The 57,671-nt window shown below is 27.6% G+C and carries 58 protein-coding genes; 5 read left to right on the forward strand and 53 right to left on the reverse strand.

What is annotated here, in order from left to right; all coding sequences use genetic code 11:
- Nucleotides 1-141: 141 nt before the first annotated feature.
- From GIL12_RS00005 to GIL12_RS00150, 30 genes are all read right to left on the reverse strand, one after another.
- Entirely contained in the window at nucleotides 142-348 is a 207-nt protein-coding gene (locus tag GIL12_RS00005) for a hypothetical protein (protein ID WP_163467826.1), read from the reverse strand.
- Nucleotides 349-460: 112 nt separating this feature from the next.
- The gene (locus GIL12_RS00010) at nucleotides 461-1,324 is read right to left on the reverse strand and encodes an RluA family pseudouridine synthase (protein WP_163467828.1); all 864 of its coding nucleotides are present in this window, start codon (nucleotides 1,322-1,324) and stop codon (nucleotides 461-463) included.
- Nucleotides 1,325-1,332: 8 nt separating this feature from the next.
- Nucleotides 1,333-2,436: a rod shape-determining protein RodA gene (rodA, locus tag GIL12_RS00015; RefSeq protein ID WP_163467829.1), complete on the reverse strand. Its 1,104-nt coding sequence runs from the start codon at nucleotides 2,434-2,436 to the stop codon at nucleotides 1,333-1,335.
- 13 nt (nucleotides 2,437-2,449) lie between these two features.
- Entirely contained in the window at nucleotides 2,450-2,887 is a 438-nt protein-coding gene (gene dut, locus GIL12_RS00020; protein WP_163467831.1) for a dUTP diphosphatase, read from the reverse strand.
- 14 nt (nucleotides 2,888-2,901) lie between these two features.
- Nucleotides 2,902-4,131, reverse strand: a complete 1,230-nt coding sequence (locus GIL12_RS00025) for a pitrilysin family protein (RefSeq protein WP_163467833.1) — start codon at nucleotides 4,129-4,131, stop codon at nucleotides 2,902-2,904.
- Between the two features lie 14 nt (nucleotides 4,132-4,145).
- On the reverse strand, nucleotides 4,146-5,219 hold the full coding sequence (locus GIL12_RS00030; RefSeq protein WP_163467835.1) for an LptF/LptG family permease: 1,074 nt from the start codon (nucleotides 5,217-5,219) through the stop codon (nucleotides 4,146-4,148).
- Between the two features lies 1 nt (nucleotide 5,220).
- Nucleotides 5,221-6,294 carry an LptF/LptG family permease gene (locus GIL12_RS00035; RefSeq protein ID WP_163467837.1) on the reverse strand — a complete coding sequence of 358 codons (1,074 nt, stop codon included), beginning with the start codon at nucleotides 6,292-6,294 and terminating at the stop codon, nucleotides 5,221-5,223.
- Between the two features lie 9 nt (nucleotides 6,295-6,303).
- Complete coding sequence (locus tag GIL12_RS00040; RefSeq protein ID WP_163467839.1) at nucleotides 6,304-6,837, reverse strand: CvpA family protein; 534 nt, start codon at nucleotides 6,835-6,837, stop codon at nucleotides 6,304-6,306.
- Nucleotides 6,838-6,847: 10 nt separating this feature from the next.
- Nucleotides 6,848-8,023, reverse strand: coding sequence for a class I SAM-dependent rRNA methyltransferase (locus GIL12_RS00045; protein WP_163467841.1), 1,176 nt, complete (start codon nucleotides 8,021-8,023; stop codon nucleotides 6,848-6,850).
- A 17-nt stretch (nucleotides 8,024-8,040) separates the two neighbouring features.
- On the reverse strand, nucleotides 8,041-9,120 hold the full coding sequence (gene alr / locus GIL12_RS00050; protein WP_163467843.1) for an alanine racemase: 1,080 nt from the start codon (nucleotides 9,118-9,120) through the stop codon (nucleotides 8,041-8,043).
- Nucleotides 9,121-9,182: 62 nt separating this feature from the next.
- On the reverse strand, nucleotides 9,183-10,118 hold the full coding sequence (gene secF / locus GIL12_RS00055; RefSeq protein WP_163467845.1) for a protein translocase subunit SecF: 936 nt from the start codon (nucleotides 10,116-10,118) through the stop codon (nucleotides 9,183-9,185).
- On the reverse strand, nucleotides 10,093-11,343 hold the full coding sequence (gene secD, locus GIL12_RS00060; protein ID WP_163467847.1) for a protein translocase subunit SecD: 1,251 nt from the start codon (nucleotides 11,341-11,343) through the stop codon (nucleotides 10,093-10,095). Before secD ends, secF begins: the two co-directional genes overlap by 26 nt.
- 17 nt (nucleotides 11,344-11,360) lie before the next feature.
- The gene (ruvX, locus tag GIL12_RS00065) at nucleotides 11,361-11,780 is read right to left on the reverse strand and encodes a Holliday junction resolvase RuvX (protein WP_163467849.1); all 420 of its coding nucleotides are present in this window, start codon (nucleotides 11,778-11,780) and stop codon (nucleotides 11,361-11,363) included.
- Between the two features lie 10 nt (nucleotides 11,781-11,790).
- The gene (alaS, locus tag GIL12_RS00070; RefSeq protein ID WP_163467851.1) at nucleotides 11,791-14,397 is read right to left on the reverse strand and encodes an alanine--tRNA ligase; all 2,607 of its coding nucleotides are present in this window, start codon (nucleotides 14,395-14,397) and stop codon (nucleotides 11,791-11,793) included.
- A 23-nt stretch (nucleotides 14,398-14,420) separates the two neighbouring features.
- Nucleotides 14,421-15,146 carry an LPS export ABC transporter ATP-binding protein gene (lptB, locus tag GIL12_RS00075; protein ID WP_163467853.1) on the reverse strand — a complete coding sequence of 242 codons (726 nt, stop codon included), beginning with the start codon at nucleotides 15,144-15,146 and terminating at the stop codon, nucleotides 14,421-14,423.
- A gap of 10 nt (nucleotides 15,147-15,156) precedes the next feature.
- Complete coding sequence (locus tag GIL12_RS00080) at nucleotides 15,157-16,563, reverse strand: LptA/OstA family protein (protein WP_163467855.1); 1,407 nt, start codon at nucleotides 16,561-16,563, stop codon at nucleotides 15,157-15,159.
- A gap of 9 nt (nucleotides 16,564-16,572) precedes the next feature.
- Nucleotides 16,573-19,206 carry a DNA mismatch repair protein MutS gene (gene mutS, locus GIL12_RS00085; RefSeq protein ID WP_163467857.1) on the reverse strand — a complete coding sequence of 878 codons (2,634 nt, stop codon included), beginning with the start codon at nucleotides 19,204-19,206 and terminating at the stop codon, nucleotides 16,573-16,575.
- Nucleotides 19,199-20,146: a tRNA dihydrouridine synthase DusB gene (dusB, locus tag GIL12_RS00090; RefSeq protein ID WP_163467859.1), complete on the reverse strand. Its 948-nt coding sequence runs from the start codon at nucleotides 20,144-20,146 to the stop codon at nucleotides 19,199-19,201. Before dusB ends, mutS begins: the two co-directional genes overlap by 8 nt.
- Before the next feature lie 158 nt (nucleotides 20,147-20,304).
- On the reverse strand, nucleotides 20,305-23,334 hold the full coding sequence (locus GIL12_RS00095; protein WP_163467861.1) for an AAA family ATPase: 3,030 nt from the start codon (nucleotides 23,332-23,334) through the stop codon (nucleotides 20,305-20,307).
- A complete protein-coding gene (locus GIL12_RS00100) occupies nucleotides 23,334-24,482 on the reverse strand; it encodes an exonuclease subunit SbcD (RefSeq protein WP_163467863.1) in 1,149 nt (382 codons plus the stop codon). The genes GIL12_RS00095 and GIL12_RS00100 overlap by 1 nt, the downstream gene beginning before the upstream one ends.
- Nucleotides 24,479-25,792: an S-methyl-5-thioribose kinase gene (gene mtnK / locus GIL12_RS00105; protein ID WP_163467865.1), complete on the reverse strand. Its 1,314-nt coding sequence runs from the start codon at nucleotides 25,790-25,792 to the stop codon at nucleotides 24,479-24,481. The genes GIL12_RS00100 and mtnK overlap by 4 nt, the downstream gene beginning before the upstream one ends.
- 20 nt (nucleotides 25,793-25,812) lie before the next feature.
- On the reverse strand, nucleotides 25,813-26,862 hold the full coding sequence (locus GIL12_RS00110; RefSeq protein WP_163467867.1) for an S-methyl-5-thioribose-1-phosphate isomerase: 1,050 nt from the start codon (nucleotides 26,860-26,862) through the stop codon (nucleotides 25,813-25,815).
- A gap of 51 nt (nucleotides 26,863-26,913) precedes the next feature.
- Nucleotides 26,914-27,579 carry an L-fuculose-phosphate aldolase gene (locus GIL12_RS00115; protein ID WP_163467869.1) on the reverse strand — a complete coding sequence of 222 codons (666 nt, stop codon included), beginning with the start codon at nucleotides 27,577-27,579 and terminating at the stop codon, nucleotides 26,914-26,916.
- Between the two features lie 87 nt (nucleotides 27,580-27,666).
- The gene (locus GIL12_RS00120; protein WP_163467871.1) at nucleotides 27,667-28,572 is read right to left on the reverse strand and encodes an ATPase; all 906 of its coding nucleotides are present in this window, start codon (nucleotides 28,570-28,572) and stop codon (nucleotides 27,667-27,669) included.
- 2 nt (nucleotides 28,573-28,574) lie between these two features.
- Nucleotides 28,575-29,600: a rod shape-determining protein gene (locus GIL12_RS00125; protein WP_163467873.1), complete on the reverse strand. Its 1,026-nt coding sequence runs from the start codon at nucleotides 29,598-29,600 to the stop codon at nucleotides 28,575-28,577.
- Entirely contained in the window at nucleotides 29,587-29,982 is a 396-nt protein-coding gene (locus tag GIL12_RS00130; protein WP_163467875.1) for a ribonuclease III domain-containing protein, read from the reverse strand. The genes GIL12_RS00125 and GIL12_RS00130 overlap by 14 nt, the downstream gene beginning before the upstream one ends.
- Nucleotides 29,970-31,397: a cysteine--tRNA ligase gene (gene cysS / locus GIL12_RS00135; protein WP_163467877.1), complete on the reverse strand. Its 1,428-nt coding sequence runs from the start codon at nucleotides 31,395-31,397 to the stop codon at nucleotides 29,970-29,972. Before cysS ends, GIL12_RS00130 begins: the two co-directional genes overlap by 13 nt.
- Entirely contained in the window at nucleotides 31,381-32,610 is a 1,230-nt protein-coding gene (locus tag GIL12_RS00140) for a hypothetical protein (RefSeq protein WP_163467879.1), read from the reverse strand. Before GIL12_RS00140 ends, cysS begins: the two co-directional genes overlap by 17 nt.
- Nucleotides 32,611-32,684: 74 nt before the next feature.
- Complete coding sequence (ispD, locus tag GIL12_RS00145; RefSeq protein WP_163467881.1) at nucleotides 32,685-33,380, reverse strand: 2-C-methyl-D-erythritol 4-phosphate cytidylyltransferase; 696 nt, start codon at nucleotides 33,378-33,380, stop codon at nucleotides 32,685-32,687.
- A complete protein-coding gene (locus tag GIL12_RS00150; protein ID WP_163467884.1) occupies nucleotides 33,356-35,695 on the reverse strand; it encodes an endonuclease MutS2 in 2,340 nt (779 codons plus the stop codon). The genes ispD and GIL12_RS00150 overlap by 25 nt, the downstream gene beginning before the upstream one ends.
- Before the next feature lie 154 nt (nucleotides 35,696-35,849).
- On the opposite strand from GIL12_RS00150, the gene rpmB reads away from it, so the two are divergent.
- On the forward strand, nucleotides 35,850-36,107 hold the full coding sequence (rpmB, locus tag GIL12_RS00155; RefSeq protein WP_163467886.1) for a 50S ribosomal protein L28: 258 nt from the start codon (nucleotides 35,850-35,852) through the stop codon (nucleotides 36,105-36,107).
- 77 nt (nucleotides 36,108-36,184) lie between these two features.
- On the opposite strand, the gene GIL12_RS00160 is transcribed toward rpmB, so the two are convergent.
- Entirely contained in the window at nucleotides 36,185-36,535 is a 351-nt protein-coding gene (locus GIL12_RS00160) for a CoA-binding protein (RefSeq protein WP_163467888.1), read from the reverse strand.
- 232 nt (nucleotides 36,536-36,767) lie between these two features.
- Between GIL12_RS00160 and trxA the strand changes: the two genes are divergently transcribed.
- The 4 genes from trxA (at nucleotide 36,768) to GIL12_RS00180 (ending at nucleotide 40,275) form a co-directional block, all read left to right on the forward strand.
- A complete protein-coding gene (gene trxA / locus GIL12_RS00165) occupies nucleotides 36,768-37,076 on the forward strand; it encodes a thioredoxin (protein WP_163467890.1) in 309 nt (102 codons plus the stop codon).
- A 90-nt stretch (nucleotides 37,077-37,166) separates the two neighbouring features.
- Nucleotides 37,167-38,012, forward strand: a complete 846-nt coding sequence (locus GIL12_RS00170; protein WP_163467892.1) for a mechanosensitive ion channel family protein — start codon at nucleotides 37,167-37,169, stop codon at nucleotides 38,010-38,012.
- Between the two features lie 233 nt (nucleotides 38,013-38,245).
- Nucleotides 38,246-39,481, forward strand: a complete 1,236-nt coding sequence (gene sstT, locus GIL12_RS00175) for a serine/threonine transporter SstT (RefSeq protein ID WP_163467894.1) — start codon at nucleotides 38,246-38,248, stop codon at nucleotides 39,479-39,481.
- 452 nt (nucleotides 39,482-39,933) lie between these two features.
- Nucleotides 39,934-40,275, forward strand: coding sequence for a hypothetical protein (locus GIL12_RS00180; protein WP_163467896.1), 342 nt, complete (start codon nucleotides 39,934-39,936; stop codon nucleotides 40,273-40,275).
- Between the two features lie 66 nt (nucleotides 40,276-40,341).
- Here the strand turns inward: GIL12_RS00180 and rpsI are convergent, their stop codons facing one another.
- The 22 genes from rpsI to rpsE form a co-directional block, all read right to left on the reverse strand.
- Nucleotides 40,342-40,731 (reverse strand): 30S ribosomal protein S9, encoded by a 390-nt coding sequence (rpsI, locus tag GIL12_RS00185; protein WP_370456689.1) that lies wholly within the window; start codon nucleotides 40,729-40,731, stop codon nucleotides 40,342-40,344.
- 23 nt (nucleotides 40,732-40,754) lie between these two features.
- Entirely contained in the window at nucleotides 40,755-41,189 is a 435-nt protein-coding gene (gene rplM / locus GIL12_RS00190; RefSeq protein ID WP_163467900.1) for a 50S ribosomal protein L13, read from the reverse strand.
- 120 nt (nucleotides 41,190-41,309) lie between these two features.
- Complete coding sequence (locus GIL12_RS00195; protein ID WP_163467902.1) at nucleotides 41,310-41,573, reverse strand: hypothetical protein; 264 nt, start codon at nucleotides 41,571-41,573, stop codon at nucleotides 41,310-41,312.
- A gap of 3 nt (nucleotides 41,574-41,576) precedes the next feature.
- Nucleotides 41,577-42,107, reverse strand: coding sequence for a hypothetical protein (locus GIL12_RS00200; protein WP_163467904.1), 531 nt, complete (start codon nucleotides 42,105-42,107; stop codon nucleotides 41,577-41,579).
- Between the two features lie 31 nt (nucleotides 42,108-42,138).
- On the reverse strand, nucleotides 42,139-43,197 hold the full coding sequence (gene disA / locus GIL12_RS00205; RefSeq protein WP_163467906.1) for a DNA integrity scanning diadenylate cyclase DisA: 1,059 nt from the start codon (nucleotides 43,195-43,197) through the stop codon (nucleotides 42,139-42,141).
- Nucleotides 43,198-43,200: 3 nt separating this feature from the next.
- Nucleotides 43,201-44,556 carry a DNA repair protein RadA gene (radA, locus tag GIL12_RS00210; protein WP_163467908.1) on the reverse strand — a complete coding sequence of 452 codons (1,356 nt, stop codon included), beginning with the start codon at nucleotides 44,554-44,556 and terminating at the stop codon, nucleotides 43,201-43,203.
- A gap of 9 nt (nucleotides 44,557-44,565) precedes the next feature.
- Nucleotides 44,566-45,066, reverse strand: a complete 501-nt coding sequence (gene coaD / locus GIL12_RS00215; protein WP_163467910.1) for a pantetheine-phosphate adenylyltransferase — start codon at nucleotides 45,064-45,066, stop codon at nucleotides 44,566-44,568.
- Between the two features lie 11 nt (nucleotides 45,067-45,077).
- Nucleotides 45,078-46,544, reverse strand: coding sequence for an Rne/Rng family ribonuclease (locus tag GIL12_RS00220; RefSeq protein WP_163467912.1), 1,467 nt, complete (start codon nucleotides 46,542-46,544; stop codon nucleotides 45,078-45,080).
- On the reverse strand, nucleotides 46,537-47,571 hold the full coding sequence (locus tag GIL12_RS00225; RefSeq protein ID WP_163467914.1) for an elongator complex protein 3: 1,035 nt from the start codon (nucleotides 47,569-47,571) through the stop codon (nucleotides 46,537-46,539). Before GIL12_RS00225 ends, GIL12_RS00220 begins: the two co-directional genes overlap by 8 nt.
- Nucleotides 47,558-48,286, reverse strand: coding sequence for a ribonuclease III (gene rnc, locus GIL12_RS00230; protein WP_163467916.1), 729 nt, complete (start codon nucleotides 48,284-48,286; stop codon nucleotides 47,558-47,560). The genes GIL12_RS00225 and rnc overlap by 14 nt, the downstream gene beginning before the upstream one ends.
- 15 nt (nucleotides 48,287-48,301) lie before the next feature.
- Nucleotides 48,302-49,534, reverse strand: a complete 1,233-nt coding sequence (gene fabF, locus GIL12_RS00235; protein WP_163467918.1) for a beta-ketoacyl-ACP synthase II — start codon at nucleotides 49,532-49,534, stop codon at nucleotides 48,302-48,304.
- A 92-nt stretch (nucleotides 49,535-49,626) separates the two neighbouring features.
- Nucleotides 49,627-49,854, reverse strand: a complete 228-nt coding sequence (locus GIL12_RS00240) for an acyl carrier protein (RefSeq protein ID WP_163467920.1) — start codon at nucleotides 49,852-49,854, stop codon at nucleotides 49,627-49,629.
- Between the two features lie 83 nt (nucleotides 49,855-49,937).
- Nucleotides 49,938-50,849: an ACP S-malonyltransferase gene (fabD, locus tag GIL12_RS00245; protein ID WP_163467922.1), complete on the reverse strand. Its 912-nt coding sequence runs from the start codon at nucleotides 50,847-50,849 to the stop codon at nucleotides 49,938-49,940.
- 74 nt (nucleotides 50,850-50,923) lie between these two features.
- A complete protein-coding gene (locus tag GIL12_RS00250; RefSeq protein WP_163467924.1) occupies nucleotides 50,924-51,910 on the reverse strand; it encodes a beta-ketoacyl-ACP synthase III in 987 nt (328 codons plus the stop codon).
- A gap of 52 nt (nucleotides 51,911-51,962) precedes the next feature.
- Entirely contained in the window at nucleotides 51,963-52,961 is a 999-nt protein-coding gene (gene plsX / locus GIL12_RS00255) for a phosphate acyltransferase PlsX (RefSeq protein WP_163467926.1), read from the reverse strand.
- Between the two features lie 200 nt (nucleotides 52,962-53,161).
- Nucleotides 53,162-53,341 carry a 50S ribosomal protein L32 gene (gene rpmF, locus GIL12_RS00260; RefSeq protein WP_163467928.1) on the reverse strand — a complete coding sequence of 60 codons (180 nt, stop codon included), beginning with the start codon at nucleotides 53,339-53,341 and terminating at the stop codon, nucleotides 53,162-53,164.
- A 31-nt stretch (nucleotides 53,342-53,372) separates the two neighbouring features.
- The gene (locus GIL12_RS00265) at nucleotides 53,373-53,864 is read right to left on the reverse strand and encodes a DUF177 domain-containing protein (protein WP_163467930.1); all 492 of its coding nucleotides are present in this window, start codon (nucleotides 53,862-53,864) and stop codon (nucleotides 53,373-53,375) included.
- A gap of 71 nt (nucleotides 53,865-53,935) precedes the next feature.
- Complete coding sequence (ychF, locus tag GIL12_RS00270; protein WP_163467932.1) at nucleotides 53,936-55,030, reverse strand: redox-regulated ATPase YchF; 1,095 nt, start codon at nucleotides 55,028-55,030, stop codon at nucleotides 53,936-53,938.
- 135 nt (nucleotides 55,031-55,165) lie between these two features.
- Nucleotides 55,166-56,446 (reverse strand): preprotein translocase subunit SecY, encoded by a 1,281-nt coding sequence (gene secY, locus GIL12_RS00275; protein ID WP_163467934.1) that lies wholly within the window; start codon nucleotides 56,444-56,446, stop codon nucleotides 55,166-55,168.
- A gap of 29 nt (nucleotides 56,447-56,475) precedes the next feature.
- Entirely contained in the window at nucleotides 56,476-56,955 is a 480-nt protein-coding gene (gene rplO, locus GIL12_RS00280) for a 50S ribosomal protein L15 (protein ID WP_163467943.1), read from the reverse strand.
- 3 nt (nucleotides 56,956-56,958) lie between these two features.
- Nucleotides 56,959-57,141 (reverse strand): 50S ribosomal protein L30, encoded by a 183-nt coding sequence (rpmD, locus tag GIL12_RS00285; protein WP_163467945.1) that lies wholly within the window; start codon nucleotides 57,139-57,141, stop codon nucleotides 56,959-56,961.
- A gap of 14 nt (nucleotides 57,142-57,155) precedes the next feature.
- On the reverse strand, nucleotides 57,156-57,650 hold the full coding sequence (rpsE, locus tag GIL12_RS00290; RefSeq protein WP_163468051.1) for a 30S ribosomal protein S5: 495 nt from the start codon (nucleotides 57,648-57,650) through the stop codon (nucleotides 57,156-57,158).
- Between the last annotated feature and the right edge of the window lie 21 nt (nucleotides 57,651-57,671).

The raw sequence follows: 57,671 nt of genomic DNA on the forward strand, positions 1-57,671 counted from the left end.
AGCTAAAGATTTTACTGTTTCTCCTTTCAACCTTCTTTCATAAATTTCTATTTTTTGTTTATTTGTTAATTTGGACATAAGAAATGCACCCTCCATCTTATTTGTCTAAGATTTTGGGTGCACTACATTTAAGGGCCTTTTTTATATAGCTTTTTTTAATATTTTTTTGTTGTAACTCTTTTTTTTAGGAGTTATTATCCCAAAAGTACGTAAAGCTGAATATGTTGAATATCCTGCATATGCAATAATTTCATATATTCCCAAATCATTTTGATTTAATAAAAACGCTAAAATAATACAAAGTATAAAAAACACATTTATATTTCTTACAAAAACATAATCCTTCATTTAATTTACCTCCATATATAAAAATTCAGTATTCATTATTTCTTAACACAAGAATCATTATATACTATATTGAGAATAAATTCAAATTTATTTTTATTGTGGGACTTTTTTCTTATGAAAGCTTATTTTCAAATCCCTTTGGTAAATCCAATTTAACTTCTATATTAAACTTATCTATTTTACAGTAAAAAGAATTTAAAAATAATATTCTTTCTCTATCATTACCATACCTTGTATCTCCTAGTATAGGGTGACCCATATTAGAAAGTTGAACTCTAAGTTGATGAGTTCTTCCTGTAACAAGTTCCCCTTCTAATAATGTTAAATTATTTTTTCTTTTTAAAACTTTAAAATAAGTTATTGCTATTTTACCCTCTGTATCATTTTTAGATGTAACTATTACTTTATCTTCTATTTTTTTCAAATAATTTTCAATTACAAACTTGTCTTTGTTTATTGTTCCATGAACCAATATATAGTATTTTTTCTTTATCCTATTTTCTCTAATTTCTTCAGTTAATATTCTAGTGGTTATTTTATTTTTAGATCCTATAACTAAACCTGAAGTTTTTTTATCTATTCTATTTACAAAATTAAAGTCATTGGATTTAAAATAAGATTTAAACATCTCTGATATTCCATAGTCAAATCCACTTCCCTTATGCATCACTACATCTTTTTTCTTATTAAAAATTATTAAATCTTCATTCTCAAAAACTATTCCTTTTTTTAAAAATTCCTTATCTTTATCTTGTAACTTCATAAATATAATTTCTTCCTCAGGAACATCTAAACCTATGAACAGTTTATCCCCTTCAACTAATCTATAATTTTCCTTTTTTTTCTTATTATTGACTTTTATTTTCCCTATTCTTAAAGCTTTAAATATTTCTGTTAAGGGAGTTGTTGTTAATTTTTTTCTCAAATATCTGTCTAACCTTACATTTTCATCATCTTTTTCTATTATATATTTCATAACTACCTCTATATTTTATGTATTTTAACACTATTTACAACTCCTATCATTAGAAATCCAAATATAAATGAACTTCCACCATAGCTCATAAACAATAGAGGTAATCCTGTTACAGGCATTATCCCCATTATCATTCCTAAATTTATAAATGTATGAAAAAAGAAAATACTTGCTATTCCATAGCATATAAGTTTCCCATATTCATCACTTGTTGAATCTGCTATTTTTAAAATATTGAAAATTAATGCTAAATAAATAACAATTAAAATCATTCCCCCAATAAATCCTCTTTCTTCTAAAAATACAGAGCCTATGAAATCTGTATGAGATTCAGGTAAGAATCTTAATTTACTTTGAGTTCCTTGTAAAAAACCTTTTCCTAAAAATCCTCCAGACCCTATAGCTATTTTAGATTGTACTACATTCCATCCACTATTTGCCAAATCAGCTTCTGGATTTAAGAATGTTAGTATTCTTTTTTTTTGATAATCTCTAAGTAAGAAAAAATAAAATAATGGAATTGATGTTATTACTCCAATCATTAGTTTAAATATCGTTTTGAAATCTATTCCATGAACAAATATCATTACTCCATATATAAAGATTATAACTAGTGAAGTTCCTAAGTCAGGTTGCTTTGCTATTAGCAAAAAAATCGGAACTATATGACAAAAAGAAAATATAATATTTTTTATTCCATTGAAATTTTTATTATAATTTATAATTAAAACCTCTGCAAATGTTAAAATAATAAGTAATTTTGCAAATTCAGCTGGTTGAATATTTACAATTCCTAAATTTATCCATCTTTTAGCACCTTTGGCACTATCTCCAAAAATAAATACTGATATAAGCATTAAAACATTAAATATATATATTAATTTATAATATTTAGCATATTTTTTATAATCAATTAACGATACAAAAAAATAAACTAGCAACCCTAATCCAGACCAAATAATTTCTTTTTTAAAATAAACTAATGTTCTATATGAGGTAGCTGTGTAAACTGTGGACAAACTTATAACTATTAATAGCAAAACTTTTAATAGTAAAGAATAATCTGCTTTTTTTATTTTCTTTTGTAATACTAATATATCTCTTTTATTCATGATTTCTCCCTAATTATTTACCTGTATGACCAAATCCTCCGTTTCCTCTTTTAGTTTCAGATAAATCATCTTCAATTAAATCCATTTGATAAACTTTATTTAATATTAACTGAGCTATTCTTTCCTCTGGCTCTATTGTAAATTCATCCTTACTTAAATTAATCATTATTATTCCAATTTCACCTCTATAATCACTATCTATTGTACCAGGTGTATTAACTAAAGTTATTCCATGTTTTAAAGCTAGGCCACTTCTTGGTCTAACTTGTACTTCATATCCTATTGGAATTTCCATTTTTATCCCTGTTGGAATTAATTTTCTTTCTAAACTTTTTAAAGTTACTGAACTTTTTATATTTGCTCTAACATCCATTCCTGCTGAGCCCTCTGTCATATAAACTGGCTTTTTTATACCTTCTTCTAATATCACTTTTACTACTATTTTTTCCATTTTATCTCCTTATTTTAAATATTTCCTAATATTGTTTTTGAATAATATTTTTGATCAAATATTTCATTTGCAACATTTTTTATATCTTCCACTGTTATTTTATTTATTTCTTTCATTAATAAATCTAAATCTTTAACTTCTTCATAAAGTAAATATGAATTAGCCATTCGATTCATTCTTCCCTTAGTACTTTCAAGACCAAATGTAACTGCACTTAAAAACTGATTCTTTGTTTTTTGTAACTCATATTCAGTTATGCTGTTTTCTTTTATATTATTAAATTCTGATTCTATCATTTCTATTACTTTTTTGTAATCTTTTTTTGTAGTTCCAGCGTAAACAGTTAATATCCCACCCTCTTCATAAGAAGATGTGTAACTATAAATGGAATAAGCTAATCCTTTTTCTTCTCTAATTTTTTGAAATAATCTCGAACTCATATTTCCTGCAAGAACATTTGACAGTATTGCAATCTCATATTTTTTTGAAGCTTTTAAAGAACTTCCAAGTGTATTAAAACACAGATGAACCTGATTTGTATCTCTTTTAATAATATTCTCATTGGAGTTAATAATCATTTCTCCATTGTAAGCTCTAGAATAATTACTATCTTTTATACTTCCAAACCCTTTATTTAAAGAATCATAAATTTTTTCCTCTGAAAAATTTCCAGCTACAGAAATAACTATATTCTTAGCAATGTATTTCTCTTTAAAATATTTAACTAATTTTTCTCTGCTTATTTGTTTTACACTTTCAATACTTCCTAGGACAATATTCCCTTGAACTCCATTAATTACCATACGACTATTTCTATCATGAACAACTTCTTCAGGAATATCATTATACATATTTATTTCTTCAATAACAACTGACTTTTCTTTTTCCAAATTTTCTTCTGAAAATAATGAATTTAAAAACATGTCTGTTAAAACTTCTATACCTTTCTCTATACTACTAGATAACATCTGTATATAATAAACAGTATTTTCTTTTCCTGTATAGGCATTTATTATTCCACCTTCATTATCAATTATTTCAGATATATCCTTTGCTGACTTACTTTTGGTTCCTTTAAACATCATATGCTCCAAAAGATGAGAAATACCCTCTTCTCCTTCTAGCTCATGCTTTGCTCCAGTCTTTAGAAAAATTCCCAATGAAACACTATTTATTCCTTTTATTTCATCCAATAAAACTGGTATACCATTTTTTAATACAAGCTTCTTTATGCTATTTCCCAAAATATCCTCCAAAATTAATACTCTGATTTATACATCAAGTATAAACCTAATGACAAAAATAAAATATTAGGAATCCATCCTCCTAAAAATGCATTTATTAATCCGTTCTTACTAAGAGCTTCAAATAATCCTTGAACTATATAATATCCATATCCAAAAAATACACTTATTCCTATAGTTTTAGCTGAAGCTGCTCTTACATATCTACTTCCTAAGGATAATCCAATTAAAACAATTATCACACTTGCAAAGGGAAAGGAATACCTTTTTCCCAATTCAACTAAACCACCCCTTGTATCTCCACCTGTTATTTTCATATTTATTATTTCTTTTCTAAGCTCTTTATTTGTTAAAAACTTAGGATTTGTTGAAAGTGTGAAGAAATTTTGTGGTTCCTTATCAAAATCTTTGTTTATATAAATTTTCTTTTTTGTTATTTTATTATTTAAAATATCGTTTATAACCACATCAGATAGTTTCCAAATTTTTTCTTTTCTGTCAAACTTGGCAGTCTTTCCTATAGTTACAGTTTCAATTTCAGAAAAATCTTCATTCATCTTAATAATTTGAAAATCTTTAGCTGTTTCTTCCTTTGAGTTTATATATCCAATGTAATAAACATTATTATTACTATCCCTTAAAAATGCATTTCTTTTTTCAATTGGAATAGTTTTTATTATATTATCCCCTTTAAGTTCTCTCATTCTTCTTTCACTTCTAGGATATAAATTTCCATTAACAAAATATACTAATATTGATATGGCAAAAGAAATTATTAGTGGAAATATTATTATTCTTCTGAAACTTATTCCTGAAGTTTTTAAAGATATTATTTCTAAATTACTTGCCATTTTATTCATAAAAATTAAAGATCCCAATAAAACAGCTAACGGTGTCATATTAACTATAATCTCAGGGAGCATATTTAAAAGATAAAGTACTCCTTGAGATGTTGACATTCTTCCGTCAGCAACATATCTAAAAACTTTAAATAATTGACTTAGCAAAAATATATTCATAAATGCAATTAGACTAATCAAAAATGATTTTACAAAACTTTTACTAATATATATGTCCAATTTTTTCATTTTATATCACCCTTCCCTTTTTTTTATAAAGAGAATAAGTTAAAATTATTAAAAATATATTTGAAAACCAAACTCCTAAAAATGGAGAAACTATTCCCCTATAAGCTAATACCATTCCTAAATTTAAAAAAACAATATAAATAAATATTATTCCTATTGCAACTCCATAGTTAGTTCCTTTACCACTTCTTTTATTTCCAACTGATAGTAGAACTCCTAATATTGAAAGGATAATTGCAGAAATAGGTACTGCTATTTTTCTATTCATTTCAACTATAAATGGACGTCTTTCATTTTCATTGCTTTGTTTATATTCCTTATATAAACTTCCCACTCCCATTCCTTCTATATCTTTCATCTTTATTTCTATATCCTTAAAATAACTAGTTAAAGGTATCCTTTTTTCTTTGAATTCTCCCCTTAATTGTTCTTCTCCATTATCTTTGAATCTATAGAATTTTGAATTGTCTAAAATCATAGATGCGCTTTCCCAATATGTTCTTTCACCTGTTATTAATGTTGGATATTTAGTGTTGTCATTATAAAATATCAAAACATTTTTAGCATCCTTTGTTTTTGCATCTATTTTATCTATGTATATTTTATATTTATCCACTTCATCAATTAAAACTTTATCTTTTAGTTGAAAAACAGGATTATTATATACCATCTTTATTGATAATTGTTGCAATTTAACATAGGATCTTGGAATAATACTCTCTTGTAAAAAAAATATAAATACTGTACCTATAACACCAACTATAGATATTAATTTTAATAATTTATTTAATGATATTCCCATGGAATTTATTGCTGTTATTTCACTGTATTTTGTCAAACTCCCAAAAGTTACCATAACTCCTAAAAATATTCCCATAGGTATTGTTTGAGATAATATCATAGGTAAATAAAAGGATATCATTCTAGCTACATCTATAATTGATATTCCTTTAACTATAATACTTTCTAACATAGAGACTATTATATCTATAAGAAAAATAAAAGTAAATAAAGAAATACCAAAAAAAATTGGTGCTTTAGCTTCATTTAAAATGTATCTATTAATCATCTTCATAATTTTCTCCTAAAATAATTTATCAATATACTTTTCTATTGATCTTCCATCCCTTAACTCCATTAATTTTTCTTTAAATACAGTTGGAATGTAATCATTAATTTTATCACTGTTTTCTATAAAATATTCATTAACCTTACTATCTTTACCTAAGTCTGTGATTTTTGGAAATGCATCTAAAACTATATTGTAAATTAATATAACTAAAAATCCAATTAACAATCCCTTTAATAAACTTAAAACCCCTCCTAATACCCTGCTTAATAAGGATATTCTTTGTTTTTTTAAAAAACTATTTAAAAGATGAATAATCAAACTAAAAAATATAAATATTATAACAAAAGTTACTCCATAAACATAATTATAGCTATATTCTCCTATATATGATTTTGCAAATTTTATAACTGTTGGAGCAATTTTTTGAGTCATTATAAAGTTTATAACAACTCCAAAGGTTGACATAAATTCAACTATAAACCCATTTTTTATTCCCAATATAAAAGTTAATAATACAATGGCTAATATTGTAATATCCAAATACATTTTTCCTCCTTTAAACAATTTTAACCCAAAGAGCTTTCAAATATAAAGTTTCTGGTACATGTAATATCCATGGATGATCTTCTGGTTGGTAATTTATTCCTATAACTTGAAGTCTCTTCCCATTATTTGAAGCGGCCATTCTTGTTACTTCTATTAAATCTTGTAAGCCCATATGATAAGCACAAGTTACTACTCCTAAAATTCCATCTTTTTCCATTAATTTAAAACTACTATCACAAAGATCAAAGAAAAAATCTCTTCCTCTTCTCACTTGATCTTTCCTTTTTATTAAAGAAGGTGGATCTAAAGTAATTACATCATATTTTTCCCCTCTTCCTATTAGAGTTTTTAAAAGCATAAATGCATCTCCCTCTAAAGTTTCAAAACTATTTTTAAAATTGTTAAGTTCATAATTTTTTCTACATAATTCTAAGGCATGGGAATCCTTATCTATTGCTACAACTTTTTCACACCCTTCTTTTAATGCAGCTATTGAAAAACCACCTGAACTTGAAAATACATCTAAAAATTTAGTTTTATCATTTAAATAAGGTCTTATAAATTTTCTAGAATCCCTTTGATCCAAGAAGAATCCAGTTTTTTGTCCTTTTTCAATATCTATAATATACTTAAGTCCATTGTCTTCCATAATTATTTCTTCTGGAATTTCCCCATAAATAATTCCTGTTCTTTCTTCTACACCTTCGTGAACTCTATTTTCAACATCACTTCTTTCATAAATTCCCTTTGGTTTCATGTATTTCTTTACTGCATTTATTATTTCCTGTTTAAATACTTCAATTCCTGAGTTTCTAAATTGAATAGATATATATTTATCAAATTTATCTATAATTAATCCTGGAAATCCATCAGCTTCTGAAAAAAATACTCTCATACAATTAGTTTCATCTAATAAAAGCTTTCTATTGTCATAGGCCACTTTTATCTTATTATATATAAAACTCTTATCAATTTTTTCATCCTTTGTTGTCAATACTCTTACAAGGGCAGATGTTCCTTCTGTAACATAACCTCTTCCTATAAATTTCATATCTTCTCTTACTACATCCACTATATCCCCTGTTTTTATTTCACCTATAATTGTTTTAACTTCATCTTTAAAAACATTTGGATAAAAATTTTGTATCTTTTTTTCTTTTCCTTTTAATAATATTATTTGCGACATTTTTCTCCTTTTATCATCTATAATTTTTCTTCAATATAAATTCTTTTTACTCTTTTCCCTATACCTGTAAATATTTCATAAGTTATTGTATCTGATAATTTAGCAACTTCTATTATATTATCGTCATAAAGAGTAACTTCATTTCCAACTTCTATTTTGTTTTTTAAAACTTCCGGTATTTTCACCATAAACATATCCATACAAACTCTTCCTGTTACAAAACATTTTACCCCATTTATTTTTATAAAGCCTTTGTTTGATATTGATCTTCTAAAACCATCTGCATAACCAGCTGAAATTGTTGCAACCATATCTCCTTTTTTTAAATGTGCTGTTCTTCCGTAGGAAATATCACTATCTTCTGCTAATACTTTTATAAATAAAATTTTACTTTTAAATTTTACAACTGGTTTAAAACCATCAATATATTTTTCTCCACAAATTCCATATTGAATTATTCCAGCTCTCACATAATTTCCATTATCCTCTCCACAGTAGTTAAGTATCCCCCCACTATTTAAAAGATGTCTATATTTTATTGTGTCTATACCTTCAAAATCATTAAATTTTTTCACTTGATTTTCTGTATAACTGTAGCTTTCATCACATTCTTCATCTGAAACTGATAGATGACTGTATACTCCAACTATATTTTTCACTTTATTTTTTTCTATATATTTCTTTAACAACTTAATATCTAAATCATTAAACCCAACTCTTCCCATTCCTGTTTCTATTTTTAAATGACATTTAATATTTAACATTTGATTATTAATATATTTTAATTGTTCTAGAGAATTGAGAGCTATCTGAAGATTATATTCTTCAACTAATTTAAGGTCTTCATTAAAAACTCCACCTAAAATTAAAATATTATCATCTATACCTTCATTTCTTAATTCTATACCCTCTTCCACAGTTGCCACTACAAAAAAATCAACACCGCATTTTTTTAATTCTCTTGTTAATCTTACTGCTCCCATTCCATAAGCATTTGCTTTAACTACACCTATTAATTTTTTATTTCCTATTTTTTCCTGAAGGGACTTTATGTTCCATCTGAAATTACTTAAATTAATTTCTAACCAAGCTCTCATACTCTCCTCCATTATATAGTACATAAAGCCATCTTTCCTTAAGATGGCTTTATATATTTTAATTATACTACTATTTTTTCGTTGTTTTCTGATTCTTCCTTTTCAATATATTTACTTGTATCCACTTTTCCATCTCTATTTTTTTCCAATAAATATACTAGAGGAGTGGCTATAAATATAGAAGAATATGTTCCTGCTATTGTTCCTATTAATAATGTTGTTATAAATGTTCTTAAACTATCCCCACCAAATACCAATATAGCAATTATTGCTAGTAAAGTTGTTACTGATGTGTTAATAGATCTTGTTATAACTTGGTTTATACTTTTATCTAGTAACTCTCCAAAATTTGAATCTGATTTTCTCTTTAATGTTTCTCTTATTCTATCAAAAACAACTATTGTATCATTTATAGAATATCCCAGTATTGTTAACACAGCTGCTATAAATGGAGTGTTTATTTCATAACCTAAAAGGGCTATTCCTCCAACTGCTATAAGTATATCATTCATCAGTGCAAGTATTGCAGCTATTGCAAATTTAAATTGGAATCTTAGAGTTATATAAAGAATTATCATCATTCCACCAATTAAAAGGGACAATATAGCTGATTTTTTTAATTCTGACCCTACACTGGCTCCAACTTTATCTTCTTTTATAATTTCATATTTTCCAACTTCCTTAATATTATTATAAAATTCTATTTTTTGTTCCTCTGATATTTCTTCTATTCTTATAAGTAAATCATGTTCCTCTGATATTTGTACTTTTCTAGCATTTGGACTAAATTGTTCAATGCTTTTAGAAAGTTTATCCAAAGAAGTATTTACCTCTTTAGCATCTAAAACTTTTTCAAATTTTAATTGAAATAAATTTCCACCTGAAAAATCTATCCCATAATTAAGACCCTTAGTAAATAAAGTTACCAAGGAAATTAGTATAGCTATAGCAGAAATGGAAACCCATCTTTTACTATTTTTTATTATTTGTATTTGCATTTTTTTCCCCCTTTAGTCCAAACAACTTAGCATTCTTTACATTAAATACATTTACAAGTACATCCATAAAGACCCTTGTTACTGTAATTGCTGTAAACATTGATGCTAAAGTTCCTATAGTTAAAGTTACAGCAAACCCTTTTACAGATCCTGTACCAAATACGAATAATATTGTTGTTATTATTAAGGTTGTTATATTTGAATCAAATATTGCCACAAACCCCTTACTAAATCCTAATCTTATTGAACTATTAATTGTATTTCCAAACCTAAGCTCTTCCTTTACTCTTTCAAAAATAATTACGTTGGCATCTACAGCCATACCTGCAGATAATATAAGACCTGCAATTCCTGGCAATGTAAGAGTTGCGCCTATAAATTTAAGTATTCCAAATGTAATAATTCCAAAACACATTAATGCTAAATCTGCAACTAATCCTGGAATTCTATAAAATATAAACATGAATATTCCTATTAAAACTATTCCAACTTTTGCTGCAACTAAACTAGCTGCAATGGATTCATCCCCTAAAGATGCTCCCACAGTTCTTGTTTCTATTATTTTTGCCTTTATAGGTAAAGACCCTGAATTTAATAACATTGCTGTTTTTTTAGCCTCTTCAGCTGTGTAATTTCCACTGATACTTCCTGATCCTCCAGGAATTTCAGATTTGATAACTGGTGCTGTTTGAACTTTACCATCTAAAACTATAGCCAATTGATTACCAATATTTTCTCTAGTTATTTTAGCAAATTTTATAGCACCTTCTGGTTTTAATTCAAAGTTAATTTGAGGTTCTCCCAATTGTCCATAACCAAGTTGAGCTTTTTTTAAGGATTCCCCTGTTAATAGTGTTTCTCCTAAATTTCCATCTTTATCTAATATTCTAAATTCCAATAAAGCTGTTTTCCCTATAACTTTTATTGCCTCTGTTGTATCCTTTACTCCTGGCAATTCTATTATTACTCTATTTGTTCCTGTTCTTTGTACAACTGATTCTGCAACTCCAATACCATTTATTCTTCTATCTAAAACCTCTATTAAACTGTCCATGGTTTCATTAGTTATAACTTCACCCTTTTCCTTTGGTTCAGCTTCTAAAACTGCATAAACCCCACCTTTAAGGTCTAATCCTAATTTTATAGGCTCTTTAAATATAAGATAAAACGAACCAGCTAATATTGCTATCACCAGTATTAATTTTGAAAATATTTTAGAATTCATAATGCCTCCAGTAATTTTTATCTTTTAGAATCTAAAAAAGTTTGAAGTATTATTGCTGCTGCTATCTTATCCACAACTTTTCTTTTTTCTAAAGCTCCTTTTTTCCCACCATCAGTTAACATTCTATCAGCTGAAACTGTTGTAAGTCTTTCATCAACTTCAAAAATTTCTAACCCTTCAATGTTATTATTTAGTTTTTCTATATATTCCCTAACTTTTTCAGCTTGTCTTTTTTCTGTTCCATCTAAACTTTTGGGAATTCCAACAACTAAAGATTTTGTATTATTTTCTTTTAATAACTCTTCTATTCTTTTTACTGATTTAACTTTCTTTCTGTTGATAACTTCAAGGGGTGTAGCTACAATCCCTAATAAATCTGATCTAGCTACACCTATCCTAACATCTCCAACATCTAAAGATATATATTTTTTATACATATTTCCCCTTTTATAATCTTTCTGTTAAGATTTCTTCAGCTTTATTTAAAGCTTCTCTAACCTTAGTTCCATCTTTTCCACCTGCTTGAGCAAAATCAGGTCTTCCTCCACCATTTCCACCTGCTATTATTGCAAGTTGTTTAACTAAATCTCCAGCCTTAATCTTAGAAGTTAAGTCCTTAGTTACTCCAACTGTAAATATTGCTTTTTTATTATCTGAACCTAAAATAACAATACAACTTCCTAGCTTATTTTTCACTTTGTCTATAATATCTCTTAAAGAACTTCCATCTTTATTTTCATATTTTTTAATCAAAACTTTAACCCCGTGTATTTCTCTAACCTCTTTAAACAAAGAAGCTACTTCATAACCTGAAAGCTTTAATTTTAGCTCTTCTAATTCTTTTTGAGAACTTTTTAATTCATCTACAGTTTTTTCTACTTTTTCTTCCAATTTAGAAGAAGTTGTTTTTAATTTTTTAGAGATACTTCCCATGATTTTTTCCATTGTTTTAATACCTTCATAGGCTGTAAATCCTGTTTGAGCTTCTATTCTTCTTATTCCTGCTGCTATTCCTGTTTCTGAAACAATTTTAAATAATCCTATTTCTGAAACATTTTCAACATGTATTCCTCCACAAAGTTCTGTTGAAAAATCTCCAAAGGAAACTACTCTAACTATATCTTCATATTTATCACCAAATAAAGCCATTGCCCCTGTTTCCTTTGCTTCTTCCATTGACATATATCTAATATTTGAAGGTAAAGTTTTTGATATTTGAATGTTTACTAATCTTTCTACCTTTTCTAATTCTTCATCTGTTACTGGTTCATAGTGATTAAAATCAAATCTTAATCTCTCTGGAGTTACTAGAGAACCTGCCTGTTGAACATGATCTCCTAATATTTCTCTTAGAGCTTTTTGTAATAAGTGAGTAGCACTGTGATTTTTTGCCATTGCCACTCTTCTACTTTTATCAACTTTCATTTGAACTTCTATTCCATTTATAAAATCAGATACTCCATCAGTGATTTTAACTGTGTGAATATATATGTCCTTTTGTTTTTGAACATCTAATACTTTTCCAACTGAAGTACCTATTGAAATAGTTCCGTTATCAGCTTTTTGTCCTCCAGACTCTGCATAAAAAGGTGTTTTGTCTGTTATTATCATATATGTATTTTCTTTTATTTTTGATATATGTAATATTTTCCCAGTTTCAACTAGCTTATCATAACCTGTGAATTTAGTTTTCCCATATTTATCAAAGAAAGTTTCAATGAAACTATCTTGTCCTTTTTCCATTATGATTTCCCTTGAACTTCTAGCTTTATTTCTTTGTTCTTCCATTTTTTCATCAAATTCATTTTTATATATTTTAATTCCATTTTCTTCACATATTTCTTCTGTTAATTCATAAGGAAATCCATAAGTATCATATAGTTTAAATGTTATTTCCCCAGGTAAATAATCCTTTTGTGATTCTTTAGCCTCTTCAATGGCATTCATAACATGTTGAATTCCTTGATCCAAAGTATTTGAAAATTTTTCTTCTTCTATTTTAACAACTTTTTTAATATGCTTACTGTTTCCTTCTAAGTCTTTGTAAGAATCTTTCATTAAATTTACAATAACATTTATTATTTCAAATAGGAATAAATTCTTTACCCCTAAAAGTCTTCCATGTCTTACTGCTCTTCTTAATATTCTTCTTAAAACATAGCCTCTTCCTTCATTTGAAGGTATTACACCATCATTTACTAAAAAAGTAACTGCTCTAACATGATCTGCTATAACCTTTAATGAAAAATCTATTTTTTCAGATGTTCCATATTTAACTCCAGCTATATCACCCATAGCTTGAACTATTGGAAATAATAAATCTGTTTCAAAGTTATTTGTTTTTTTTTGTAATACTGAAGTTATTCTTTCTAATCCTGCACCAGTGTCTATATTTTTCTTAGGTAATGGCTCTAAACTCCCATCTTCCATTCTATTCCATTCAGTAAATACTAAATTCCAAATTTCAATAAAACGATCGTCAGTTCCTTCGTCTCCAAGTTTAGAATTTTCGTCTCCACCAAACTTAACTCCCAAGTCAACATATATTTCTGAACAAGGTCCACAAGAACCTGTTGGTCCAGCTGCCCACCAGTTATCTTCTTCCCCTAATCTAACTATTCTTTCCTTTGGAAAATTACATTCTGATATCCAAAGCTCCTCTGCTTCGTCATCAGTTGTAAAAACAGAAACCCATAAACTTTCTTTATCTATCTCTAAAATTTTTGTTATAAATTCGTAAGACCAAGAAATTGCTTCTTTTTTGAAATAATCTCCAAATGAAAAATTTCCTAACATTTCAAAAAAAGTATGATGTCTTGCTGTTCTTCCAACATTTTCTAAATCGTTGGTTCTGATACATTTTTGAAATGTTGTTACTCTAGGTGTTGGAGCTGCTTTTTGCCCTAAAAAGAAAGGCTTAAATGGAACCATCCCTGCCACTGTTAATAAAAGAGTTGGATCGTCTGGTATTAATGACGCACTCTCAAAATGTTTATGATTTTTACTTTCAAAGAACTCTATAAATTTACTTCTTACCTCGTTTCCTGTTAACATGTTTCCTCCATAATTTTTTATTTTTAATCTAATTTAAAATTTTCCCCTAAGTATATTTTTTTTGCTATTTCATTTTTAGATATTTCCTCTGGAGTTCCACTTACTAATACTTCTCCATTTGCCATGATATAAGCACGTTCTGTAATTCTCAAAGTTTCTCTAACACTATGATCTGTTATTAATATTCCTAACCCTCTTTTTTTCAAATATCTTATAATTTCTTGAATATCTTCTACAGCTATTGGATCAACCCCTGCAAAGGGTTCATCAAGAAGTATAAAATCTGGATCGTTGGCTATAGTTCTAGCTATTTCAACTCTTCTTCTTTCTCCCCCAGATAAAGAATACCCATAGGATTTTGATACGTGAGTTAATTTAAACTCTTCTAACAGTTCTTTCACTTTTTTATCTTGATCTTCCTTAGACATATTTTTCATTTCAAGAACAACATAAATATTTTCCTCCACTGTTAAATTTCTAAAAACTGAAGGTTCTTGAGCTAAATAACCTATTCCTAAATTTGCTCTTTTATACATAGGATAAGTTGTTATATCCTTTCCATTACAATATACCTTTCCACTATCTGGAGATATTATCCCAGTTATCATATAAAAGGTTGTTGTTTTCCCTGCTCCATTTGGCCCTAAAAGTCCAACTATTTCTCCCTTGTTAACTTTAAGAGTAACTTCATTTACAACTTTTCTTTTTCTATAGCTTTTACATAAACCTTGAGCTTGAATGCTTATCATATAAGCCCCCCTATTTTGATTTATAATTAACTAAAGTTTTCCCAAAAGTATTAACTTTATTTGTTAATTGATTGTATATTATCCTATCTGCTGTACAAATAAGTTCTGCATTTTCTAATTTAGCAGATCCTTCTATTTCTGCTGTTTTTTTAATATCATTTATAGTACCAATTTTACCTGTTACTGTTGTAATTTTTTTATCCTTACCTGTATTTTCTACTTTAACATTCCCAATCATATTAAATATCTTATTTCCTAAATTTCCTTTAAACTTATCTCCAATTAAAATAGTTTTTCCATTTTTACTATTTAATATAATCTTATTATTTTTTTCTCCAGTTATTATTTCCTTATCTAAATTCATATAAAGAATATCTGATTGAAATATTTGGTTATCTCTAGATACAACTACTTTATCTTTACCTTTTATTTCTGATATTTCATAACCTGAATTTCCCTTTTTTAAATTGATATTTAAATTGCTTCCCCTATAAGTTGATGTTATTTTTTCATTGCTTTTATCATCCACTGAAATCACTTTACCTGCAGCATTTCCATCAAAATTAAATACCATTTTATCTAAGTTTCCATTCATTTTATCTGAAGTGAACTTACCTTCTTTTCCTTTGTATAATTTCAAGTTAGAATTTTTTTCCAAATAAACTTCTGGCTCTTTGTTAATTTTTACTTCCTTGGTCAAATCATTATACCATAATTCTTTACCTTTAAGGATAACCCCATTATAATTTATTTCAAATGGGCTGAAGATTTCCAAAATTTTTGTACCACTATTATATCTTCCCTTATCAAAATTTCCCTTTAAAACATTTTTATTAGAAGTTATTGATTCAATTTTCCCGTTGCCATTTAAAGTTATAATTTTGTTACTAGAAGTATAGTTTGCTCTATCAGCTTTTAATTTTATATTATTGTTTATTAAGGTTACATTGTCTTCTAAATTTATATAACTAAACTCTCTATTGGTTCTGAAAATAGCACTATTAATTTCTAAATCTTCTTTTTTATTATAAGCTTTTAGTCCAGTGTCTGAACTAAGTAAATCCTTAAATTGATTATAGGCTAATTTTTCAGAATTAAATTCCCATCCCTCTCCATTACTTCCATAGATGTTGTTTTCTAAGAAAAGATTTTTTGCTGAATCTAATAGAGCATTATCTGATTTTAATTTCATATTTTTAAATTTAATATCTGAGTTTTCAAATGTTGTTGTATTTAATTTCACATTATCAATTTGTTTGCTCGCTTTTATTTTATATCCTAAAGAATTATAAGTTACATCTATTGTTTCTATTTTAGCTGAGACTTCCTTTATACCCTCTTCTTCTTTATAGTAGTTAAAATAACCTAAAATTAAAACCCCTACAAAAATCAATAAGTATACAACTTTTTTTATCATTTTTCCCTCCTAGCTTAAGATTTTTTTAAGCTCATTAAATTTAAGTAATGCCTCCATTGGAGTTAAATTATTAATATCCACCTCTTTAACTAACCTAATTGCTAATTCTTCTTCCTTTGATAAATTATTATTCTCTAATATTTTTTCATTTGTATCTTTATCTTTAGCTGGAGATGATTCTATAGTAGACTTATCATTGGAGCTAAATAAAATCATTTGTTCTTCACCTATTTTTTTTTCTATTATATTTTTTCTTCTCTCTAGAACTTCTAATATTTTTTTTGAACTTTTTAAAATTTCCCTAGGTAATCCAGCAAGCCTTGCTACTTCTATCCCATAAGACTTATCTGCTCCCCCTTTTACAATTTCTCTTAAAAATTTTATTTCATTATTTTCTTCAGAAACTTCAATTCTATAATTTTCTGCACTTTCTAATCTATCTTCCAACTGAGTTAACTCATGATAATGAGTTGCAAATATTGTTTTAGCCTTTATTCTATCATGAATATATTCTGTTATTGCTGTTGCTATTGAAATTCCGTCAAAGGTTGATGTTCCCCTTCCTATTTCATCTAAAACAATAAAGGACCTATCTGTGGCACTATTTAATATATTTGCCACTTCACTCATTTCCAACATAAATGTTGATTGCCCAGTCATTAAATCGTCACTGGCTCCTATTCTTGTGAAAATCTTATCAACTAATCCTATTTTCCCATAATCTGCTGGAATATACGACCCTATATGAGCCATTATAATTATTAAAGCTATTTGTTTCATGTATGTTGATTTCCCTGACATATTTGGACCAGTTAATATTATGAAATTTTTATTACTCTTCATAATAACCTTATTTTTTATAAATTCTCCTGGTGGAATTAATTTTTCAACAATAGGATGTCTTCCTCCTATAATTTCTAAACTTTTGTCCTCACTAATTTCAGGTTTTACATAGGAATTTTTTATTGCAACATGAGCTAGATTAGTCATTACATCTAAATATGCCAATTTAAAACTTAAGTCTTGAAGTTCTTCTTTATATTTTTTTATATTATTTGTTATCTCTTTAAACAAATAATATTCTATATTTTCTATTTTGTTTTTAGCATTTAATACCTTATCTTCATATTCTTTTAATTCTGGTATAATATATCTTTCTGCATTGGTTAATGTTTGTTTTCTTATGTAATAATCAGGAACTAGTGATATATTTGATTTAGTGACCTCTAGAAAATATCCAAAGACTTTATTATATTTTATTTTTAAACCTTTTATTCCTGTTTTCTCTTTTTCACATGTTTCTATTTTCAAAATATAATCTTTACCGTTATTGGAAATATCCCTAAACTGATCTAGTTCTTCATTATAATCTGATTTTATTATTCCCCCTTCTCTTATTGAAAAAGGTGGCTCTTCAACTATAGCTTCTTCTATTAAATTATAAATATCTATTAGTTTTTCAACTTTAATATCCAATATTTTATTATCATTTAAAATTTTATATAATTCTAAACTACTCATAATAGAGTTCTTTAATGCAATTAAGTCCCTACCGTTAACAGTTTCTAAAATTAACTTTCCTATAATTCTTTCTATGTCATATATATTTTTTAACTGTTCTCTTATTTCTTCTCTCAACAAAACTTCATTAATAAAAAATCCTATATCTTCTTGTCTTTGTTTAATTTTTTTTATATCAAGTAATGGATTTTTAACTATTTTTTTTAATAATCTGCTTCCCATTGAACTTTTGCAATGATCTAAAACCCAAAGTAAAGTTCCACTTGAAGTTTCACCTTTATAATTGGAAATTATATCTAAATTTTTCTGGGTAGTTAAATTTAATTCCATTACATTTTTTGAATTTACCCATAAAATATTTGTAAAGGGCAATTCTTTTCCCTTTTGTAAATCATTAACATATTTTAATATCATTCCAGCAACTAATATGATCTCTTCTTTTCCTTTAATTCCAAAACTATCTAATGATTTTATTTTAAAATATTCTAATAAATATTTTTTAGGATTTCTAATTGTTAAAGTTTTATTAATTTTAATGTTTTCTAACATTCTATAATTTTCAAGATTAGTTTTTATTTGAATATAGCTTTTCTCATCTGTTATTAATTCTTTAGGTGAAATTTTATTAACTTCCCCTAAAACCTTGTATATTAAATTATCCCCTTTAAACTCAGATACTTTAAACTCACCTGTCATTATATCCACATATGAAATTGCAGCTTTTTCATTTTTTAAAACCACACACATTAAATAATTATTTGTTTTTTCATCTAAATATTCAGTATCTATTATTGTTCCTGGAGTTATAACCCTAACAACTTCTCTTTTTACTATTCCCTTTGCATTTTTAGGGTTTTCAGTTTGCTCACAAATAGCTACACTATAACCCTTGCTCACTAATTTTGAAATATAAGAAGCAATTGAATGATATGGAACTCCAGCAAGGGGAACGTCCATTTTTTTGTTTCTTCTTGTTAAGGTAATTCCTAATTCCTTTGAGGCTATTTTTGCATCTTCATAAAACATTTCATAAAAATCTCCAAGACGAAAAAGCAGTATACAATCCTTATACTGCTCTTTTATTTCATTATATTGTTTCATAAGAGGAGTCTCTTTATCCATTAATTTTTTGCTCCCTTCCTAATTCTTCTAACATTCTTATTACTTCCAAAGGATTTTCTTCCCTATTGATTTTATTTTTGGTATCTGAAGAACCTCTAATTCCTTTTAAATACCAACAAATATGCTTTCTCATTTCAAATATAAATTTATTATTTCCATTATTATCTATTTCTGCCATTTTTATATGTTTAATGGCCATATTTATTTTATCTTCTGGTGTAACCTTTGTTTTAACTTCTCCAAATTCTAACATCTCTCTGATTTCTCTTATTAACCAAGGATTACCACATATTCCCCTAGCAAGCATAATCCCATCTACATTTGAATAATTTATTTTTTCAATAGCATCTTCTGGTGTGAATATATCCCCATTTCCTATAACTGGTATATTTACAGCTTCTTTTATTTCTTTTATTTTAGACCAATCGGCTTTTCCAGTATACATTTGTTCTTTTGTTCTACCGTGAACTGTTATATGAGTACATCCTATTTCTTCAGCTATTTTTGCTATTTTTATATATTCTGAAACTCCCTTATAACCAATTCTAATTTTTACAGAAATAGTTGTTTCTGGTTTCAAATTATTTTTCATAGCTTGTAATATTTCTCTTATTTTATCTGGATTAGCCACCAAAGCTGATCCATAACCATTTTTAACAATTTTAGCCATTGGACACCCAGCATTTAAATCTATATGTTTGACACCTTTACTTTCTAAAAATTTTACACTTTTTATAGTTTTTTCAATATCATTTCCAAAAATCTGAACTGAATCTCCATCTCTCAATCTTAATAGTCTATTTAAAGTCTTTTCATTTAAAGCATCTATTGCATTTACACTTACCATTTCTGTAAAGATCATATCTGGTTTAAATTCACTTAAAATAGATCTAAATGTATAATCTGTTACTCCTGCCATTGGAGCAATAAATATTTTCATTAATTCACATCCTCTTTTTTCTTCTTGAGCAACTTATAAAAGTCACTCTATACAATTATCCACAATATAAAATTCTACCATATTTCTTATTATTTTTCAATTGTATCTAGTGCTTTTCCTAATAAAATAAAGTGTTTTTATTTTAAAATTTCTGTATATTAAATAATTTTAACACAACTTCCTTTAATCCCTGGAACTGCAGGTATTACCTCTAAACTTCTTATTATTTTAATTTTTAATTCCTCTAAATGCGTTATTATCCCCACTCTCAATTTTTCTTCACTATTTATATTTTCTAGAGATTCTATAACTTTATCTAATAATTTCTCATCTAAAGTTCCAAAACCTTCATCTAAAAAGAAAAATTCCAATTGGATTTTCCCCTTAAGTTGCATCTGATTAGAAAGAGCTAAAGCTAAGCATAAAGAAACTATAAAAGTTTCCCCTCCAGATAGTGTGGAACATCTTCTTTTTGAACCTTCATTAAAATAATCAATTACATAAAAATCACATTCATCATCTGATAAAAGTTGATATCTTCCATTTGTTATTCTTTTTAATCTATTAGATGCTTGGGATACTATACTTTTTAATTTCTTAACTGATAAAAATTCAACAAAAGCTCTACCCTTTAATTTTTTACCTAATTCCTCTGCCACTTCATATTTTTTCTCTGCATTCTTTTTCAACTTTATTATTTCTTTTAATTCTTCTAAAAGAATTTTTTTGTCTTGAATTTTTTTTTCTAAAGTGGATATATCTATTTTTAGGGTTTCGCTTATTTCTTTTAATTCTTTATTTTTTATTTTTAGTTCTTCCCATCTTTCTAAACTTTGACTTCTTCCATTAATCAACTTTATATTTTCATCTAATAAAGTTAATATTCTTTGCATCTCTTTTTCATAATTATTTACTTCTATTTTTATTTGTTCATATTTTTCATCATCTAATATACTTTTTTCCACTTCATCTTGATTCTTGAAAATAGAACCAGCTAATTTTACCTCAAATTTAGTACTTTTAATATGTATATCATCAATAATAATTTTTAATTCAGTTTTATTTTTTATTATAGAACCTTTAATTTCTTCTAATTTTAAAGTGTTTAATTGTGTAGCATCGTAATTATCTGATATTTGTTCAATTAATTTTTCTATTTTACTTTGAAGCTTAATAGTTTTATCTTGATTCTTCTCTAAAGACATTTTCTTTTCTTTTAAGAACTCAATTATATTTTTTGATATTTCCCCATATTTTTCTAAAATTTCAATATCTTTTTCTTTTATTTCCTCTGTTAACTTTAAATAGTCATCCTTAAGATTATTCAATTCCCCTATTAATCTTTTTTCATCCTTTGATAAAGATATTTTTTCTGATTCCTTTTGTATAACCTTAATATTTAATTCTTTTAATTTGTTTTCCTTTTTTTCTGTATTTATTTTCTCTTTTTCTAACAGTACTGATTGTTTTTCTATTTCTATTTCCTCTTCCTCTATATTTAATTTTTCAAATTTTATTTTAAAATTATTTAATTCATCTTCTAAATTGTTTATCTTTTCCAAAAGTTTACTGTCTTCTACTATTTTTTCATCTTTTTCTTTTAATAAATTTTCTATTTCCAACTCTAAATCATGAGTTTTTTCATTGCCTATCTCCATTTTTTTATGATGAGTTGATCCACAAACTGGGCAAGGTTCCCCCTCTTTTAATTCTTCATATAGTCTATAGGCAAAACTTTCTTTTAATTTTTTATTTTTATCTTTTATTTTAGTTAAATAAAGTTCTTTTTCTTTAGCTATAACCTTTCTTTCTCCTATTAATTTTTCAAGGAATTCTTCTTTAATCTCTTTTTCCCTTTTCTCTTTTTTAGCTTCATTTATATATTCAACTTTTTCTTTTAAAGCTTCCTCCATTTCCTTTAAGATATCTCTTTTTATTTCTCCAACTAATTTTATCTGGTCCCTTGTAGTTTTCAACTCTTTTGTTATTTTTTCACTATTTATAGTATTTTCTTTTATTTCTTCTTCTTTTATAATTATATTTTCTTTAATTACATCCTGTTGCTTTTTTTTAATTAATATATTGTTCTTTTCTTCATATAATTTATTTAGTTCTCTTAACTCTTCAATACTGAAATTAATACTAGCTTTTTCTTCTGCATAATTTTCTTTCTTTTCCAGAAGTTTTTCCCTTATTTCTTTTAAATTTTCAATATTAATATCTTCTTTGATTTTACTTTTTTCTAGTTCATTTTTTTCCTTTGTTCTTTCCTCTAGTCTTTCTTTTAATAAAGCTAACTCTTTCATTTGACTTTTTAATTCTCTTCCAAGATCATTTTTTTCTATTTTCACCTTGTATTCTTCTATTATATTTTTATTTTTTAAAAGATCATCTTTAGATATGCCCAGTTGAATATTTTTATCTAGTAATTCTCTCAACGTTTTTTCTTCCTCATAAATCCTATCAAACTCTTTTTTTTCTTGTTCTTTATTAAATAAGTTTTCTTTTTTTTCTTCTAATAAAGTTTCTAATTCTTTAATATCCTCTGAATTTATCTCTCCCTTTCCTATAATTTGATTTCTATATTTTTCATTTTCTTTAGACCAATAATTTTTTTCAGAAAATATTTTTTTTTCCAATTTTTCCCCATATTTTTCCAAAGCAAATATTTTTTCAAGCATCTCTATTTTTTCTTTTCCCCTTAATTTTAAAAACTCATTAAATTTTCCTTGGGGTAAAACAACTGTTCTTGAAAAATCATCCACGTCTAATCCAAATTCTTCATTTAATATATTTTTTACTTCTGTCTTTTTATTAGCTAAAATATTTCCATTTTTTATTAAAATAGCATCCTTTGATTTTATTATTTCTTGTCCCTTTAAAGTTCCTCTTTTATAACTTCTTTTTATTTCATATATGTCTTTTCCTAGGGCAAATGAATAATATACTTCCATTTTTTTTGAACTATCATTTATTGAATTTAAAAGGCTGCTTTTATTTCCATCTATTTTATTTCTTGGAATTTCATCAAATAAAGCTAAAATCATTCCATCTAATATAGTTGACTTTCCACTTCCTGTTTTCCCAAAAATTCCAAACAATCCAAATTCTGTAAGTTTTTCAAAATCTATTGTTTGCTTTTCTTTAAAGCTTTGCAATCCTTCTATTTCTAATTTTATTGGTCTCATTATTCATCATCTCCAACTAGTTTTTCAAAAAGATTTATAATTTCTTTAGATGGGGTAATTCCATCCTTATTTTTATAAAATTCTAAAAAAGCTTCTTTTATATTAATTTCTGAATAATCAATTTCTTCATCATAGGTTTCTTCCCCTAATAAAATTGGTATTATTTCAACTATATTTTTATTTTCTTTAATTTTTCTTATATCACTTGATTTTAAATGTGTTTTTGTTTTTATTTTCAAATAAATCCATTCTTCTTTTTCTTTTAAGCTATTTGAGATTTCAATGGCCTCTTCTATTGAATTTCCAATATATTCCTTTATGGGCTTATAATTTTCTAGAGGTATTTCTTTAATATTTGTATCAAAATTTCCATTTACTTGAACTATAAAAACTTTTTTTAAAAAGTTTTTTTCAGTGGATCTATATTCTATTGGAGAACCTGAATAACAAGCTCTTTTAGAAGTGAATTTCATAGGTTTATGAATATGTCCTAAAGCAATATAGTCAACATCTGGTAAATCTTTAACTTTAACAGCCATTGATCCACCAAGTTCAACTTCTTTATCTTCCCTTGTAACAAATAAATGTGTCATTACAACAACTGGAACATCTTCTTTATTATTTTCTATTCCTTCCTTTAATATCTCTCCTATTCTTTCAGAGTATTTCCCATCTTCAAAAGTTTCATTTAAAGCTGCTTCACTAGGATAAGGTAAACAATATAAAAACATTTTTTTCTCTGATATTTTTAAAAGAATTCCCCCTTGAAATGATTCTAGTATTTCCATATTGGAATATTTTCCTACATTTTTAATTTCATATGGTTCTTTATAAATTATCACCCCAATATCTTTAACTAAAGATTTGGAAGCAGCTAGTCTTTCTCCATTATCATGGTTTCCTGGTATTATTACAACTCCAACTTTTCCATTTAAAGATATTCTTTTTAGTGATTCAAAAAATAAAGTTTCTGCCTCTGCTGAAGGGTTAGGAGTATCAAAAATATCTCCAGCTATTAGTATTAAATCTGGTTTTTCCCCTTGAACAATTTTCTTTAAATTATTTATAAATTTTTCTTGTTCTTCTATTCTTTTCATTCCCTCTAATTTTTTCCCAAAATGCCAATCTGAAGTATGTAATATTTTCATCCTTTCCCCCTTGAAAATTTCTTTGATTTCTCTTTAATTATAACCTCTCTTAAATAATAACGCAAGAAAACAAGGGCTTTATATTTTAATAAAAAAAGATGCAATAAGCATCTTTTTTTATTAAAATATAAAGCCCTTCCCTTTTTTATACTGTACCTTTCCTTTATAAATCTTATTCCTATTTCAAGTAGTTCCCTTTCAACTAAAATTCTTTTGCTTTTATCTTTTATTCCTTCTATTTCAATTACTTTTGTATCTCCAACAACTCTTCTAATTATTTCAAGTCCTGCTGACCCAATTGAATCTGCTAATATTTCAGACAAATACCACTGCATAAATTCCTTTTCATGATACAAAGATTTTTTTACTAATTTAGTATATTTATTTTTAAATTTAACAATAAACATGTCAAATATTTCTTCAATTGAATTAGACAACCATTTAAGAAATTCTTCCTTTTCTTTACTTTCCCCCATTGTATATTTTTTATTAATTAAAGGAAAATATAAATTACCTATAACATTTCCTATGTCATAACCCATTGGACCATAAAAAGCAAATTCTGGGTCTATTACTTTTATACCATTTTTATTTATAAATATTGAACCTGAGTGTAGATCCCCATGGATTAATGCTTGTGCATTGTTCATAAAATTATTTTTTAACTTTCCAACTTCCAAATGTAAACTTTTATCCTCATATAATTTTTCTTGAACTAATTTTTTATTTTCTTCTAAAATTATATTTCTTTTTTTATAATCATCGTATGGTTCTGTAAAAACAAGGCATTCTGAAATATCACATAACTCTTTATTAATAAAAGTTTGAACCTTATGTTTTTTTTCTCCAGAATCCATAACTAAATCAGTTGTTGGAAGTAATGTATCAACTAAAAAACTACTAATTTTATCTGAAAAATTAGGAAATATTTTTTCTTTTAATAATTCTTTTCTTAAATTTTTAAATTCAGATATGTCTTCCATAACAATAACGCACATAACATCATCATAGTAATATATCTTAGGTACTGATTCTTCTGAATATTTCCATTGTATTTTTAAAATTTCTGCTTCTATTTTACTTCTAGCTAAATCCAAGGGTCTTCCTGATGATCTTAAAAATTTATCAGCTTGTTTTAATACAACTGACTTATTATTGGATTCATCAATTACTCTAAAAACATAGTTTATATTTCCATCTCCAATTTCTTCACCTTTTAATTTAGAATTTTTATCAAATATATTAAAATCTTTAACATAATTTACAGCATCTTCAACAGATAGACGAAAATGTTTTTTATATTTTTCCATATTGCCCCACCTTCTTTCTTTTAATAATATTGTTCTATTTCTGTTTCAAAATATTCTTTTAAATTATAAGGGGAATAGATCCCTTGATCTGTAACTACTGCACTTACTAATTCTGGGGGAGTAATATCAAAGGCAGGATAATAACCTTCCACTCCTTTTAAAGTGTTTTCTATTCCATTACAACTAGTTACCTCTCTTGGATCCCTTTCTTCAATTATAATATTTTCCAAATACTTTTCTTCATCTGGAATTCCTGTTACAAAATATGGTATTCCAAAATATTTTGCACAAATTGCAATTTGCATAGTTCCAACCTTATTAACTATATTTCCATCCATGCAAATAGTATCTGCTGCTGAAGTAAAAACATCAATTCCTTTCTCTTTTATAGTCCATGCTGGCATATTATCTGTTATAACAGTTACTTTAAATCCTTGATTCTTTAAAACACTTGCAGTTAAACGAGCCCCTTGTAAATAAGGCCTTGTCTCAGGACAATAAAATTCAATTTTTTTATTTTGTTTTTTTATCTCTCTTCCCATACATCCCACAATTGTTTCTCCAAAACATTGTGTCATAACTTTTCCCTCTTTAGGAAATAAATTGACTAAATTAACAGCAACTTCTGACATTCTTCTATATCTTCTTTCTAAAGAATCTATAGTTCTTTGGAATATTGCTTCTATTGGAGAATTTCCTTCCCTTAAAGCTTTAATTCCAACTTCAGCACAAGAGTTTGTTATGAGTTTCATTCTATTAATTGTAGTTGGACGAGCGTGAGATATTATTTCTGAAGCGTTTATCAAATAATTAATTTGTTCCTCTAATTTCATATGCTTACATTCATAAGCAGCTAAAGCCATTCCCATCCCTGCAGCTGTATATGGTCCTGCACTTTGGGTTACCATATCTGCAATAGCTTGCTTCACATCTTTGTAAGTTCTACATTCTACAAATTTAATTTCCCTAGGATAAACTCTTCTATCTAATATTCTTACTTTCCCATTTTCATACCAAGCTATATTTTCATATTTCAACATAAAAGCTAAGTCTTTATCCATTCTATCCATTTTAACCTCTTTTCTTTTTATAATAAGTTAACAAGAACTACCTGAAATTATTTATATTTCCTCATGTTCATCTATTTTTTTCCCATAATCTTCAAATCTTTTCATTACTTTTTTCATTTCTTTTTCTGGTAATATACATGGTTCCCCTATAACTTTTGAAATAAAATATAACTCACAGCAAAATTCAACATTTTCAGCTATATTATAAGCTTCACTTATATCCTTTCCTCCAGTTAATAATCCATGGTTAGAAAGCAAAACTCCCTTATTTCCTTCCATTGATTTATATGCATTTTTAGCTAGTTCCACTGTTCCGTAAGTGGCATATTTTGCACAAGGAATTTCTTCCCCTGCCACTGCTAATAAATAATGAATTGCAGGTAATTTTTTTCCAGTGCAAGAAAGCCCTGTTGAGTATTTAGAATGAGTATGCACCATTGCATTTATATCTTTTCTATACTTATAAAAAATTCTATGCATATCTGCTTCACTTGAAGGAACTCTATTTCCCTCTATAATTTTTCCTGTTTCTACATCTAATATCACAATATCTTCTGGAGTAATATCCAAATATCCCACTCCACTTGGAGTAATTGCCATTAGATTTTTTTCTCTATTAAATATACTTAAGTTTCCTCCAGTCCCCTTTGTTAAACCATCTGAAATCATTTTTTTCCCATAATTCATTAACTGTATTCTTTCATTTTTTAATAACATATTTTCCCCTTTTTAATATTTAGTAGAGTCCATATCACTTAAAATATTTTAAACAAAAAAACTTAGAGATTAATTTTTCTCTAAGTTTTAAATTTCTAAAATAAACACTCTAAATAAAAGCTTTAAATTTACATTGCTTGTAATATAATGTTTTATTTCTAATAATTTTTCTAATTTATTATAATCTCTTATAAAATAACTCATATAATTACATATTTCCATAGCAAGTGCTCTATCTTTTCCACAAGAATTGGCAATATCCTCTGCAAATTTTAATTGTTCTGCTTTACCTATATAGTCTTTATTTTTATAGAAATCTATCAATCCTTTATAAATATTCATTTTACTTTCTATATCTTTTGATATAATATAATCATCTATAGCTTTTTGTATATCAGAATATATAAAAACTTCCTTTAAGCTCAAATTTTTAATTTTATAGTTTAATATATCATTTCCATTTCCTCTAAAAAATTTATATATATCCTCTGTTACCTCTAATTCTTCAGCACTTCTATTTTTTATTTTTAAAATTATTGATCTAGATTTTATTGTTGAAATTAAATCTAGATTTCTCATAAGAAGTATGAAATAATCTCCATTTCTAGGCTCTTCAATTAATTTTAAAAGGGCATTGGCTGATTCTTTGTTTAACTTATCTAAATCTTTTAAAATAAATATTCTATTCCCACCTTCATAGGAAGAAGTGGAAGCTCTATATGAAATTTCCCTAACATCCTCTATCTTTATATCTTGAAATATTTCTAAATCCCCATGAGTTAAAGAATTCATTCTTTTACAGCTGTCACATTCATCGCAAAAATCATCTTCATATGTTTTGCAAGTTAACCCTTTAGAAAAAGAAAGAGCAAATTGAAAAATAAGCTCTTTATCTTCTCCATAAAGTATATATGTTCCACTTTTTTTTTTGTTTTTTAACTCATTTTTTAAAAATATTTTAGCTTCATCATTGGAAGAAATATCTTTAAACATAATTACCTCTCTGCTTTCTCTATTTTTTTCAATACATGTAATTGATCCATGGCTAATCCTGCTCCTCTAACAACATTTAAAAGAGGTTCATCTGAAAGTCTAACATTTAATTGAGTATGTTGAGCTATTAACTTAGGAAAATTTCTAATTAAAGATCCTCCACCAGCCATTACTATACCTCTGTCAACTATATCAGAAGCCAATTCTGGTGGTGTTTTTTCCAATACTTCTTTTACACAAGATACTATTTGCATTAAAGAATCATTAATTGCTTCTCTAACTTCTTCTGAAGTTATTGTAACTGATTTAGGAAGACCCATAACTAAATCTCTTCCTTTTATAACTATACTTTCTTCCTCTTCTAGAGGGATTGCTGTTCCTATTTTTATTTTTATTTGTTCTGCAGTTCTCTCACCAATTAATAAATTATGAGTTTTCTTTACGTATCTAACAATATCATTATCAAAATTATTACTTGCAATTCTAATGGTTTTACTTACAACTGTTCCACCAAATGAAATTACAGCTACGTCTGTAGATCCCCCACCTATATCAATTATCATGTTTCCTGTTGGAGCTGCAATGTCTAATCCTGCTCCTAAAGCTGCTGCTCTAGCTTCTTCTATTAAATAAGCTCTCTTTGCCCCTGCTGACAGAGCTGCTTCTAAAACTGCTCTTTTTTCTACTCCTGTAACATCAATTGGAACGCATATCATTACATCTGGCATAAACATTGTGTTTCCAAAAACTTTTTTTATAAAGTATTTTATCATAGCTTCTGTAACATCATAATCTGCTATAACCCCTTCACTTAATGGCTTTATTGCAACTATTGAGTCTGGAGTTTTTCCAATCATTGCCTTTGCTTCATCTCCAACTGCTAAAACTTTTCTTGTTTCCCTTTCCACAGCAACTACTGATGGTTCATTTAAAACTATCTCTTGTGTTTTTTTGTTATAAACAAGTGTATTAGCTGTACCTAAATCTATTCCTATCCCTCTTCTTGAACCAAATTTAAATAATCCCATCTTTTTCCTCCAAGTTTATATTTAATTTTACAATATGTCTTATTTCATCTATGTTGCCATCTAAATATAAAGCAGCAATATAAGCTTCAAAAGCTGTTGCTTCTCTATATTCTTGAGGGGTACAAGTTTTAGGAAAGGATTTTATCTTCCCATTTTTCGATCTATTTATAAGTGGTTTATATTTATCCTCTACATTTTTTAATATTCTGTTTAATATTTTGCTTTGAGTCTTAGCATTTACATATTTCACAACTTCATTGTTCATATGCTTTAAATTATAACCTTTAAAAAAAAAGTATTCCCTAACATTCACTTCCCAAATAGAATCTCCCAAATAAGCTAACACTACTCCACTTTTTTCTCTTACATCTATAGAGTCCATGTTGTCTTATCCTTTCCATCTTTTATCTTTATCCCCATTTTTAAGATTCTATCTCTTATTTCATCAGATAAAGCCCAATTTTTTTCAGCTCTTGCTTTTCTTCTTATTTCTAATAAAAATTCCACCAATTCAGATGTTAAATTTCCTAAATTTTCAGTATCTTTTTTTAATAGAACTCCTAAAACTTCTTCCATTATATAAGTTATAAAACTTTCTGCCATTTCAAGATATTTAATTCCATTTTCAGATAATTCTTCTATATCACAATACTTATTTATTTTTTTTACAAGTTCAAATATTACTCCTATACCTTGAGCAGTATTGAAATCCTCATCCATTGCTTTTATAAATTTTTCTCTAGATGTTTCCACATCTACTTTTAATTCTTCTAAATTTTCTCCATTTTCTTTAGCACCATCTTTTACTTTTTCTTTTATTCTAAGAATTGCATTATCAATTCTTTCTAATCCAGTCTTACTTTGTTGTAATTCAGTGTCTGAAAAATCAATTGTTTTTCTATATTGAGCACCTAAAACAAAAAATCTAATTACTCTTCCTTCATAATGTTCTAGCACTTCTCTTAACAGAAAGAAGTTACCTAGAGATTTTGACATTTTTTCTCCATCAACATTAATATAACCATTATGCATCCAATATTTTGCATAATCTCCACCAACACCACAAGTAGATTGAGCTATTTCATTTTCATGATGAGGAAAAATAAGATCTTGTCCTCCACCATGAATATCAAAAGTTTTTCCTAATAATTTCCCTGACATAGCTGAACATTCAATATGCCATCCTGGTCTTCCTTTTCCCCATGGAGAATCCCAACTAGGTTCACCCTCCTTAGCTTTTTTCCATAATGCGAAATCCAAAGGAGATTTTTTTATGTTACTCACTTCAACACGAGCTCCAGATCTTAGGTTTCCAACATCTTGATGGGATAAACATCCATAATTATCCTTATCCTTATCAACTTGGAAATAAACATCCCCTTGAGATTCATAAGCATAACCCTTATCAACAAGACTTTTAACAAGATCTTTCATTTCTTCTATATAATCTGTTGCCTTAGGTCTTTGCATTCCTTCTTCTTTTAAATTTACCTTTTTAGTATCTTCAAAGTAGGCATTAATATATTTATGAGCTATTTCTTCACAAGAAACTCCCTCTTCATTTGCTCTTTTTATTATTTTATCATCTACATCTGTAAAGTTAGAAACATAATTAACCTTGTAACCTCTATATTCAAAATACCTTCTTACTGTATCAAAAACTATTGCTGGACGGGCATTTCCAATATGAATACAATTGTAAACTGTAGGGCCACAAACATACATTGATACTTCATTTTCCTTTAATGACTTGAATTCTTCTAATCTTCTTGTCATAGTATTATAAATTTTTATCATTTTTATCCTCCCTATTTTTATCTATTTTTATTTCTGATTTTATTCTCAATTTTCCCTCTTCTAAATATCCATTACAATTTATATCCATATATTTATACTTAAACTTTCCAAACATAACTTGATCTTTTTTAAGTTCTTTTTTACTATTCTCATTACCTTTAGAGTCAAATACATCTTCCCCTATTAGTAAATATTGATTCCCTAACAAATCTTTCTTTATGGAAACTTTATCTAAATTTTTTAAAAATAATTCTAGTCTAATTCCATTTGTTAAAGGTTTAAGCCCAAATAAATAGTTTCCACTTTCTGTGTCTATAATAACTTCACCATTTAATTTAGAAAATAAATCTCCCCCTTCATTCATAAAAAAACCTTGAATCAATTCTGCTATTGTGAAGTTTGATAATCTTGTAGATAGCATTCTAAATATAAATGTATCAAATTTATCTATATTTTTTCCTGAAAGATATATTTTATTATTTCCCAAATATTTTAGTAATGATCTTTTTTCAGGTTGAGGCTTTAACATTTTTAGGAAATCCTTTTCCATATATATTTCTCCATCTAAAGATATTGTACTCTCATCTTTTATATCTCCTGAAACAACCAACATATCTATTCCTAAATATCTTTCTCGTCCTTGGTTTATTATTACTGTTCCTAATTTATTCTCAGATTTTTCTTCCATTATTTCTTTTAACTTGCTATTATTTTTAGAAGAGGACTCAATGGCCTTCTCTATTTCATTTTCATCCTTACCAATTATAAATAATCCCTTATAATTTTTTAGATATATTTCATCTCCAGAATTTAGAACTTTTCCCATATATTTTTTGTTTTCATTCTTTAATATATAGTATCCATTTTTAGATTCATTAAAATAATCATTTATCTCTAAAATTGCAATAGGATAATACTTTCCTAAATCAATTATAAATACTCCGTTTTTATTTTTTTCATATATTTTACTTTGAGATACAAAGCATAAATCTTTTATATTTTTTATTATCTCATTTTCATTTTCAATATCTATTTCAAATAAATCTTCCAATTTAGACAAACTTTTTTTATTTATATTTTTATTATAATAAATTATAGTTGCCTTATCATTCACAAAACTTTCCACTGAATCTTTATAATAAAATTCAAATCCTATGATTATTACTAAAAGAGTTACTAAAAGAGAAATAATTAAACTTATAACTTTTTTCATCTATCCTCCTAAATTTATAAATTTCTATCCTTTTAATTATACACCCTTTAAATGTTAAAGTAAATTTCAATATTTTATAAATCTAAAAATTTTAAATCTTCCATGGTTGTTATTTTTATATTAGAATAATCTCCTTGTATAATTTTGATATTTTTGTAGTATCTTTCTACTAAAGAAGAGTCATCAGTACCTAGAAATTTATCTTTTAAAGCTTTTTCATAAGAATTTATTAAAATTTCTCCTTTAAAAACTTGAGGTGTCTGAGCTAAGTATAAAGTTTCTCTCTTTGGAGTTTCTTCAATTAAATTATTTTTATTTACTCTTTTTACTGTATCTTTAACTGGGACTCCAATTACAGCTCCAACTATTTCTTTATTATTTTTTAATTCTTCCAAGGCTTTTTCCAAATAACATTCTTTAAAAAACGGTCTCACTCCATCTTGAACTGCTATTATTGAATCCTTAGAACAATATTTTAATGCATTATAAATGGAAGACTGCCTGTCTTCTCCTCCCTTTATAACTTTTTTTATTTTTTTTAAATTATAACATTTGCATAAATCCAAAACTTCATCTACTAACTCTTCTTTAGTAACAACTATTATATCTTTCACTAAAGAAGAGTTTTCTCCAACTTCTAAGACATTTATAAATAAAGGTTTCCCCTTATATTTTAAAAATTGTTTTGGGAAAGAAAGTCCCATTCTTTTCCCGCTACCTGCTGCTGCTACTATTAATGTACATTTTACTTCAGAGTTACCACTATGCAACCTACACCACCTTCTCCTTGACCACCAAACCTAAATTCTTTCACATATCTGCATTCTTTAAGGTAAGAAACCACTCCCTTTCTAAGAGCTCCTGTTCCATTACCAGTAATAACTTGAACTTCCTTATAACCATTTAATACAGCACTGTCAAAATAAGATTCTAAATCGTAAACTGATTCCTCAACCATTTTTCCTCTTAAATCTATTTTAGATTTAACCAAAGATTTACTATGAGAGGCCACTGAATTGTATGTCTTTTTCTTTTTACTTATGATTTTAGTTACATCATCTAAAGAAACTTCTAATTTTAATATTCCAGCTTGAATGAATACTGTTTCCTTAACTTTATTTATTTTTAAAACATCTGCATATTGTTTCAAACTTTTAACAAATACTTTTTCTCCCTCTTTAATATCTATTTTTCTAGTTATTCTTTGTTTTGATTCTACATTTTTACTCTTGTCTTCCTTTAATGAAGTTCTAAGTAAGTTTAAACTTTTTTGAACATTTTTAGCATCTAATTTTTTAGCATCTTCTGATTGAATTTTTTTAACTAGAGCTGCAGCTTTGTTTTGCATCTCTTTCATCATAGCATCTGCTTTTTCATAGGCTTCTTTTAAAATTTTGTTCTTTTCCATTTCTAATTTTCTTAATTTTTCTTCATATTCCTCTTTATCTGCAATTGCTTTTCTTTTTATTCTCTCTACTTCCACTTGAATAACTTCTAATTCTTCCGATTTATTTTTTATATTGCTAATCATTTTTTCTACTTTTTTATTCTCATCACTTATATAAGATTCTGCTTTATCTATAACTTCTTTAGACACACCTAATCTTCTAGCTATTGTTAAAGCATTACTTTCCCCAGGAATTCCAATTAATAGTTTATATGTTGGAGATAAGGTCTTTGAATTGAATTCCATAGAAGCTGTCTCAATTCCCTCTTCATTATAACCATAAGCTTTTACCTCACTGTAATGAGTTGTGATTATTGACTTAGCTTTCCTATCCTTTAAATAATCTATAACAGCCATTGCAAAGGCAGAACCTTCCACAGGGTCTGTTCCTGATCCTAATTCATCTAATAATACTAAAGAATTTTTTGAAACATCTGATAATATTTTTTGGACATTTGTTAAATGACCTGAGAAAGATGATAAAGACTGTTCTATACTTTGTTCATCTCCTATATCTGCATAGACATCTGAAAAGAATCCCACACTTGAATGTTCACTTGCAGGAATTGGTATTCCAGTCAATGCCATTAATGTAAGTAGTCCTGCAACTTTTAAAGCAACTGTTTTCCCACCAGTATTTGGTCCTGTTATTAATAGGGTATTATATTTTTTTCCTATTTCAAAAGTAAGGGGAACCACTTGGTCTTTTGGTATAAAAGGATGTCTTCCATCAACAATACTTAATTGTTCCCTTGTATTTATTTCTGGTATATTACATTCTAAATCAATGGAGAATTTAGATTTTCCATTAAAAAAATCTAATTCTATGCAGGCCTTTGATATTTTAGATATATCATCTATATTCATTCTTATTTGATCTGTTAATCTCAATAAAATTTTTCTAATTTCTTCCCTTTCTCTAGCCTCTAATTCTCTCATTTTATTATTTAAAGATACAACAGCTAAGGGCTCTATAAACACTGTCTGTCCACTTGATGACCTATCGTGTTCAATCCCTTTAACTAGTCCCTTAAAATCTGTTTTGATAGGTATTACATTCCTACCATCACGAGTTGTAATTATTTTTTCTTGAATTGCTTTGGAAAAACTGTCATTTGAAAACATATCTTCAAATTTTCTTTTAATATTAGAAGATAATAATTTTTTATGAGCTCTTAAATCTCTTAAATCCAAAGAAGCAGTATCTTGTATTTTTTTTTCCTTATCTATAGTTTTATTGATTACATCTTCTATATTTTTTAAAGTTTCTATTGTTGAAAATTTATTTCTAAGTTCCTTATACTTATCTAATTCTTCTAATTTATTTTTAAATAATCTAAACAATCTTAAATTTTGATTAATAAAAAATAATTCTTCAGGTTCAAAGAACATTCCTATTAGTTCACATTTTTTTAAAAGATTAGTAATATCATTTAATTCTGATAATTCCACTCCTCCATCATACTTTAAAAAGTCTATAAAATCTTTTAAAATATTAAATTCCTTTCTTAATAAATTAATATCTTTATAAATTAATAAGTTTTCCACTTTATTTTTAGAAGCTTCTGTTATCATATATTCACTTAAAACATTTTTTAATTTGTTAAATTCTAAAACATTATGACTATGTATATTCACTTTTTTCTCCTTCATTCTCTTTTTCTCATTGATATTATACCATAAGTACCCTAACAATTAAACTTTATAGAATAATTTTGTCTAAAATCTTCTTGATATTATATTAATATAATGATATAATATTTTGCAATATTGTTTAAAAGGGGGTGCTACAATGAAAAGATGTGAAATTAGTGGAAAAGGAATGACTTTTGGACACCAAGTTTCTCACTCTCACAGATGTACTAACAGAGTATGGAAACCAAATCTTCAACCAGTTATTATGACTGTAGATGGAAAATCTCTTAAAATTAAAGTTTGTACTAAAGTTTTAAAAACTTTAAAATCAGCTGATGAAGTTGAAACTAAAAGAATACTAAAAGCAAATAAAGATAATTTAAGCCCTAGAATTCAAAAATTCTTAAGCAAATAATTTTATTTTTAAATTTTATTGAGAAATAAAAAAAAGACAACTTTCTATAAATAGTATGTCTTTTTTTTATTTCTCTTTTAATATAATCTTAAGCCAACTAATAAACAACTTTCTATATAAGGAAGTTTGTTTTCCCTTAGATATTTTATAATTTCTTCACTTTCTGCTCCTGGTTGAATAACAATATTCTTAAATGTCTTTTTATTTTCTTTTAATAATTTTAATCCTGCCACTGGATTAATGCATAAATCTAATATATCAATGTCAAAATCAACCTCATTTATACTTTTTAATTCCTTTCCAACAGCAGCCACATTATATTCTTTAGCTAACAATTGATTTTTTATTTTATAAGCATATTTTTTTTCATTTATCGTGTCTCCAACTACAACAAAATTCTTCATCTGCATTGCTTCTTTTAAATTCATTTTCCCATCTCCTTTTTTCTCTCCAAAAAATAAAAAAAGAACGGGAATCAAGCTCGTTCTTCCTTTATGAGAAAGGGAGAGAATTATTATAAACATCTTTTATTTTCACTATTATGACGATGCTTTTTGAGAAAAAGTTTAAATTTAATTTATATTATATTAATGACATATCCTAATTTTTATTGTATAATAATAATATATAATAAATTAAAACTCTAAGGAGGTTGTAATTATGTCAATTATAAATATAACTAAAAATAACTTCGACTCTGAGGTCTTAAAATCTGATGGTGTTGTTATTTTAGACTTTTGGGCAACTTGGTGTGGGCCTTGCAGAACATTAGGTCCAATATTAGAATCTTTTTCTAATAAAAATTCTAATGTAAAAGTAGGTAAGGTTAATGTGGATGAAGAATCTGAACTAGCTGGAAAATTTGAAATTATGAGTATACCTACTCTAATTATTTTCAAAAATGGAGAACCTATTAATAAATCTGTTGGATTGGTTTCTGAAAGTAAAATAGCTGAACTAATCAAATAAAATTTTAGTATCAATTTTTAAGAACAGAGATTAGTTAATCTAATCTCTGTTCTTCTATTAATGCTATTTTTTAATTATCTGGAGGTAATTATGACCCGTTTAAATTTAGATGTGTTTTTTCAAAGCTTTTTTGCTAATGTTGGTTCCAAGCTTCCAAGTATCACCTTTAAAATAATTTGGATTTTAGCAATTATATTTTTATCTAAACCTTTAATTAGATTAGTTAATAGAGCAGGTTCTTCAGTTATGAAGAAACATAAAGTTGATCCTCTTTTAAAAACTTTTCTACTTTCACTTTTAAATATGGTTAGTTATATATTTGTTTTTTTCCTATTAATTGGTGGAATAGGAATACAAGCTACTTCTCTAATAACTATTTTAGGTACTGCTGGTATCGCAATTGGTTTAGCGTTACAAGGTAGTTTAACTAACTTAGCTGGAGGTATTTTAATATTACTATTTAAGCCTTTCAATAAAGGAGATTATATTGAAAGTGATTCTGGATCTGGACTTATAGATGGTATCCGTATTCTTTATACTACCATTGTAACCTTTGATAACAGAGTGATTATTATTCCAAATGGTGCCTTGGCTAATTCTCCTGTCACTAATCTTTCTAGAAATCCTGAAAGAAGATTGGATTTAACAATTTGTGTAAGCTATGATTCTGACATTGATTTAGTTAAAAAAACTCTTAAGGATATAGCTGACAATCATCCTCAGATATTACATGAGAAACCTTATATAATTAGACTTTTATCTCATAATTCTAGCTCTTTAGATTTTGTTTTTAAAGTATGGACTCCAACTCTTAATTACTGGAACGTTAAATTTGATTTAATGGAAGAAGTTGTTTTGAAATTTAGAGAAAATGATATTGAAATTCCATATAATAAACTTGATATTTATAACAAAACTCTTGATATTAATAAATAAATTAATTGAAATTTAAAAAACAAATGCTAACTTTTAAAAAGTTAGCATTTGTTTTTTTTAGTGATATTGCGTTTTTTCAAAACATTTTGTAGACTAATCAAAAACAAAAAAATATTTTTTTCCTTTCTTTTTCGTTGGAAATGTGATAAAATAATGCAAATTAAAAAAGTAGTATTTTTTAAGTCTTCTTGTTTATATATTTGATATATACTAGATATTGTAGGGGGGGAAAAATGTTTGATAAATGGAAAGAATTAAGTTTAGTTAAAAAAATTATAATAGGGTTGGTAGTGGGTATTCTTCTTGCAATTATTGCTCCAGAAAAATTACAACCAATTGAACTATTTGGAACATTGTTTGTTGGGGCCTTAAAAGCTGTTGCTCCAATTTTAGTATTTTTCTTAGTAATTTCAGCTGTTGCACAACACAAACCTGGACAAAAGACAAATATGAAATCAGTTGTTAGTTTATATTTGATTGGGACTCTTTCTGCTGGAATAGTTTCTGTAGTTGCTAGTTTCTTATTTAAAGTTAAAATTACATTGGTAGAAGGTGTTCAAAGTATTTCACCACCAAGTGGTGTATCAGAAGTATTAAAAAAATTATTATTGAATCTTGTTGATAACCCAATTAATGCATTGGGAAATGCTAACTATATTGGAATTTTAGTTTGGGCTCTTCTTTTAGGAATTGCTTTAAAACATGCTCCAGATTCAACAAAAATTATGGTATCTAATTTTTCAGATGCCCTTTCTCAAATTGTTAAATGGGTAATTGGTTTAGCTCCATTTGGAATTGCTGGATTAGTATTTACATCTATATCAACTAGTGGACTATCATCATTGTTACAATACGGTAGATTACTTGCTCTTTTATTAGGAGCTATGGGATTTATGGCTTTAGTAATCAATCCATTAATTGCATTTGTTATGATTAAAGAGAATCCTTATCCTTTAGTTTTTAAATGTTTAAGACAAAGTGGAATTACTGCTTTCTTCACAAGAAGTTCTGCAGCAAATATTCCTGTTAATATGGAATTATGTGAAGAATTAAATCTTGATAAAGATATGTATTCTGTTTCTATTCCTCTTGGAGCTACAATTAATATGGCTGGTGCTGCAATCACTATCTCAATATTAACTTTAGCTGCTGTTAATACACTAGGAATTAGAGTTGATTTTGGAACTGCAGTTATACTAAGTGTTTTGTCTGCTGTTAGTGCTTGCGGAGCTTCTGGAGTTGCTGGTGGATCTCTTTTACTAATACCATTAGCATGTAGTTTATTTGGAATTCCAAATGATGTTGCTATGCAAGTTGTTGGAGTTGGATTCATTATTGGAGTAATACAAGATTCAGCTGAAACTGGTTTAAATTCTTCTACAGATGTTTTATTTACAGCTGTTGCAGAATTTGCAAAGTGGAAAAGAGAAGGAAGAAAAATAAATATTAATCCAATTAAAGCAAAATAAAAAATAATACATTAATAAATTAACAGGTATTTAGATCAATTTCTAAATACCTTTTTTATATTACAAATAAATTATCAATGGCTGAAGCTTCTAAAATAAAATGGAAGGATGTTTTTATACTCTTTTTAAATGAATTTTTTAGGTTGATATTGTTATTATAGATAGATAGATATTAAAAAATATAATATAATATGATTAAAGGAAGTTATTAAATAATAAATAACAAAATACTCAATATGACAACGAATTTGTAAATAGCCTCTTTTATAAATTCAAAATAAGTACTTATGGATGCAGTTAATATCTTAATTTTTCAGGTATTATGATTTCTAATTTAACAAGAGATGAATTTGTAACTTAATATTTTAAATATATTTATTATAAACTGATACTAATGTTACGTTATGTATAATTGTGTTAATTGTTAGTTATGAATTAAAAGGAGGATAGACATGGACAATAATTTAGTTTTTGCATTAAATATGGAGATACTAAGAACAGCATACAAACATGGTATAAGTGGAACAAATGTTCTCGATAATGGCATTGTGGTAGCATTTAAGAGTGTAGATAAAAATGATAGCAATTCTACTGAACTATACTTAAACTCATTACCTACAGGTCTTATTGTGAAACGTGATATGACCTCAATGGAATTTATAAAAGTTTGTGGAGTAAAAATACTAAACTCATTAGAGGATGGTGTATTACGTACTTTTGTCGATACAACTAATGCTATAAGTAAAATTGGCTTAGAGGAGACAGCTAGTACAGATGTGGATGATTTGAAATAAATATAAAAAAAACCCTGCAAATATAAGCTTTGCAGGGTAATATATCCATATTCTTTTTTGATAAAATTATCTTTTTGAGAATTGAGGACTTCTTCTTGCTTTTCTTCTTCCGAATTTCTTTCTTTCAACCATTCTTGAATCTCTAGTTAAGAATCCAGCTTCTCTTAAAGCAGGTTTTAAAGTTTCGTCAGCTTCAAGTAAAGCTCTAGAAACACCGTGTCTTATAGCTCCAGCTTGACCTGAGTTTCCTCCACCAAATACATTAACTATAACTTGATATTTATCTAAAGTTTCTGTTAATATTAATGGTTGTTCAACTATTTTAGATAGTAATTCTCTTCCACCAAAATAATCTTTCATATCTTTTCCGTTTATAACTATTCCTTTTTCACCAGGAATTAATCTTACTCTTGCTACAGAAGTTTTTCTTCTACCTGTTCCTCTAAATTGATTCATCTCTGCCACTGTTCAATACCCCCTTACATTTCTACCTTTGTAGGTTTTTGTGCAACATGTCCGTGCTCAGCCCCTACAAATAGTCTTAGTCTTGTTAATTGTTCTCTTCCTAATTTATTTTTTGGAAGCATTCTTTTAACAGCTAGCATTAAAGCATCTTCTGGTTTAGCTTCAATAATTTCTCCTAAAGTTCTTTTGCTAATCCCACCAGGAAATCCAGAATGTCTATAATAAAGTTTATCTTTCATTTTATTTCCAGTTGCTATTATTTTTTCAACATTAGTAACTATAACATAGTCTCCGCCGTCAATATGTGGTGTGAAAGAAACTTTCTCTTTTCCCATTAATTTTTTAGCAATTTCTACTGCTAATCTTCCCAATACTAAGCCTTCAGCGTCGTAGTGGAACCACTCTCTTACTACATCTTCTTTTCTTTGCATTTCAGTGTATTTCTTCACTTTATCCTCCTAAAATTTCAGTTATATATTTTTATATAACGCAACGGTCCTTTGTGGAAAAGGTACATTCACCCTAAGATTATATATGAATTTTCTTTTGATGTCAATAGTTTTCTTTTATTAATCAAGTATTTTATTCTTTATCATTTCATAAAAAGTTTTTCCAAAAATAGAAATTATCGTAGTTTTATAAGCTTCTATAAAAGGAACATAATTTTCCTCTACAAATCCATTTGGATTTTTTCTTCTAAATAGGCTACTTTCTATCATTTCTTTATTTATACAAGGGATTTCATAATAATTTTCTATTGTAAATCCATTAGTAAAATCATCAGGTAATGTAATATAAATAAGAGATTCATCCTTTTCAGATATTATTTCCATTGGTCAAAGGGAACAAACCAGAGGCTTATAATTCCATATATCATTTTGAGACATTTTTTTATTTAAACACATTGAATGAATACTACATAATGTTTTTCTATCCTTTGTTCTATAAGCATAAAAACACATTTCAGTTTCTTCTTCTATCTCAGAAATAATTTCTCTTTTATTTTCTTTTTCAAATTCATCTAATAATTCTTCCTTTGAATAACCTAATTCTTCTGCTATATCTATATTCTTTGTATCTCTATTAAAAGATTCTATATTTTTCATTACAAATTTCTTTGTCTTTTCTTGTAAAAAAGATGGACTATCTGCACAACAATCATTTACACAATTAAAGCAATCAAAATTACATAATTTTTCAAAAATTTTATAATCCACTATTGCATTATATTTTTTCCCTTTTATTACTACTTCACACTTTAACGTATCTATTGAGTTAAAATAGTTTCTTACCAATCTTTCTTTATCTAAAGAGAGTTGGTAAATTTCTTCTCCCTTTGGATGATTCAAAAATAAAAAATAATTCACTTTATATCCTTTCTAGCACTCTGTATTTAACTTATTTTTCCAATCCTACTGTAAATTTTAATCTTGCAAAACCCTTTTTGACAGCATTTGCTTTAAATTTACTTATTTCTGATCTTTCAACTAATTCATCTGCTGAAGCTATTTGAATTTTAGATAATTCTCCAAAAATTCTAATTAATGTATCTATATCCTTGTCATTTATTTTTCCAAATTTATTTAATATTCTATAACCTTTGGGGGTTACCCTGTTATCCAATTTAGAAACTGATTTACCAAAACCAAGTATTGTGGAAATTTTAACTAAGTCTAACATTTCACTGTTATCTAATTCTGAAATCATAAGCTTTATATTTTTAATTTCCTTTTCATTTTCAAAAACATAGTAATCGTGTAAGAACTCTTCCTCTTCCTCTTTGGTTCCCCTTAATAAGTCTTCCAATTGAAGGCTTATTAGTCTCCCCTCTGTTCCCAATTCTATTATACAATCAAAGGCTTCCTTTTTTATTCTTTTTAACATTTCAAATTTCTGTAAAACTGTACAAACATCTTCAACAGTTACCATGTCATCTAATTCTAATATTGTTAAATTTCCTAAACTTTTTTCTAACACATTTCTATATCTTTCCAATGTATTTAAAGCTTGAGCTGCTTCATTTGTAAGCTCTGATAAAGGTCTAAGTTTATATCTTATTTCTCCCTTATACAATGTTAATACTCTTTTTCTTTCAGATATTGCAATGGTCAATTTATTTAACTGTTTTGCAATTCTTTGAGCTGTTCTATGTCTAGTGCCACTTTCTTCTGTCATATACCTTTTATCTGGTTGTAAATGAACATTTGCATATAATATTTTTTCTATATTATCATCTAAAATTATTGCTCCATCCATTTTTGATAATTCAAATAACCTTTCAGGGCTATAATCACAGTTTAAAAAAAATCCACCATCTAAAACTTTTTCAGTTTCCTCATCTACACCTACAACAATTAAGGCACCTTTTCTTCCGTCAAGGATGCTGTCTAAACCTTCTCTAAGCCTTGTACCTGGTCTTACAAAACTAAATATGTCCTTCATCTCTGATTTTTCCATAGATTACATCCTTTCTAGAAATTCTTCTATATTATTTAAATAAATTAATTTCAAACTATAATTTCTTTTTTCTATTTCTTTTCTATTTGCTTCTGGTACGTAAACTCCTTTAAATCCTAATTTTTCCAGTTCTCTTAACCTTTTATCAATAAAAAAGGCTTTTCTTATTTCACCTCTTAAACCAAGTTCTCCTATAGCAGCAATTTTTTGACTAATTTCAACATTTTTATATACTGACAATAATGATATTAAGGCTCCTAAATCTGCTGCAGGATCTTTAATTGATATTCCACCAGGAATATTCACAAAGACATCTTTGGTCCCTATATTAAGGTTCATTCTTTTTTCTCCAATTGCCATTAATATTTGAAACCTATTCCTATCAAATCCTTGAACTATTCTCTTTGGTATTCCTATATTGCTTCCATCTGTTAATAAACTTTGAATTTCCAAAAGAAAAACCTTTGTTCCTTCTAAAACAGGAACAATCATACTTCCTATATTTTTTTCATTTCTTTCACTTAAAAAAAATTCTGAAGAGTTTTTTATTTCCTTTAAACCTTCTTCATCCATACTAAATACTGCAAGCTCATTAGTTGAACCAAACCTATTTTTAGTGCTCCTTAATATCCTATAAAATAAACCTTCTTCCCCTTCAAAATTAAAAACTGCATCAACCATATGTTCCAACAATTTAGGTCCTGCAACTTTACCATCCTTTGTTATATGCCCTACAATAAAAAAGCATACTCCTGTTTTTTTTGCTATTTCAACTATTTTTAAGGTTGATTCTCTTATTTGGCTAGGAGATCCTGAGATTGATAAACTACCTTCACTTGAAATAGTCTGGATTGAATCTATTATTATTATTTTTGGTTTCTTATAAGTTACATAATCTAATATTTTTTCAATAATAACCTCAGACATTAAATACAAATTAGATGCTGTTATTCCAAGCCTCTCTCCTCTACTTTTTATTTGAGCTGAGGATTCTTCTCCTGAAACATATAAAACATCACCGTATTCACAATACTCTGAAGCCAACTGAAGAAGGAGTGTAGATTTCCCTATACCTGGGTTACCAGTTATAAGTACAACCTCCCCTTGCACCAATCCTCCACCTAAAAGCCTATCCATTTCCTTCACAGAAGTTTTGTATCTAAAATTTTCTTCTATTTTTATTTCATTAAAAGATGAAACATTTTTTTCTATATCTCCTAAAGAAAAAATTTTATTTAATTTTTCTACTTTTTCTTCTTCAAGTACATCCCATTCATCACAATTAGGACATTTTCCTACCCATTTTGAAGTTCTATATCCACATTCTTTACAAATATATACAATTTTTTCTTTAGCCATATTATCACCTTATTTTTTCTTAGAACTGTATAATTTACCTCTTTCCAAAAGTCTTTCAGCTATTCTTTGATCCACATAACAAGTTACCTTTCCACCATATCTTGAAATCTCTCTAGCTGCAGTGGAACTCACGTGTATATACTCCTTAAAAGCTGGTAAGAATACTGTATCCACTTTATAATCTGATATCATTAGATTCCCATCAGCAAAATATAATTCTAATCCACAATCTTCAGTTGTTCTTATTCCTCTAACTATTACTCCTAGATTATTTTCAACTAAATAATTTGCTATTAATCCTTCATAGGAATCAATTTGAATATTTTTATATTCTTTGAATAATTCCTCTAACATCTCTCTTCTTTCAGCTAAACTGAACCAATATTTTTTTTCACTATTTGTGCAAATAACCACTATTAACTTGTCAAATATTTTACTAGCTCTTTCAATAATATTTTGATGTCCTAAAGTTATAGGATCAAAGCTTCCTGAATAAACTCCTACTTTCAAAATTATTCCTCCTATTTTTCAAGTAATATATCATATCCTACTTTGTTATTAATATCTTCTATTAATATTTTTAAGTTTTTACCTTTTTTTTCAAAATAATCTTTTAAAATATCATAATAAACTTCTTTTATTTTTTCTATTACTTCTTCAGTTGACACTAAACAAATTGTTTTAATGTCTCTTTCCTTTGAAACTTCTTTTAATTCTTTTATAATTGTTTCTATGATACCTTCGGCTGATTTTACTTTTCCAGTTCCATTACAACTTGGACAATCTGATTGATAAAAATAGCTTAAATTTCTTCCAACTCGTTTTCTAGTCATTTCTATTAATCCTAAGTCAGTAAAGTGAACTATATTATTTTTCAACCTATCTTTTTTCAATTCCAATTCCAATTGTTTAAAAACTAAATCTTTATCCTCTTGAAGCTTCATATCAATGAAATCTATTATTATTATTCCACTTAAATTTCTTATTCTTAATTGTTTTGGTATTTCTATAGCTGCTTCTAAGTTTGTATTTAATACTGTTTTTTCAAGATTGTAACTTCCTGTATTTCTTCCTGTATTAATATCTATACTTATTAATGCCTCTGTTTTCTCTATAACTAAGTATCCTCCACAATCTAACCACACTTCTTTTTGAAGAGACTTCTCTATTTCTTTATCTATATTATATTCTTCAAATATTTCATTTTCCCCATAAAATAATTTAACTTTTGTTTTAGATTTCCCTTCACTAAAAGCATTAATATAATCAATGATTTCCAAATAAACCTCTTCATTATCAACTACTATTTCATCAATTTCATTGTTTAATATATCTCTTAAAATTTTTATAACAATATCATTATCATTATATAAAATTTCTCCAGCTTTAGACTTTGAAATCCTTTTTTCTATATCTTGCCATTTTTTTACAAGATACCCAATTTCTCTTTCAAAATGGTAAATGGACTTTCCCATAGCAGCTGTTCTAATTATTACTCCCATTCTATCTGGCATTATTTCTTCAAATATTTTTTGAAGTCTTTTTCTTTCTTCTTCATTTGATATTTTTTTAGAAATTGCAATATGATCACTATTTGGCATTAACACTAAATATTTTCCAGGTATTGTAAAATTAGTTGTAACTCTAGCACCTTTGTTTCCCCTAGGAACATTTAATACTTGAACTACAACTTGATCACCAACAGTTAACAAATCCTCAATAGGTTTTTCACTATTAACTAAACCATTTAAATACTTTTCTTCAAATTCTCTTAAATCATCTACAAAAAGAAAACTATTTTTTTTTAACCCAATATCCACAAATGCTGACTCCATACCTGGAAGAACATTAGCTACCTTCCCTTTGTAAATATTTTTTATTATATTTGATTCATCATCTCTTTCATTAAAAACTTCCACAACCCTATCATCTTCGATTATTGCAGCTTTTCTTTGAAAATTATTTGTACTAACAATAATTTTATTCATGGCACTCACTTAATTCCCATTGTAGTATTTTCTCTCTACTATATTTTACCCCATTAACTATTATCTTGTCCACTGATAAGCTATTATTTATTTTTATATTTAAAGTTTTTAATCTTTTTTTATTTCTTTTATTTATTCCTGTTACTTTGGAAACATTTTTTTCGCACACTTCCACATTTAAATTTGTTTCTGTATTTTTTATTTTTTCCAAAAAACTAAAATAAATCTCTCCATCTACCAGCTCTTTAAATGCTGGATGGAAAGCTCCTTCAACAGATACCCCACCATTTCTTAAATCTTCTGATGGTTGTAATCCTACCCTTATTAATTTTATTCCATTTAATTCTATTAGAGCACATATTTTTCTACATCTTTTTATTGCTTCTTCCATTGAAAGTACTTTGTAGTCTCCAGAATAATACATTTTTTCTAACTCAGTATCTTTTATAATTAATGTAGGATATACTCTGACATTTAATGGATTAATTTCAACAACTTTTTTAGCACTTTCAAAATCTGTTTCAAATGTAGAACCTGGAAGTCCTGGCATAATTTGAATACCTAAATTTATTCCATAACTTTTTATCATTTCACAAGATTTATAAACAACTTCCATCTTATAATATCTTGCACTTTTTTCTAGCACATTTTGATCGAAGGATTGCACCCCTAATTCAATTGTTGTAACTTTATAATCTTTCAATTGATCCATTACTTCTTTATTTATATAATCTGGTCTAGTTGAAAGTCTTATTCCTTGAACTAACCCTTTATCTAAATATTTTTTTACAACTTCCAAATATTCTTTTTGTCTTCCTAGGGATATTCCTGTAAAAGTTCCCCCAAAAAATGCCACTTCTTTATAGGAATCTTTAGGTAATATTTTCAAATAATATTCCAATATATTTTCTAAGTCTTCATTTGTAACATCTGTTTCTCTTCCATTAATCTTTACTTGATTACAAAAAACACAGGCATTTGGGCACCCAAAGTGACTTATAAAAACGGGAATGTTATAGTGTTTCATTTTTTTCTTCTTCGATTTTTTTCAGTAGATCTTTTGCAGCTGCGTGCTCTGCAGCTTTTTTGCTTTTTCCTATTCCAAATCCCTCTTTATCTAATCCTATTTTGACTACAATTTCAAAAGTTTTTTTATGATCAGGACCTGATTCTTTTACAACAGTATATTCTGGAACTATTTTATATTTTTTTTGAACAAATTCTTGAAGAGTTGTTTTGTAATCTGTTATTTCTTCATCTTCATCAAAATGTTCTATTTCATATTGTAAAAAACTTATTCCTACTTTTTTTGATTCTTCAAAATTAGAGTCTAGGTAAATGGCACCCATAACAGCTTCAAAGGTATCACATAATGTTGAATTCCTATCTTGGCCTCCAGTCATTAACTCCCCTTTACTCAATTTCAAATACTTTCCTAATTCTAACTTTCTTGAAATTTTAGCAAAAACAGGCTCACTTACTACCATTGACTTTATTCTTGCTAAGTCCCCTTCAGTATAATCTTCATTATGTAAATATAAATATTCTGCAACAGCAAGATCTAGAACTGCATCTCCTAGCAGTTCTAGTCTTTCATTGTTTACTCTCTTATATTTTCTATTTTCATTTCCGAAAGATCTATGAAGAAGCGCATTTTTTAATAAATTAATATCTTTAAAAAAATAGTTTAATTTTTTTTCTAAAGATTCTAAACTTAAATCAAATTTCACTTCAATATCCATTTCTCACTCCTTAAATTAATCATTATATTTTTTCATAATTATTACTGCGTTATGTCCGCCAAATCCTAAAGAACTGGACATTCCAACTTTTATTTCTTTTTTTTCTGCTTTATTTGGAGTATAATTTAAATCACATTCAGGATCGGGATTCTCATAATTTGCTGTTGGAGGTATAATTCCTTCCTCTATACTTTTAGCAAGTATAACACCTTCTATTCCTCCTGCTCCTCCTAAAACATGACCTGTTGCTCCCTTTGTAGAAGAAACATTTAGCTTATATGCATATTCTCCAAATACTTCCTTAATTGCTGCACTTTCATTTTTATCGTTAAGTCCAGTAGAAGTACCATGAGCGTTAATATAATCAACTTCATCTGCTTTAACGTCTGCTTCATTCATTGCCATTCTAAAAGCTCTTGCAGCTCCATCTATGATAGGTGCTGTAATGTGATGAGCGTCACAAGTCTCTCCATATCCAACTACCTCTGCATAAATTTTAGCTCCTCTTTTTTTAGCTGTTTCTAATTCTTCTAAAAGTAATACCCCTGAACCTTCTCCCATAACAAAACCATCTCTATCAATTGTAAATGGTCTTGATGCCTTTTCTGGATCTGGATTAGTAGATAAAGCCTTCATATTTGCAAAAGCATTTAATGCAAACTTTGTAATACACGCTTCTGTTCCCCCAGCTAGCATATAATCTGCTTTTCCCAATTTAATTGTTTCAAAAGCATCTCCTATTGAATGAGTTCCAGCTGCACAGGCAGTTACAATTGACTTATTAGGTCCTTTGGCTCCTGTATATATACCAACATTTCCTGCTGCCATATTAGCTATCATAGCAGGTATTGTAAATGGAGATATTCTTCTGACACCTTTATTCAACATAGATTCATATTGTTTTTCAAAAACTTCAATTCCTCCAATTCCAGAAGAAACTATTACTCCTACTCTTTCTGCATTTTCTTCATCTATAACTAAACCAGAATCTTCCAATGCCATTTTTGCTGCTCCTATGGCAAATTGAGTATTTCTAGCTATTTTTTTTAGCTCTTTTTTCTCTATCCCAAACTCTAAAGGAAAAAAATCTCTAATTTCAGCTGCACATTTAACTGCAGAATCTGAAGTATCAAAAGATTCTATTGTTTTTACTCCTGTTTTTCCTTCCTTTATAGCTGTCCAAGATTTTTCTAGTCCAGTTCCTAAAGCTGTAATAAGTCCTAAACCTGTAACTACAACTCTTCTCATAAAATCACCTCATAATCTATAATAAAATATTTCTAAATTAATTTTTTATAATTTTAAAGGGGATATTACGTATCCCCTTTATCTGTTGTTACTTATTTCTTATTTGCTTCAATATAATCTATAACATCTTTTACTGTTTTTATTTTTTCTGCTGCTGTATCAGGAATTTCTATATCAAATTCTTCTTCAAAAGCCATTATTAATTCTACTGTATCTAATGAATCTGCTCCTAAATCATCAATGAAATTTGCATCTACAGTAATTTGATCTGCATCTACACCTAATTGTTCAACCACTATTTCTCTTATTTTCTCTAACATCAATTTTCCTCCTGAATTCTTTATTATTTTTAAATGTTTTCAATACCATATTACCAAATTTAGCAATAGTTTTCAACAATTTATTATAAATTATCAATAGCTGAAAGTGAGTTTATGCTTACAACCTTTAAATTTTTGTCTATTTTTCTTATAAGCCCAGCTAATGTTTTCCCTGGACCTATTTCATAAATTGTTTCTACACCATTCTCTTTTAATTTTTCAATAGTTTCAACCCATCTTACTGGCCCAAAACTTTGATTGTATATTTCTTCTTTTAATTCATTTCCTGTAGAGATAATTTCTGCTGTTGTGTTTGCTACTAATTTTATTTTAGTATCTTTAAACTCATAAGTTTCTATTTCTTTTTTTAATTTTTCTCCAGCTGGTTTCATTAATGATGAATGAAATGGCCCTGATACAGGAAGAAGTAATGCTCTTCTTGCTCCATTTTCCTTTAGCAATTCACATGATTTTTCTATGGAATCTTTATCCCCTGCTATTACTGTTTGCTTTGGTTCGTTGAAATTAACTGCTTCAACTACTCCTGTAACTGTTTTTAGAAGTTCTATTATTTTCTCTGAAGGCATACCAATTATTGCAGCCATCCCCCCATTTACTTTTTCAGCTATTTCATTCATAGCTTCTCCTCTAAAAGAAGTTAACTTAACAGTCTCATCTAAACTTAAAAATTCAGCAGATCCAATAGCTGAATATTCTCCAACTGAATGTCCTGCTACAAAATCAGGATAAATTCCTTTTTCTTTTAATAATTTATCTAAAATTAAACTCATGGCAACTATTGCTGGTTGAGTATACTTAGTTTTCTTTAAAAGTTCTTCTGGACCATCAAACATTGCTGTTTTTAAATCAAAAGAAAGATTTTTGAAAATTTTATCGTATTCTTTTCTAGCTAAATCATTATTTTCATAAATATCTTTTCCCATTCCAACAAATTGACTTCCTTGTCCTGGAAAAACAAAAGCTACTTTTCCCATAAAAATTCTCCTTTTTTTATAATTACACATGTAATTTTATCACAGTTTTATTTTTATTTCAACATATTTTAAAACTATTTACTCCATTTCATTATTAGAGATCCGTATGTTAAACCTGCTCCAAAACCTGTTAAAGCAATCAAATCTCCTTTTTTCAATTTACCTTCATCTATAGCTTCAGACATAGCAATTCCTATTGAAGCTGCTGATGTATTTCCATATTTTTCAAGATTAATATATACTTTTTCATAAGGAATTCCTAATTTTTTTACAGCAGATTTTATTATTCTTAAATTAGCTTGATGAGGAAATACCATATCTATATTTTTTAAATCTATATTCCCTTGTTCTGCTGCTTTTTTTGTTGCATAAGGTAAGGCTTTCACAGCAAACTTAAATACATCTGTTCCATTCATCTCTATAAAATGTTCTCTATTATCAAATCTTTCTTGAGTTATTGGATATCTTGTTCCACCAGCTTTTATTCTTAGAGTTCCATCTGTTACACCTTCTGTTCCAAGATAAGAAGATATTATTCCATAACCTTCTTCCACTTCTCCTAAAACTGCTGCAGCTGCCCCATCTCCAAATAAAATACCTGTATTTCTATCTTGCATATCTATAATTCTTGAAATTGATTCTGCTGCTATTACTAAAACTTTTTTATACATCCCTGACTGTATCATTGCCTTCCCAACTGTTAAAGAATATATAAAACCACTACATGCTGCTTCTAAATCAAAAGCTGCTGCATTTTTAGCTCTTAATTTATTTTGAATTAGAGAAGAGCAATTTTGAGCTCTGTAATCAGGAGTACATGTAGCTAAAATTATTAAATCTATATCTTCAGCTTTAATGTTTGCATCTTTTAAGGCTATTTTCGATGCTTCAACTCCTAAATCAGAAGTTCCTTGATCTTCAGCAGCATATCTTCTTTCCTTTATACCTGTCCTTGTAGTTATCCATTCGTCTGATGTGTCTACTAATTTCTCCCAATCAGCATTAGTCATTATTTTTTCAGGCACATATTTACCAAATCCTAATATTCCAACACTTTTCAAAGCCAATTACCTCCAGTTATTATTATTTATTATTATTTATTATTATTTATTATTATTTATTATTATTTATTGTATTTTTTAATTTTTCCACAAAATTATTTTTTGCAAAATTATCAGCAACCATTATGGCATTTTTTATTCCAATATAATCAGAATTTCCATGGGCTTTTATTGATATACCGTTTAGTCCTAAAAATAAAGCTCCTCCATATTCTGAGGAATCTAACTTATTCTTCATTTTTCTCAAAGGTTTTTTCAAAAATAATACTCCAATTTTTGAAAGAAAGCTCTTTTGTATTTCTTCTTTTAACATTGAAAATATATAATTGGCTACTCCTTCACTTGTTTTCAATACCATGTTCCCTGTGAAACCATCTGAAACAATAACATCTGTATCTCCAGACATCATTTCTCTACTTTCTATATTACCTGTAAAACTAATGTTTTTATTTTCCTTTAATAATTCATATGCTTGTCTAGTTATCTCATTTCCTTTTCCTTCTTCACTTCCTATGTTTAGTAAAGATACTTTAGGAGAAGTTATATTTAAAATTTCCTTTGCAAACTCACTTCCCATAATTGCAAATTGATTTATATATTCTGGCTTTGTATCTGCATTTGCTCCAACATCCATAAAAACTATATGTCCTTTTTTCGAAGGAAATACTGTTGCTATTGCTGGTCTTAATATCCCCTTAATTCTTCTCAATTTAAGTTGACTTGCTGAAATTAATGCCCCTGTATTCCCAGAAGATATAAATGCGTCTCCTTGTTTATTTTTAACTAGATCTAATCCTACATTAATTGATGATTTCTTTTTCTCTCTAACAGCTATCATTGGTTCATCTGTCATTTCTATGACTTCATCTGCATTAACTATTTTTAATCTTTCATTGGAATATCCCATTTCTTTTATAATTTTTGATAATTTTTCTTCTTGTCCTACAACTATTACTTCTATATCTTCTTTTTCTTTTAAAGCTAAAACTATCCCTTTTAGTACTTCCTTACTTCCTTTGTCTCCCCCCATGCCATCTACAACTATTCTCATTTTTCACCTCTAAAAAAATTTCATTTTCTATATTTTAACATAAAATTTTTATTTTTTCTTAAAGAAATTCTATTAATTACATTATTACTATATATAAATATGAATTTTATTCATTTAAATTATTTTCATTCACTATAAATTTTCAAAAAATAAAAAAAGCAAGTTGGTTAATTCCTCTTGCTTTTTTTATTTAGTCTAAATTACTCAGCTAAATTTAGTACTTGTTTTCCATTGTAGTCTCCGCAATCTAAACATACTCTATGAGGTCTTTTTGTAGCTCCACATTTTTCACAAGTAATCAAAGTAGTTCCTGCAATTTTGTGATGAGATCTTCTCATATTTTTTTTAGCTTTTGAAGTCTTTTTCTTAGGTACTGCCATCTCAGTTTCCCCTCCTCACAACTTTCTTATTTTAATTTTTTATTTCAATGTCCAACAATCCCATCCATCTTGGATCTGGTTGGTCTTCTCCATATTTTTTCAAATACATATCATCTGAACATCCCCCACTACATTTTGGATACTGAGGAATATCTAAAATAATTTGTTCTCTTACAAATTCTAAAATATCAATTTCTTCATTATTAGCTTTGAAATAATCATCAACATTCATCACTTCATTTTTACTTAATGAATTTTGATAATCTTGATAATCTTCTTCATTTAGAAATATTCCATAAAACTTTCTTTTTTCTAACTTTATAATAACATCTTCTAGACATCTTATACATGAAGATTTTACATTAGCTGAATATATTCCTTCAACTATATATTCATTTTCAACTTTAGAAACTGAACCATTTATATGGACATCTCCTTCTAAAAATATATCTTCAATATTAGATACACATAGTTCAAATTCTTTTAAATAATCATTATTGAACTCATTTAATTTAACTTTCAACTATAGCCTCCTATTATTGTGATACCTAGTTATTCTACACGGTTTTTAGACTAATGTCAAGTATAATTTCTTTATACATTAAATAAAAATTCCATTAAATCCCCATCTTTAACAATATAATCTTTACCTTCTACTCTCATAGCTCCAACTTCTTGAGCTCCCTTCCATCCTGAAAATTTTACAAAGTCTTCATATGAACAAACTTTAGCCCTTATAAATCCTTTTTCAAAATCTGTATGAATTACTCCTGCAGCTTGAGGTGCTAAATCACCAATGGAAATTGTCCATGATCTTACTTCTTTAACTCCTGCTGTAAAGTATGTTTGTAACCCCAATAATTTGAATCCTGCTTTTATTAATCTATTTAACCCTGCTTCTTTAACTCCTAAACTTTCTAAAAATTCTTCTTTATCTTCTTTTCCCATTTCTTGTAATTCTTCTTCCACTTTAGCAGAAACTATTACAACTTCAGATCCCAACTTATCAGCATAATCTTTAACTTGATCAACATATTTATTTCCATCTGCTAAATCATCTTCAGATACATTTGTAACAAACATCATTGGTTTTATAGTTAAAAATTGATATACCTTTAATAAATTATTCTCTTCTTCTGTTAATTCCAATGTTTTTAATAGTTTTTCATCATTTAAATGATTTAAACATTTTTCTAAAATCGGAACTAATTTTACAGCCTCTTTATTTTTAGATACTAATAATTTTTTATTTTTTTCCAAAGCTCTTTCAACTGTTTCTAAATCCGCTAAAATAAGCTCTCCGTTTATTATATCTATATCTTTTAAAGGATTAACTTCTCCATTTACATGAATTACATTTTCATCAGCAAAGCATCTAACTACTTGACAAATTGCTGCAGTTCCTCTTATATTTGATAAAAATTTATTTCCTAATCCTTCTCCCTTGGAAGCTCCTTCAACTAAACCTGCTATATCAACAAATTCAACAGTTGCATTAACTACTCTGTTGGGATTTATTATCTTGGATAATTCTTCTAATCTTTCATCTGGAACAGTTACCATTCCTACATTTGGCTCTATAGTACAAAAGGGATAATTTGCAGCTTCTGCTGCTCCTGCCTTTGTTATTGCATTAAATAATGTTGATTTTCCTACATTTGGTAAACCAACTATTCCTATTCCTATCATTTCATATTCCTCCTGAAATTTTAATTTACTATCAATTTTAACATATATAATTTTCTTTGTAAATAAAATTACAGTTGAAAATATTTAATTTCTACATTAATAAAAAGAATAACACAGACACCTGTGTTATCCTTTTTATAAAAATCCTTTATACTCTTTCATAACTAAATGGGCATCTATCTGTTGAACTGTATCTAAAGCAACTCCTACTACGATTATTATACCAGTCCCTCCAAAGAACACTGGTAATCCTAAAGCAGTAAAAATAGCCATTGGCAAAATAGCAATAATAGCTAGGAAGATTGCTCCACCCCAAGTTATTCTTGTTACAACACCTTCTAAATATTCAACAGTTTCCTCACCAGGTCTAATTCCTGGTATAGTTCCTCCACCTTGTTTTAAATTATCTGCTACCTTTTCAGGATCAAATATTATAGCTGTATAGAAAAATGAAAAGAATACTATAATTAATGCATATAAAATCATATATACAGGATGTTTTTGATTAAAAATCAAAACTATATAGTCCCTAAATGGAAATGTAACAGGTAAAGCTTTTGTTATCAATGTTGGTATCATCATTAACACTGAGGCAAAAATTACCGGCATAACTCCAGATGTATTCAATTTTAAAGGAATATATGAATTTTGCGACATTCCTCCTTGTCTTCCGAAACCTTTCCCAACATAATGTACGGGTATTTTTCTTTGTCCAAGTTGGAATATAACTATTCCTGTAACAGTTAAAACAGCTGCTATTGCAACAGCAATAAAAACTGGTATTATGAATTTACTTCCTTTCATTAATTGTATTGTTTGAGCAATACTAGATGGTCCTCTTGAAATAACATTTAAAAATATTAATAAAGAAACACCATTTCCTATACCATTAACTGATATTTGTTCACCTACCCACATTAAGAACACTGTTCCTGCTGTAAGTATAGTTACTGTTACTAACATAAATTTAAAACCTGGATCAATAACCAACCCTGAGGATGTAAGCCAAACACAGACTCCTATCCCTTGCATAATAGTTATTAGTATTGTCACATATCTTGTCCATTGATTGATTCTACTTCGTCCTGATTCTCCCTCTTTTTGAATTTCTTCAATTTTTGGAATAATTACACCAAGTAAACTAAATACAATAGATGCATTGATATATGGTACTATCCCCAATGCAAAAATAGAAATTCTTTGAAAAGCTCCCCCTGAAAACATATTGATGAATCCTAATAAATCATTTTGAGATGTCATTGCTGTCAGTCTCTCTATGTCTATGCCTGGAGCAGGGATAAAAGTCCCCACTCTAGCAACTAGAAACATCAACAAGGTAAAAACAATTCTTGCTTTTAATTCAGGAATACCCATGATTCCTCTTAACTTCACATTAAAGCTTTCCATTAAAGTCAAAGTTTTTCACCTCGCTTATATAGTCAAGATTATTTATTATTTTTAGCAACATCTTTAAATGTTTTTACTACTATAACTTCTACATCTCCACCAACAGCTTCAATAGCTTTTTGAGCAGATTTTGAAATTTTATGAGCTTTTACTGATATTTTTTTATCAAGAGTACCATTTCCTAATATTTTAACTCCGTCTAATAATTTTTTAACTAATTTAGTTTCAAATAATATTTCTGGAGTGATAACTGTACCTTCTTCAAATCTATTTAAAGTATCTAAATTAACAATAGCGTACTCTTTTTTGAATGGATAGTTACTAAATCCTCTTTTAGGAGCTCTTTGGATGATTGGCATTTGTCCACCTTCAAAACCTGGTCTAGTTCCTCCACCTGATCTTGAATTTTGTCCGTTACTTCCTCTTCCTGAAGTTTTTCCCCAACCAGAAGATTCTCCTCTTCCTATTCTTTTTCTATTTTTTCTTGGTACAGAAGGTTGTAATTCGTTTAATTTCATTTGTTATTGCACCTCCTCTACATCAAGTAAATAAGAAACCAAAGCTATTTTCCCCATAATATCTGGAGTTGCTTCGTGCTCCACTACACTATTTAGTTTCTTAAGCCCTAGCGACTTTACAGTAGCTATGTGGTTAGGCTTTCTTCCAATTATACTTTTTGCAAGTCTTATTTTAACCTTTGCCATCTTTATTAAACCTCCTAGCTTAAGATTTCCTTAACAGTTTTTCCTCTTAAAGCTGCAACTTCTTCAGCTGTTCTTAATTCTCTTAAGCCCTCAATTGTAGCTCTTGCAACATTATGTTTATTTTTTGATCCTTTTATTTTAGTTAATATATTGTGTATTCCAACTAATTCAAGGATTTCTCTACATGATGATCCTGAAATAACTCCAGTTCCTTCATATGCAGGTGCCATCCAGATAGTTGTTGCTCCCCAAATTCCTTCAACAGCGTGAGGAATTGTTCTTCCTTTAAGAGAAACATCTATCATATTTTTCTTAGCAGCAGCAATTGCTTTTTTTATAGCATCAGGAACACCATTGGCTTTTCCTAATCCTAATCCTATTTTTCCTTCTTTGTTTCCAACAGCAGCTAATACTGAGAAAGATATTGTTCTTCCTCCCTTAGTTGTCTTAGATACTCTAGAAATCTTCAATAGTTTTTCTTCAAATTCTTTGTCTTCTCTTTTATTCATTACTTTAGACAAGTGAAATCC

The organism is Fusobacterium sp. IOR10 (assembly GCF_010367435.1).
Classification (GTDB): domain Bacteria; phylum Fusobacteriota; class Fusobacteriia; order Fusobacteriales; family Fusobacteriaceae; genus Fusobacterium_B.

Bases quoted from the DNA above. Each gene is read 5' to 3' on its own strand.
- GIL12_RS00005 (WP_163467826.1), bottom strand. From the start codon at position 348: ATGAAGGATTATGTTTTTGTAAGAAATATAAATGTGTTTTTTATACTT.
- GIL12_RS00010 (WP_163467828.1), bottom strand. From the start codon at position 1,324: ATGAAATATATAATAGAAAAAGATGATGAAAATGTAAGGTTAGACAGA.
- rodA (WP_163467829.1), bottom strand. From the start codon at position 2,436: ATGAATAAAAGAGATATATTAGTATTACAAAAGAAAATAAAAAAAGCA.
- dut (WP_163467831.1), bottom strand. From the start codon at position 2,887: ATGGAAAAAATAGTAGTAAAAGTGATATTAGAAGAAGGTATAAAAAAG.
- GIL12_RS00030 (WP_163467835.1), bottom strand. From the start codon at position 5,219: ATGAAAAAATTGGACATATATATTAGTAAAAGTTTTGTAAAATCATTT.
- GIL12_RS00035 (WP_163467837.1), bottom strand. From the start codon at position 6,294: ATGAAGATGATTAATAGATACATTTTAAATGAAGCTAAAGCACCAATT.
- GIL12_RS00040 (WP_163467839.1), bottom strand. From the start codon at position 6,837: ATGTATTTGGATATTACAATATTAGCCATTGTATTATTAACTTTTATA.
- GIL12_RS00045 (WP_163467841.1), bottom strand. From the start codon at position 8,023: ATGTCGCAAATAATATTATTAAAAGGAAAAGAAAAAAAGATACAAAAT.
- alr (WP_163467843.1), bottom strand. From the start codon at position 9,120: ATGAGAGCTTGGTTAGAAATTAATTTAAGTAATTTCAGATGGAACATA.
- secF (WP_163467845.1), bottom strand. From the start codon at position 10,118: ATGCAAATACAAATAATAAAAAATAGTAAAAGATGGGTTTCCATTTCT.
- secD (WP_163467847.1), bottom strand. From the start codon at position 11,343: ATGAATTCTAAAATATTTTCAAAATTAATACTGGTGATAGCAATATTA.
- ruvX (WP_163467849.1), bottom strand. From the start codon at position 11,780: ATGTATAAAAAATATATATCTTTAGATGTTGGAGATGTTAGGATAGGT.
- alaS (WP_163467851.1), bottom strand. From the start codon at position 14,397: ATGTTAACAGGAAACGAGGTAAGAAGTAAATTTATAGAGTTCTTTGAA.
- lptB (WP_163467853.1), bottom strand. From the start codon at position 15,146: ATGATAAGCATTCAAGCTCAAGGTTTATGTAAAAGCTATAGAAAAAGA.
- GIL12_RS00080 (WP_163467855.1), bottom strand. From the start codon at position 16,563: ATGATAAAAAAAGTTGTATACTTATTGATTTTTGTAGGGGTTTTAATT.
- mutS (WP_163467857.1), bottom strand. From the start codon at position 19,206: ATGGATAAAGAGACTCCTCTTATGAAACAATATAATGAAATAAAAGAG.
- dusB (WP_163467859.1), bottom strand. From the start codon at position 20,146: ATGAAAATATTTATTGCTCCAATGGCAGGAGTAACAGATTATACATTT.
- GIL12_RS00095 (WP_163467861.1), bottom strand. From the start codon at position 23,334: ATGAGACCAATAAAATTAGAAATAGAAGGATTGCAAAGCTTTAAAGAA.
- GIL12_RS00100 (WP_163467863.1), bottom strand. From the start codon at position 24,482: ATGAAAATATTACATACTTCAGATTGGCATTTTGGGAAAAAATTAGAG.
- mtnK (WP_163467865.1), bottom strand. From the start codon at position 25,792: ATGGAAAAATATAAAAAACATTTTCGTCTATCTGTTGAAGATGCTGTA.
- GIL12_RS00110 (WP_163467867.1), bottom strand. From the start codon at position 26,862: ATGGATAGAATGGATAAAGACTTAGCTTTTATGTTGAAATATGAAAAT.
- GIL12_RS00115 (WP_163467869.1), bottom strand. From the start codon at position 27,579: ATGTTATTAAAAAATGAAAGAATACAGTTAATGAATTATGGGAAAAAA.
- GIL12_RS00120 (WP_163467871.1), bottom strand. From the start codon at position 28,572: ATGTTTAAAGATATTTCTTCCAATGATGAAGCTAAAATATTTTTAAAA.
- GIL12_RS00125 (WP_163467873.1), bottom strand. From the start codon at position 29,600: ATGGGATTATTTAAATTTGGTTCAAGAAGAGGGATAGGAATAGATTTA.
- GIL12_RS00130 (WP_163467875.1), bottom strand. From the start codon at position 29,982: ATGGACTCTATAGATGTAAGAGAAAAAAGTGGAGTAGTGTTAGCTTAT.
- cysS (WP_163467877.1), bottom strand. From the start codon at position 31,397: ATGATAAAAATTTATAATACTATGACAAGAAGATTAGAAGAATTCAAG.
- GIL12_RS00140 (WP_163467879.1), bottom strand. From the start codon at position 32,610: ATGAAAAAAGTTATAAGTTTAATTATTTCTCTTTTAGTAACTCTTTTA.
- rpmB (WP_163467886.1), top strand. From the start codon at position 35,850: ATGAAAAGATGTGAAATTAGTGGAAAAGGAATGACTTTTGGACACCAA.
- GIL12_RS00160 (WP_163467888.1), bottom strand. From the start codon at position 36,535: ATGAATTTAAAAGAAGCAATGCAGATGAAGAATTTTGTTGTAGTTGGA.
- trxA (WP_163467890.1), top strand. From the start codon at position 36,768: ATGTCAATTATAAATATAACTAAAAATAACTTCGACTCTGAGGTCTTA.
- GIL12_RS00170 (WP_163467892.1), top strand. From the start codon at position 37,167: ATGACCCGTTTAAATTTAGATGTGTTTTTTCAAAGCTTTTTTGCTAAT.
- sstT (WP_163467894.1), top strand. From the start codon at position 38,246: ATGTTTGATAAATGGAAAGAATTAAGTTTAGTTAAAAAAATTATAATA.
- GIL12_RS00180 (WP_163467896.1), top strand. From the start codon at position 39,934: ATGGACAATAATTTAGTTTTTGCATTAAATATGGAGATACTAAGAACA.
- rpsI (WP_370456689.1), bottom strand. From the start codon at position 40,731: ATGAATCAATTTAGAGGAACAGGTAGAAGAAAAACTTCTGTAGCAAGA.
- GIL12_RS00195 (WP_163467902.1), bottom strand. From the start codon at position 41,573: ATGGAAATAATATCTGAAAAGGATGAATCTCTTATTTATATTACATTA.
- disA (WP_163467906.1), bottom strand. From the start codon at position 43,197: ATGGAAAAATCAGAGATGAAGGACATATTTAGTTTTGTAAGACCAGGT.
- radA (WP_163467908.1), bottom strand. From the start codon at position 44,556: ATGGCTAAAGAAAAAATTGTATATATTTGTAAAGAATGTGGATATAGA.
- GIL12_RS00220 (WP_163467912.1), bottom strand. From the start codon at position 46,544: ATGAATAAAATTATTGTTAGTACAAATAATTTTCAAAGAAAAGCTGCA.
- GIL12_RS00225 (WP_163467914.1), bottom strand. From the start codon at position 47,571: ATGAAACACTATAACATTCCCGTTTTTATAAGTCACTTTGGGTGCCCA.
- rnc (WP_163467916.1), bottom strand. From the start codon at position 48,286: ATGGATATTGAAGTGAAATTTGATTTAAGTTTAGAATCTTTAGAAAAA.
- fabF (WP_163467918.1), bottom strand. From the start codon at position 49,534: ATGAGAAGAGTTGTAGTTACAGGTTTAGGACTTATTACAGCTTTAGGA.
- GIL12_RS00240 (WP_163467920.1), bottom strand. From the start codon at position 49,854: ATGTTAGAGAAAATAAGAGAAATAGTGGTTGAACAATTAGGTGTAGAT.
- fabD (WP_163467922.1), bottom strand. From the start codon at position 50,849: ATGGGAAAAGTAGCTTTTGTTTTTCCAGGACAAGGAAGTCAATTTGTT.
- plsX (WP_163467926.1), bottom strand. From the start codon at position 52,961: ATGAGAATAGTTGTAGATGGCATGGGGGGAGACAAAGGAAGTAAGGAA.
- rpmF (WP_163467928.1), bottom strand. From the start codon at position 53,341: ATGGCAGTACCTAAGAAAAAGACTTCAAAAGCTAAAAAAAATATGAGA.
- ychF (WP_163467932.1), bottom strand. From the start codon at position 55,030: ATGATAGGAATAGGAATAGTTGGTTTACCAAATGTAGGAAAATCAACA.
- rplO (WP_163467943.1), bottom strand. From the start codon at position 56,955: ATGAAATTAAACGAATTACAACCTTCTGTACCAAGAAAAAATAGAAAA.
- rpmD (WP_163467945.1), bottom strand. From the start codon at position 57,141: ATGGCAAAGGTTAAAATAAGACTTGCAAAAAGTATAATTGGAAGAAAG.
- rpsE (WP_163468051.1), bottom strand. From the start codon at position 57,650: ATGAATAAAAGAGAAGACAAAGAATTTGAAGAAAAACTATTGAAGATT.